This window comes from Acidovorax sp. (genome assembly GCF_046294525.1).
Lineage (GTDB): Bacteria > Pseudomonadota > Gammaproteobacteria > Burkholderiales > Burkholderiaceae_C > Acidovorax.
The window spans coordinates 1-47,564 of record NZ_JBKBKQ010000031.1 but is presented as its reverse complement, the minus strand read 5'-3'; the positions used below and the strand labels follow the sequence as shown (position 1 = coordinate 47,564).

Genomic DNA, 47,564 nt, shown 5'->3' with positions numbered 1-47,564 from the left:
CGCCGGGCAATTGCCCGCGCACAGCGCCTGCTGGGGGCGATCAATTCTCGAAAGCAAGGGCTGTCTTAGTTCGGGCATCACTACGGCACTGCCAGAACCGATTCGTGAAGAGCTTCCTTAGTCTCCTTATCGGCATCTTTGAGTCCCAACTCATTAATCACAGAGGTCAGCACCTTCTGATTCGAAGCGGGACGACTACTTGCTTCATCAAGGGCTAGAACGCCAAAAGATACTAGAAAAATAACTGAAGCAACTAAGAATTTACGCATTTAATTCAGATAAATTTTTACGTTAATAATCATTCCGCAGCGGCGAGATTTGTCTCAAATTGTATCAACTATGTCAATAGAATGCAAACTACCGCAGCTACTTTGCCAAGTTACCGAAACTGCTTGCGCAAAAACGCCTTGTGCCGCGCGATGTGGGCCAGCTGGGCGGGAGCGATGGAGCCGCCCAGGTCTTCGTCTTCCACGTTGAGCACCTGGTTGGCATAGGCCAGCGCACGGGCCACTACCTCTTGCTCAGTCACGCCCTGGGTGGCCGCCAGATCCATCGCGACGCGGCGCATGGCGCGCTGCGACAGCATCCACATGGCGCCGAAGGAATCCCATGCGGCGGCCATCTCCTTGAACTTGTCGTGTTCGGCCAGGATGTCGTTGAGCGGCTTGGCCAGGATCTCCTGCAAACCTTCCACCTGCGCCTTCAGGGCCTCGAACTGCGCCTCGCGCTGCAGGGCTTCGGCGGCTGCGTTGGCCGCTGCATCGGGCGCGGTGGGCACGGGCACGCTGCCGTCGGGGTTGAGCTGGGCGATGGTGAGGTCAGACGAGAGGGACATGGTGGCGGGACTATACGACCCTCGTCCTAAACTACGACGATGCAAATCTACATGGTGGGCGGCGCGGTCCGCGACAAGCTGCTGGGCCGGCCCGTGAATGACCACGACTGGGTGGTGGTGGGCGCCACGCCCGAGCAGATGCTGGCACAGGGCTACCTGCCCGTGGGGCGCGACTTTCCCGTCTTTTTGCACCCCCAGACGCGCGAGGAGTACGCCCTGGCCCGCACCGAGCGCAAGAGCGGGCGCGGCTACCGGGGCTTTGTGGTGCAAAGCTCGCCCGACGTGACGCTGGAGGAAGACCTCTCCCGCCGCGACCTTACTATCAATGCGATAGCTGCCAGCGCAGACGGGATAAGCGCTGGAGGCATTTTTGATCCATATTCTGGCGCTCGGGACATCGAAGCGCGGGTGCTGCGCCACGTGACGGACGCCTTCCGTGAAGACCCGGTGCGCATCCTGCGCGTGGCGCGGTTTGCGGCGCGCTTCACCGACTTCAGCGTGGCGCCCGAGACGATGCAGCTGATGCGCGAGATGGTGGCGCATGGCGAGGTGGACCACTTGGTGGCCGAGCGCGTGTGGCAGGAACTGGCGCGCGGGCTGATGGAGGAGCAACCTTCGCGCATGTTTGAGGTGCTGCGCGAATGCGGTGCGCTGCAAGTGTTGCTGCCCGAGGTGGCGCGCCTGTGGGGTGTGCCGCAGCGTGCCGAATACCACCCCGAGGTGGACACCGGCGTGCACCTGATGATGGTGCTGGACATGGCGGCGCGGCTATCGGCACCGCTCACGGTGCGCTTTGCCTGCCTGGCGCACGACCTGGGCAAGGGCACCACGCCAGCCGACGTGCTGCCGCGCCACATCGGGCATGAGGAGCGCAGTGCCGAGCTGCTGAAAGACGTGGCGGAACGCCTGCGCGTGCCTGTGGACTGCCGCGAGACGGCCGATGTAGTGGCGCGTGAACATGGCCATATTCACCGCAGCACCGATTTGTCTGCCGCTGCCCTGGTGCGACTGCTGGAGCGCTGCGACGCTATCCGCAAGCCCGCGCGGTTTGCCGACATCCTGCTGGCCTGCGAATGCGATGCGCGCGGGCGGCTGGGGTTTGAAGAGTCCGCCTACCCGCAGCGCCCCCGTTTGATGGCGGTGCTGGGTGCCGTGCAGGCTGTGGTCACGCGCGACATTGCAGCGCAAGCCGCCGCCAAGGGGCTGACCGGCCCGCAGGTGGGCGGACTCATCCACCGGGCTCGCGTGGCGGCGGTGGCGCAGTGGCTGGGCGCACAAGCCAGCCAATGACACTGCACACGCATCACACGCATCACATGCATCACACGCTGCACACGCCCGGCACGCAAGCACAACCGCCTACCAGCGCAGCAGGCGCGGCCCCAGCAGGGCGCCCAGCGCCGTGGGGATGGCCATGCCCGCCAGGTACCACACCGCCAGGAAGGGCGCAGCCATCTCCGGGCAATGCAGCGCGTACACCAACGCGCCCAGCGCACCGGCCAGCAGGCCCGCCCCTGCGCCCGCCCAGGCCAGGCGCGTGGGCGCTGCACCTTTCAGCGCCCAGAACCCGGCCACCAACGCAGGCACCGACAGCGCCGCGATATTGAACGGGCAGCTGAGCCAGGTGCTCCCCAGGATCAGCGGCAGCCGGTCTGCCGCAGGCACCTGCGCCAGTGCCACCAGGGCCAGGGCCCAGAGCACCAGCGGCGGCACGGCCAGCCACAGGGCGGCGTGCCCCACCGCCATGCCCGGGCGGGCCAGGCGGCGCAGCAGCGCCAGACCGGCGGCCGCCAGGGCGGCGGCAAATACCAGCTTGCCCCAGAACATGGGCAACGCCATCATCGCCGGCAGATCAGGGCGCAGGCCGAACAGCGCCAGCATCAATGCTCCAGCGCCGGCAACGCCTACGGCGCTGGCCACTGCAAACCGTTGCTCGATGGCGGTGCGCCGCACGGGCCGCTCATCCGCAGCCAGCAGGTGAATCAATTCATCGGTTTTCATGCCATTCCTTTGATCTTGGCAGCCAGGGCCTTGAGCCCCCGGTGCACGCCGACTTTGACGACCGACTCCGACAGCCCCGTGAGGCGGGCCGTCTCGACCACCGACAACCCTTCCAGCTTCACGTACTCGATCGGCAGACGCTGTTTGTCCGGCAGCGTCTGCAGCAGTTGCCCCAGATCGCGGCGCGCCTCGGCAGCCTCGCTGTCGCTGCTGGCAAACAGCTCGCCCGCATCGTCCAGCGGGTCATTGCGCGCCTCTTTGGCGGTATGCGAGCGCAGCCAGTCGCGGCGGCGCAAGAAGGCGCGCAGGTGGGCGCTCAACTCCTTCAAAAAGCGCTGGTAGGCGGCTGCATCGGCATCCAGCCCCTGCAGCAACAAGCCGCGCAGGCGCTCTTCCACTATCTCCATGGTGTCCCCCTGAAGGCAATTCGGATGCCGTGACGAATGGGTTACAGGCCCCACAAGAATTTTGGTGGCATGCCGCCACGATTTTTTGCGCAGTGCTGTAACCCCCTGGCTGCACAGCGCGAATTACAACGCAGATCGGGCCACGCAACGCGACCTCTTCGCGCCTGCCACCCGGTCGGATCCAACCTCTCTCAACCCTTGGAGAAACACACCATGACCACCCGCACCCTCAGCCTCGGCGCCCTCGCACTTGCTGCACTGACCTCTGGCGCCGCCATGGCCCAAACCAGCGCCGCCCCCATGGACGGCGCCAAGCCTGCCATGGAAAAGTGCTATGGCGTATCGATGGCTGGCAAGAACGACTGCGCCGCAGGCCCTGGCACCACCTGCGCGGGAACGTCCAAGATGGACTACCAGGGCAACGCCTGGAAGTTTGTGCCCGCCGGCACCTGCACCACCATCAAGACGCCCAAGGGCATGGGCTCGCTGGCACCTATCAAGGCCTGACCGATGACTGCGTGCACCCTCACCGCTGGCCTGGGGCTCAAGCCCCAGCACTACGGCGACGCGCTGCAATGCGGCGCCCCTGGCCTGTGGTGGGAGGTGCACCCGGAGAACTACCTCGCCGACGGTGGCCCGCGCCTGGCCTGGCTCGAAGCCATCCGCGCGCGCCACCCCGTGGCGTTGCATGGCGTTTCCCTGTCGATGGCGGCCGATGCACCGCCGGAGGCAGGCCACCTGGCACGGTTGGCGACGCTGGCACAGCGTATAGAGCCCGTGCTCATCTCGGAACACCTGGCATGGTCTGCCTGGCGCGGGCAGTACTTGCCCGACCTGCTGCCCTTTCCGCGCACGCAGGCTTCGCTGCAGCGCATCGCGGACAACATCGCGCGCACGCAGGACGTGCTGCAGCGGGCCATCGCCATCGAGAACCCCACGCACTACCTGCACATCGACGGTCACGACTGGGCCGAGACGGACTTTCTGGCCGAGCTGGTGCGGCGCACCGGCTGCACGCTGCTGCTGGACGTGAACAATGTGCACGTGAGCGCCAACAACCTCGGGTTTAGCGCACTCGACTACCTGGACGCCTTTCCGCTGCAGGCAGTGGCCGAGATCCACCTGGCGGGCCATCACGCCGACCCCGTGCATGGCCCTGACCTGCTCATCGACAGCCACGACGCACCGGTAGCGGCTGCGGTGTGGGCACTGTACGAACATGTCACTGCACGCACGGGCCCCATCCCCACACTGATCGAACGCGACGACCAACTGCCCGCCTTCAACGACCTGGTGGCCGAGCGTGATCGGGCCCACGGCGTGCTGGCCGCAGCGCAGCCTGCGGAGGCCGTATGCAACTGAGCGTCTTTCAAGACGGCTTCTCTGCCGCGCTGCTCGGCCATGCCGCGCCCACGCCATGGTTGCAGGCGCTTCAGGCCCAGCCTGGGTTTGCCGTGTACCGCAATACCGTGATCAAGGCCTGCATCGACGCACTGCAGGCCAGCTACCCCACCGTGTGCCAGCTGGTGGGCGAGGACTGGTTCCGCGCGGCCGCTGCAGTGCATGCGCGCGCGCACCCGCCTCGTGATGGTCGGCTGATGGACTATGGCGCTGGGTTTGCCGACTTTCTGGCCGGGTTTGCGCCCGCCGTCGCACTGCCTTATCTGCCCGCGGTGGCGCGCCTGGACCGCTGCTGGACCGAATGCCACCTGGCCGCCGACGCCCCCGCCGTGGACCGCAGCTGGTGGGCCCACCAACGCCCTGAGGACCTGGCCTCGTTGCGCCTGCGACCCCACCCTGCTGCGCGCTGGGCGTGGTGCGATGAGCACCCGGCCTACGCGCTGTGGCAGCACCACCGCGACCGCGCGCCGGTGCCACAGGCGTTGTCCTGGGAGGGCGATGGCGGCCTGTTGACCCGCCCAGGAGCTGCCGTGGCATGGCATGCGCTGCCTCGGGCCGGCTGCGTTTTTCTCAACGCCTGCGCCGCAGGCTTGGCACTAGAAGCCGCAGCCACCCAGGCACTGGCCGCCGGCCCGCACACGGACTTTGCACAGCTGCTGGGCACCTTGCTCGATTCCGGGGCGCTGTGCCATCCCACCAATACATGACTGTAGAGCGAACATGAACACCACCCCCACCTCGTTGACGACCTCCACTGGCGAAGTTCCAGGCACGCGCAGCTGGTTGGGACGGCTGACCGATGCTGCCGCCTGGCTCACCCCGCACAGCCTGCTGGCCCTGGTCAATCGCGTTGCTCTTGCCGGCATCTTCTGGCTGTCGGCCCGCACCAAAGTTGAAGGCTGGTTCACCATTTCCGACAGCGCCTATGCGCTTTTTCGCGACGAGTACCGGCTGCCCGTGCTGCCGCCCGATCTGGCAGCGCAGATGGCTACAGTGGCCGAACATGTGTTCCCAGTGCTGCTGTTGCTGGGCCTGCTCACGCGCCTGTCGGCGCTGGCCCTGCTGGGCATGACGCTGGTCATCCAGGTGTTTGTGTACCCCGACGCGTGGCCCACCCACCTGTCATGGGCGGGGCTGATGCTGTACCTGGCGGGGCGTGGCGCCGGCAGCGTGTCGCTGGACCGGGTGTTGCGCCTGCGCTGAGGCGCGGGGGTTTCAATCCACTGCGGTCTGTACCCAGCGTGCAATGTCCGCAGCGCCCAGAGCACCCGAGACGCGTGCCACCTCGCGCCCCTGCTTGAATAGGACCATGGTGGGAATGCTGCGGATGGCGTATCGCCCGGCCAGCGCCGGGTGGTCCTCGGTGTTGAGCTTGGCCAAGCGCACGCGCGGCTCCAGGTTCCGCGCAGCCTGGGCAAACGCTGGCGCCATCTGGCGGCATGGCCCGCACCAGGGCGCCCAGAAGTCCACCAGCACCGGAATGTGGCTGCGCGCAATGTGTTTGTCGAAGCTGGTGGCGTCCAGTTCCAGCGGCGCTCCTGCAAAAAGGCACTGGTGGCATTGCCCGCAATCCGGCGCCTTGCCCAGGTCGGCAGCCTTCACACGGTTGGTGGTGTGGCAATGGGGGCAGACGATGTGCAGGGCTTCACTCATGACAACAGATGGCAGGGCCGTAAGGTTGGAAAGAAAGGGGACCGACACCGGCGCCGCGTGATGGCGCCTTTGGCCTACGTGACAAAGGCGTCACGTCCTGGCCGGGCAAGAGGGTGCTGTCGGATATGGTGCAGGTTGCCCGGCGTTTTTTCAAGCACACACCAAGCGCGCAAAACACCCCGGTCCCTTACTGCGCTTTATTTCAATCTGCTATGGTTTTGCCCCATGCAGCTGCTGCCCCTTCTGACTCCTGCCCACGCTTTGTTCCTTGATTTTGACGGCACCCTCACAGAGATGGCGCCGCGCCCCGAAGCGGTGCGGATTGCGTCCGGCCTGGTGCCCACCCTCCACGCCCTGCACCACCACCTCGACGGGGCCCTGGCCATCGTCACGGGCCGCAGGGAGATGGACATCGACACCTTTCTCGCCCCGCTGCGCCTGCCCTTGGCGTCGGAGCACGGCGCCCAATACCGCCTGGGCGAAGGTCCCGCGCGCCCGGCCATTCAGCCGCCCGACCTGGCGCCCGTGCTGCACGCGGCCCAGGCGCTGGCCGCGCAGCACCCCGGCCTGGTGGTGGAACCCAAGCGCGCCAGCGTGGCACTGCACTACCGGCTGGCCCCGCATCTGGAGGAGCTGTGCCACGACGCCCTGCTGTACGTCATCCAGGGCCTGGAGGGGGTGGAGCTGCTGCGCGGAAAGTGTGTGTTCGAGATCAAGCCCCGCGGCATCCACAAGGGCCAGGCCATCATCGACTTCATGACCCAGCCCCCGTTTGCAGGGCGCATGCCCGTGTTCGTGGGAGACGATGTCACCGACGAGGCCGGCTTTGCCGCCGTGCAGTCGCTGGGCGGCTGGGGCATCAAGGTGGGTGAAGGCCCTACCGCCGCACAGCACCGCTGCATGACCCCAGCCGCCCTGCGCGGCTGGCTTTCATCCGCCAGAACCCAATGGGAGCGATCTGCATGAACACCCACGCCGCCACAGACCCCCAGCCCGGCTCGCTTGCACTGGGCATGATCGGCAACTGCGCGATCAGCGCGCTCATCGACAGCCAGGCCCGCATGGTGTGGTGCTGCCTGCCGCGCTTTGACGGCGACCCGGTGTTCAACGCCTTGCTGCAGCCGGGCGACGAGGGCAGCCACTTTGCTATCGAGCTGGAGGGCCTGGCCTCGGCCCATCAATGGTATGAGCCCAATACGGCGGTGCTGCGCACACAGCTTTTCGACAAGGCGGGGCACGGCGTGGAGATCACCGACTTTGCGCCGCGCTTCTACAGCCGTTCGCGCTACTTCCGGCCCATGACGTTGGTGCGCCGGGTGCGTGTCATCCAGGGTGCGCCGCGCATCCGCGTGGCGCTGAAGGTGCGCTACGACTGGGGCCGGAGCGCGCCCGAGATCACGCGCGGCAGCAACCACATCCGCTATGTGGGCGAGCACATGACGCTGCGCCTGTCCACCGACGCGCCCGTGTCGCATGTGCTGTCGGGCCAGGCCTTTGTGCTGACGCGCGAGCACAACTTTCTGCTGGGCGCCGACGAGACGCTGCACGACGGCATTGCCGACACCGCCCGCCTGTTTGAGCAGGAGACCACGTCGTACTGGCGCAGTTGGAGCCGCGCCTTGGCCGTGCCGCTGGAGTGGCAGGAGGCGGTGATCCGCGCGGCCATCACGCTCAAGCTGTCGCTGTACGAGGAAACCGGCGCCATCGTGGCCGCCATGACCACCAGCATCCCCGAGTCGGCCCACAGCGGGCGCAACTGGGACTACCGCTACTGCTGGCTGCGCGACGCGTTTTTTGTGGTGCGCGCGCTCAACAGCATCTCCGAAGTGGGCACCATGGAGGACTACCTGCGCTGGCTGAGCAACGTGGTGGTCGAAGGCGGCGACGGCCACATCCAGCCGCTGTACGGCATCGGGCTGGAGAAAGACCTGCCCGAATCCATCGTGCCGCAGCTGGCAGGCTACCGGGGCATGGGCCCTGTGCGCGTGGGCAACCAGGCGGCCGAGCATTTCCAGCACGACGTGTACGGCAACATCGTGCTGGGTTCTGCGCAGGCGTTCCACGACCACCGGCTGCTGCACCGTGCAGGCGTGGCCGAGTTCACGCGGCTGGAGCAGGTGGGCGAAAACGCGGTGCGCGTTTACGGCCAGCCTGACGCCGGCATGTGGGAGCTGCGCACCCGCGCGCGCGTGCATACGTCGTCCGCCCTGATGAGCTGGGCCGCCTGCGACCGGCTGGCCAAAGTGGCCGTGGCACTGCAGCTGCCAGACCGAGCCAACTACTGGCAAGCCCACGCCGACCGCATGCGCGCCGAGATCCTCGAAAAGTCGTGGAGCCCTGCGCGGCAGGCGTTTGCCGAAAGCTTTGGCGGCAATGAGCTGGATGCCAGCGTGCTGCTGATGGCTGAAGTGGGCCTGATTGACCCGAAGGACCCCCGCTTTGTGAGCACCGTGGAGGCCATGGAAAAAAGCCTGTGTGATGGCCCCTACATGCGCCGCTACGAGGCCGCCGACGACTTCGGAAAACCCGAGACAGCCTTCAACATCTGCACCTTCTGGCGCATCGACGCGCTGGCCCGCATCGGCCGCAAGGCCGAGGCCCGCGCCATTTTCGAAAGCATGCTCGCGGCGCGCAACCCGCTGGGCCTTCTGTCGGAAGACACGCACGCCGAAACCCGCGAGATGTGGGGCAACTTCCCGCAGACGTACTCCATGGTGGGCGTAATCAATGCTGCGGTGCGCCTTTCGGCGCCTTGGGACAGCGTGATTTGAGCCTGTATTCGAGGCTGTGTCCGACAACAATATGTTGCTCCTTGCAAGGATGATTGCAGGATGAGCAGACTTGTCGTGATATCGAACCGGCTGGCAGACCCCCGCAAACCCGCCGCCGGTGGCCTGGCCGTGGCGCTGGGCGAGGCGCTGAACCAGACCGGTGGCCTGTGGTTTGGATGGAGCGGCAATGTGCAGGAGGACGGCACCCCCGGCGAGGGCGAGTTGCACACGCGCCAGGCCGGCCCCGTGACTCTGGCCACGGTGGACCTGTGCGCCGAAGACCACCACACCTACTACCACGGCTACAGCAACAGCGTGCTGTGGCCGGTGTTCCACTACCGCCTGGACCTTGCGGACTTCAACGCCAGCTACATCGCGGGGTACCGGCGGGTGAACCACCTGTTTGCCCGCAAGCTGCTGCCGCTGCTGCGCGACGACGACACGATCTGGATTCACGACTACCACCTGATTCCGCTGGCGGCGGAGTTGCGCGCCATGGGCTGCAAGCAGCGCATGGGATTCTTCCTGCACATCCCCATGCCGCCGCCGCTCATCATGGCGGCCATCCCGCAGCACGAGTGGCTCATGCGCTCGCTGTTTGCATATGACTTGGTCGGCCTGCAAAGCGAAGCCGACGTATCGCACTTCAAGCGCTATGTGCGCAACGAAGGCAGCGCGGAAGAAGTGGACGACACGCGCGTGCGCGCCTTTGGCGCCACTGTGGCCGTGCAGGCCTTTCCCATCGGCATCGACGTGGATGAGTTCACCCGGCTCACCCACGCCAGCGATGCGATGGAGACCTACGAAAACATGCGTGCCGAGTACTCGCGCCGCAGGCTGCTCATGGGCATTGACCGGCTGGACTATTCCAAAGGCATTCCCCAGCGCGTGCGCGCCTTCCGCGAGCTGCTGGACCGCTACCCCGAAAACCGTGACAGCGCCACACTCATCATGATCGCGTCACCCACCCGCGACGACGTGAACGCCTACGCCGACCTGCGCCAGGAGCTGGAAGGCCTGTGCGGATCGGTCAACGGCGACTATGGCGAGTTGGACTGGATGCCGGTGCGCTACATCCACCGCATGGTGGCCCGCAAGCGCGTGCCGGGCCTGTGCCGCGCCGCCGCCGTGGGCCTGGTCACGCCGCTGCGCGACGGCATGAACCTGGTGGCCAAGGAATATGTGGTGGCGCAAGACCCGGAAGATCCCGGCGTGCTGGTGCTGTCGCGCTTTGCAGGCGCTGCCGAGCAGCTCAAGGAAGCATTGCTCGTCAACCCCTACGACACCCAGGGCATGGCCGACAGCATTCAGCAGGCGTTGCAGATGCCGCTGGCCGAGCGGCAGGCGCGGCACCAGAAGCTCATGGCACGCATCCGCGAGCACGATGTGCACTGGTGGCGCAGGAGCTTTTTGACCGCGCTGCGGGCCGCAGGCGACTGAAGGCCGCGGCGAACCTGCGGCTGGCGCGGCTCAGAGCCACTTCGCCAGCAGGCTCACCACAAAACTCAGCAGCAGGGTGGACGCGAGCGGCACGTCCCAGTCACGCCCCGCCCACCGGAACCGCAGATCCCCCGGCAGGCGCCCGAAGCCCATGCGGCGCAGCAGCGGCGAGAGCCAGCTGATCAGCATCAGGGCCAGGAAGATGACGAGGAACCAGCGGATCATGGTGGCGCAAGTGTAGGCGCAGCGGTTTACGCATGGGCCGGCATCGCGCGAGAATGCGGCACGGCAGGCGCTGCGCTCCCGCCGTCTTGCAGCGGCTTCAAGGACACGATCACCACCATGGCAGGCAACGACCACGTCATCCTGGGCGGCCAACGCTGGCAGTTCAACGGCCTGCGCGACATGCTGGCCAAGGCTACGCCGATGCGATCGGGTGACGCACTGGCGGGCGTGGCCGCCACCTCGGCCGTGGAGCGCATGGCCTCCCGCCTGTGCCTGGCCGATGTGCCCCTGCGCCGCTTTCTGAACGAAGCGCTCATCCCCTACGAGAGCGACGAGGTCACCCGCCTCATCATCGACACCCACGATGCCGCTGCGTTTGCGTCCATTGCCCACCTCACCGTGGGCGACTTCCGCAACTGGCTGCTGGACCACGCCACCGACAGCGCACTGCTAGCCGCCGCGGCGCCCGGCATCACGCCCGAGATGGCCGCGGCGGTGAGCAAGCTCATGCGCAATCAGGACCTGATCGCCGTGGCGCGCAAGTGCCGCGTCGTCACGCACTTTCGCAACACCATCGGCTTGCCCGGCCACCTGGCCGTTCGGCTGCAGCCCAACCATCCGACGGATGACCTGCGCGGCATCGCGGCGTCGATGATCGACGGCCTGCTGTACGGCGCGGGCGATGCGGTGATCGGCGTGAACCCGGCCACCGACAGCATTGCCGCCCTCACCGGGCTGGTGCACATGCTGGATGAGGTGATCACCACGCTGCAGATTCCCACACAGGCCTGCGTGCTGACCCATGTGACCAACACCATCCAGATGGTGGAGCAAGGTGCACCGGTGGATCTGGTGTTCCAGTCGATTGCAGGCACCGAGGCGGCCAACGCGGGCTTTGGCATTTCGCTCGCGCTGCTGAAGGAAGCCCGCGATGCCGCACTGTCGCTACGGCGTGGAACCCTGGGCGACAACGTGATGTATTTCGAGACCGGCCAGGGCAGTGCCCTGTCGGCCAACGCGCACCACGGCGTGGACCAGCAGACCTGCGAGGCGCGGGCCTATGGCGTGGCGCGCGCGTTCTCGCCGCTGCTCACCAACACGGTGGTCGGCTTCATCGGGCCGGAGTATTTGTACGACGGCAAGCAGATCATCCGCGCGGGCCTGGAAGACCACTTCTGCGGCAAGCTGCTGGGTGTGCCGCTGGGCTGCGATGTCTGCTACACCAACCACGCCGAGGCCGACTCGGACGACATGGACACGCTGATGACCCTGTTGGGCACGGCGGGCCTGACCTTCATCATGGGCGTTCCGGGGGCGGACGACATCATGCTCAACTACCAGAGCACCTCGTTCCACGACGCGCTGTACTTGCGCGAGGTACTGGGCCTGCGCTGCGCGCCGGAGTTTGCGGCGTGGCTGGAGCGCTTGCAGATCACCGATGCCAGCGGGCGTCTGCTGCCCTCTGCGGCCCATCACCCGGCTCTGACCCAACTGCGGCAATGGAGGATCGGCGCATGACGGACAAGCCTCCATCTCCACAAGGCATCCCCCCTGACCCCTGGTCCGACCTGCGCGCCCACACCCAGGCCCGCCTGGCGCTGGGCCGCGCAGGTGCTGCGCTGCCCACGGCCGAGCTGTTGCGCTTTGGCCTGGCCCATGCGCAGGCGCGCGATGCAGTGCACATTCCGCTGGACGCCGATGCGCTGGCCGCGCAGATCCATGCGCTGGGCTGCGCCACGCGGCAGGTGCACAGCGCCGCGCCCGACCGGGCCACCTACCTGCTGCGCCCCGACCTGGGGCGGCAGCTGTGCGATGCGGATGCCGAGGCGCTGCAGGCCGTGTCTGCAGAAGGCCGCAGGCCCATCGACCTGCTGCTGGTGGTGGCCGACGGCCTCTCGTCCCTGGCCGTGGCGCGGCAGGCGCCGCCGCTCATCGAAGCCATCCGCCAGCAGGCGCCCGCGGGCTGGCACACCGGCCCGGTGGTGATTGCCCGGCAGGCACGCGTGGCGCTGGGCGACGCGGTGGGCGCGCTGCTGGGCGCGCGCCTGGTGGCGGTGCTGATCGGCGAACGGCCAGGATTGAGTTCGCCCGACAGCCTGGGCATCTACCTGACCTGGCAGCCGCAACTGGGGCGCACCGATGCCGAGCGCAACTGCATCTCCAATGTGCGGCCCGAGGGGCTGTCCCCCCCGCGGGCAGCCGCGCGGCTGTGGTGGCTGTGCCAGGAAGCGCTGCGCCTGGGCCTCACGGGCGTGGCACTCAAAGACCGCAGCGAGGGGCTGACGCTGGCAGCTGAGAAGGACACGGCGCTCCCTTCCTCCAACCGTTCGGACTGAGTCTGTCGAAGCCTGGGCAAAAATCCAAGCAAAATCGGCCCCCAGCGCTTATCCATAAAGCGTCGTAAGCTACATTTTTAGGAGCAAACGATCCAGGCAGATCACAACCGGTGCGACCGATCCCCGTGCACAAAACCCACCGGTTCCCACGGCTCGCCCGCGCCCAGAGCCAGCACCTTGAACAGCTCGCCCATTTCATGTTCCATGATCAATTTGGCCGCTGTCGCCCGCTGGGCTTGCGCTAGCTGCTCCATTTTTGGGAGCAACCCGCAATTGATGAGAAAGTGTGCCTGCGTGGTGTAGCCCAGCACGTGCAGGCCCGCCTCCTGCGCGGCCAGGGCCATGGCGGTGAAGTTCACGTGGGCGGTGATGTCCTTCAAGCCCACCGCCACCAGCGGGTTGTCATCGGACAGATGGCCCTGGTGGCACATCACTGTGCCCATGTGGCGCTGGGGGTGGTAGTACTCGTTCTCGCCAAAGCCGTAGTCCAGCAGGAAGGCGGCGCCGCGCGTGAGCCGGTCGGCCAGCATGCGCATGAAGCCTTCGCCCTGGGCGTGGATCTCGGTCAGGTAGTCCTGCGGGCCTTCGATGTCGACGGGCGGGCGCAGGTCGGTGGGGCGGTCGGCCCAGGCAAAGCGGCCGTCTTCGGTCACCACCACGCCGCGCTCATGCCACACGCCGTCCGCATGGCCGCCGTGGCGCGCAAGAAGCTGCACGGGCATGGCATCGAGCACCTCGTTGCCCACCACCACGCCGCTGAACTTGTCGGGCAACGCATCCACCCAGCGCACCTTGCGCGCATACCCCGCCAGCTTGGCCTGCTGGCGTGCGCGCAGGCTGCCCGACAGATCGACGATGGTGTAGCGCTGCACCAAGTCGCCCAGGGCATCGAGCAGCTGCAGCGCCAGCGCGCCGGAGCCCGCGCCGAACTCCCAGACCTCGTCGGTACTTGTTTTCGCCAACGCCTCGCCCACCTGCACCGCCAGGGTTTGGCCGAACAAGGGCGTGAGTTCTGGCGCGGTCACGAAGTCGCTTCCGGACTCGGGCATGGCGCCGAACTTGGTGGAATCGTTGGCGTAGTAGCCCAGGCCCGGGGTGTACAGGGCCAGTTCCATGAAGCGGTCGAAACCCAGCCAGCCGCCCGCGTCGGCGATGGCCTGGGCGATGTGCTGGTGCAGGGCGGTCGTTAAACTGTCGGGTCTTTGGGTCACGGCCCGCATTGTCCCCCACATGGTTCCCTCCCCCCCTCCGTCCCGCCCTCGCACCGTGCTGGTCACCGGCGCCGCCAAGCGCCTGGGGCGCAGCATTGCCCTGGCGCTGGCCGCAGGCGGCTGGCAGGTGGCGGTGCACTACCGCTCGTCGCAGCAGGATGCTATGGATACCGTAGCTGCCTGCGCCCAACTGACGCGCGGTAGTTCCCTTTTTGATGCAGATTTTGAAGATGAAGCGGCCGTGCGCGCGCTGCTGCCCCGCGTGGTGGCGCACTTTGGCAGCGTGGACGCGGTCGTCAACAGCGCCTCGCTGTTCGAGCACGACAACGCCGAGACCTTTGGCTTTGCCGCGCTGGAAAAGCATATGCGCAGCAACACCGCCGCCCCCGTGCTGCTGGCCCAGGCGCTGCACCAACATGTTGCCGAGCGTGCCGCAGCGGGCGAGGCCGACGCGCAGGGCGCTGTGGTCAACCTGCTGGACCAGAAGCTCTGGAACCAGAACCCCGACTTTGTGAGCTACACGCTCTCCAAGGCCGCGCTGGAGGCGGCGGGCACCATGCTGGCCCTGGCGCTGGCGCCGCGCGTGCGGGTGGTGGGCGTGGCGCCGGGTCTCACGCTCACCAGCCACATGCTCAGCGACGACAAGTTTGCGCAGCTGCATGCTCTGTCGCCGCTGGGCCGCTCATCCACTGCCGAGGACGTGGCTGCCACCGTGAAGTTTGCGCTGGAGAACCGGTCGATCACCGGCACCACGCTGCTGGTGGATGGTGGCCAGCACCTGATGAAGTTTGACCGCGATTTTTCGCTGATGTGAGCGCCCGCACACACGTACATGTACACAAACAGGCCCACCCAAGCCAGGACCTTTTTCCATGACCCACGCTGTTGGCACCCAGATCCTCACGCTCACCGGACTGCGCTTTGACGCCAACCTGGGCATCCTCGACCACGAAAAGACCGACCCGCAGCCCATCCAGGTGGATGCCGAACTGAGCCTGGGCGTGCAGCCGCTGGCCCCGCGCGACGACGACATCGGCCATGTGCTGGACTACCGCCGTGTGCGCCAGATCATCATCGACGAGTGCACGGCCGAGCATGTGAACCTGCTGGAGAGCCTGATCGGCAAGCTGGCCAACCGCCTGATGCAGCTGCCCGGCGTGCTGGGCGTGCGGGTGAAGATTGCCAAGCTGGAGATTTTTGACGACTGCGAAGTGGCGATCCGCATGGAAACCGGGCAGTGGTGAGCCCCCCCTGCCCCTGCCGCCCGAACGGCGGGAATGAGACAATCGCGGGATGAGTACCGTCTGGACAGAAGCCGAATCCCCCGCCGTGGCCGCCCCTGCACCCGCTACTGCGCCACGCCCCGAGATCAAGATCGAGCGCGAAACCCACAAGCTGGAAAAGCGCTTGTGCCGCGAGGTGGGCAAGGCGATTGTGGACTTCAACATGATCGAAGAGGGCGACAAGGTGATGGTATGCATGTCCGGCGGCAAGGACAGCTACACCCTGCTGGACATCCTGCTCAAGCTCAAGGCCCGCGCGCCCATCCACTTTGACCTGGTGGCGGTGAACCTGGACCAGAAACAGCCCGGATTCCCCGAGCATGTGCTGCCCGAGTACCTGAAGAGCACCGGCGTGCCCTTCCACATCGAGAACGAAGACACCTACAGCATCGTCAAGAAGCTGATTCCCGAGGGCAAGACTACCTGCAGCCTGTGCAGCCGCCTGCGCCGCGGCATCCTGTACCGCGTGGCCGATGAGCTGGGCTGCACCAAGATCGCCCTGGGTCACCACCGCGACGACATCCTGCAAACGCTGCTGCTGAACATGTTCTTCGGCGGCAAGATGAAGAGCATGCCCCCCAAGCTGGTCAGCGACGACGGCAAGCATGTGGTCATCCGCCCCCTGGCCTACGTGCCCGAAAAGGACACGGCCCGCTGGGCTGCGCACCGCGACTTCCCCATCATCCCGTGCAACCTGTGCGGCAGCCAGGAGAACCTGCAGCGCAAGCAGGTGGGCGAGATGCTGCGTGAGTGGGAGAAAAAATTCCCCGGCCGCGTGGAGAACATGTTCACCGCGCTGCAGAACGTGGTGCCCTCGCACCTGCTGGACGGCAACCTGTACGACTTCAAGAACGCCCGGGCCACAGGCGTGGCCGATGACAACGGCGACAAGGCCTTTGACAAGGAAGAGTTCTCTGCGCCGCAGCAGACCGGCCTGCCCGGCGGCGTGCAGGTGGTCCAGCTCTCGTGAAGGGTGCTGAACCTCCGCCGGGCCTGGCGGTCACACCGGGATCCCATTCTTGAGGAGTCACCGATGACACGCCGATGGATCCCTACCCTGCTGCTGTGCGCCGCCGCCGTGGCCGGCCTGGCTGGCTGCAGCACCCAGCGCCTGGTGGACGGCCGGGTGCAGAGCTTCTCCACCCTGGCGGCAGTGCCCACCCCCGCCACCTACCGCATCGAGCGGCTGCCCTCGCAGCAGATGCCCTCGTTCGAGCCCATCGTTGCGCTGGCCGACCAGGCGCTGGCCCGCGCGGGACTGCAGCGCGATGACGCTGCGCCCCGGCTGCTGGTGCAGATCGGCGTGCAGGCCGACACCGTGCCGCGCTACGACCCGTTCGGCGGGCCCTACGGCCCCTACGGACCTTCTCCCTGGGGCTTTGGCGGCTGGTACGGCCGCGGCTGGGGCGTGGGCGGCATCTGGCGCATGGGCGAGCCCACACCTCTGTACCGCCGCGCCGTCACCATCGTGATGCGCGATGCGCAGACACAGGCCGTGGTGTACGAAACCTCGGCCGTGCACGAAGACGTGTGGGTGAGCGATCCTGCCGTGTTCGGCGTGCTGCTGGACGCTGCGCTGCAGGGCTTTCCGCAGCCGCCGCAAGGCTCGCGCCAAGTGCGCATCCCGCTTTCACCGACGCCCGCCGTGTCCTCCACGCCCGCTACTCCAGCCACTGCCACCGCTGCTCCTGCTTCATCCCAAGCACCCGCCCAACCCGGCGTGGTCGTGCCCGCCGCGCCTGCCCGGTAAGGCGCCCTGGCCCTCGCATCCACGACCGCCCCTCGCCACCCATCGCATGCAAGCCACCCGCATCGTTGCCATCCGCCACGGCGAAACCGCCTGGAACGTGGACACCCGCATCCAGGGCCACCTGGACATTCCGCTCAACGACACCGGCCTGTGGCAAGCCGACCAGGTGGCCCACGCACTTGCCGACGAGCCCATCGCGGCCATCTACACCAGCGACCTGCAACGCGCCCACGCCACCGCCCAGGCCGTGGCCCGCACCACGGGCGCACCGCTCACCACCCACGCTGGCCTGCGCGAGCGCAGCTTCGGCCATTTCCAGGGCCGCACCTTTGCCGAGATCGAGGCCGAGCTGCCCGAGGACGCCTACCGCTGGCGCAAGCGCGACCCGCACTACGCCCCCGAGGGCGGCGAGTCGCTGGTCACATTGAGAGAACGCATCGAACGCACCGTGGCCCAGCTGGCGCAGCAGCACCTGGGCGAGCAGGTGGTGATGGTGGCGCACGGCGGCGTGCTCGATGTGCTGTACCGCCTGGCCACGCACCAGGACATCCAGGCGCCGCGCACCTGGCAACTCTCCAACGCGGCCATCAACCGCCTGCTGTGGACGCCCGATGGCCTGACCCTGGTGGGCTGGGCCGACACGCAGCACCTGGACAACAACGCCCTCCGCGATGAAACCCATTCCTGACACCCAAAGAGCCTGTTCAAAGTCTTTTTGGAGATTGCACTCCAACCCTTCGGGCAAGTGCCTTACCGGGCGGTCTGCGGCGTTGCGGCGCTTGTGGATAGCCGGGCTATCCACTGCGCGCCGCGCCTAGCACCCCATCCCGGAAAGACACTCGTGCAACTCCAAAAAGACTTTCAACAGGTTCTTGAATCCACCATCGGCCAGCGGGTGGACCTCATTGACACCCCGGCGCTGGTGGTGGACCTGGACGCCATGGACCGCAACATCCAGCGCATGGCCGACTTCGCGCGCAAGCACCATGTGCGCTGGCGCCCCCACGCCAAGATGCACAAAAGCGCCGAGCTGGCCCTGCTGCAACAGCAGGCGGGTGCCCAGGGCGTGTGTGTGCAAAAAGTGGCCGAGGCCGAGGCCCTGGCCGCCGGAGGCGTGCGAGACATCACCATCACCAACCAGGTGATCGCCATGCCCAAGCTGCACCGCGTGGCGCGGCTGGCCGCCCAGCTGGCGGCGTGCGGCGGGCGCCTGGGCGTGGCGGTGGACCATTCCGAAGGCATCACCCGCCTGGCCGAAGCCATGGCGCAGCATGGCAGCGACGCAGGCATCGACGTGCTGGTGGAGATCGACGTGGGCCAGGGCCGCTGCGGTGTGCCGCCTGGCGAGGCCGCCGTGCCGCTGGCGCTGGCCGTCTCGCGCAGCCCGCGCCTGCGGTTTGCGGGCCTGCAGGCCTACCATGGCCGCGCCCAGCATCTGGGCAGCAGCGTGGGCCGCCGCGAGGCGATTGCCCAGGTGGTGCGTGCCGCCCACCACACACGCCAGCTCATCGAGGCCGAGGGACTGACCGTGCCGTTGATCACCGGCTCTGGCACCGGCACCCTGGTGCACGAGGCCGCCAGCGGCCTGTTTGGCGAGTTGCAGGCGGGCTCCTTCATGTTCATGGACGCGGACTACGCCCGCAACGAGCGCGAGCCCGCACAGCCCGCGTTTGAACACGCACTGTTCGTCAAGACCCAGGTGGTGTCTGTGCGCGACACCCACGCGGTGTGCGATGCAGGCCACAAGAGCCACGCCATCGACTCCGGCCTGCCCTCCGTGGCCCTGCTGCCGCCCGGGCACGCACTGCGCTACGCCAACGGCGGTGACGAACACGGATTGCTGTTCGCCGACAGTCCCGCAGCCCGGCTGCCGACGCTGGGCCAGATGCTGTGGCTTGTTCCGGGGCATTGCGACCCGACGGTGAACCTGCACGACTTTCTGATCGGCGTGCGCGGGGGGCTGGCCCAGGGTGTGGTGGAGCGCATCATCCGGGTGGACGCGCGGGGGGCGTTGACGTAGGCGCAGCCCTCTAAACACTGGAATCTAGGGGTTCACCTGCCCCGGCGTGGACTGAGAGCAGGACCACAATCCGGCACCATGAGCCCCAGCCAGATCATCGTCCTTGCGACCCCTGTTTTCTTTGTGCTGATTGCCATCGAACTGGCCATCGGCCTCAAGCGCCAGCGCAACACCTACCGCCTGGCCGATGCCGTGAGCAGCATCAGCCTGGGCATGCTCAGCCAGACCAGCGCGGTGTTCACGCGGCTGCTGCGCATCGGCATCTACACCGCACTGTTCGAGCACGTGGCGCTGTGGCGCAACGATGCCTTCTGGACCAGCCTGCCCGGCTGGCTGCTGGCACTGCTGTTCTACGACTTCTGCTACTACTGGCTGCACCGCATGGGGCATGAATCGGCCGTGCTGTGGGCCGCGCACGCGGTGCACCACCAGAGCCAGGACTACAACCTCTCCACCGCGCTGCGCCAGACCAGCTCGGGCGCGCTGCTGGGCTGGATTTTTTACGTGCCCATGGCGCTCGCGGGTGTGCCGCCGCTGGTGTTTGCAGTGGTGGGGCTTATCGACCTGCTCTACCAGTTCTGGGTGCACACCGAGCACGTGCCGCGCCTGCAGGGGCGCTGGGCGTGGTTTGACCGCTGGTTCTGCAGCCCCAGCAACCACCGCGTGCACCATGCCGTGAACAATGCCTACCTGGACAAGAACTACGGCGGCATCCTCATCGTGTGGGACCGGATGTTCGGTACCTTCAAGGACGAGGACCCGAGCGAGCGCTGCGTGTACGGCACGCGCGGCCTGCTCAACAGCTGGGACCCGCTGTGGGCCAACGCGCAGGTGTACGCCGGGCTGGCGCACGACAGCTGGCATGCGCGCCGCTGGCTGGACAAGCTCAAGGTCTGGATCAAGCCCCCGGGCTGGCGGCCCGCCGATGTGGCCGAGCGCTTTCCCAAGCCGCCCTTCAGCATGGCGCAGATGCAGATGTTCTACCCGCCGATGTCGCGCGCCGTGCAGGGGTTTGCGCTGGTGCAGTTCGGCATCCTGCTGGCCGGGGTGGCCGCGTTTCTATGGCAGGCCGACGCTGCGCCGCTGGCAGAAAACGCGGTCTGGTTTGCGGTGCTGCTGGTCAGCCAATGGGCGCTGGGCGCGGTGACGCAGGGACGCATCGGCATGCTGATGGCGCTGATGCTGCAAAGCGCAGCGCTGGCCACGGCCACGAGTGCGCTGGGGTTCACGCAGTGGCACTGGCTGTTCAAGCCGCTGACCATGGTTTTTACTCTCGTTTTGGTAGCGTCCAGCGCTTATCCAGCAAGCGCCAGAGGCCTATTTCACTCAAAACGCAGCGTTCTCTTGCTGTTTGGCGCCCTCGTGGGATCGCTGGCGGGCGATGTGTTTTTGATGTTCAGCGGTTTCTTCATCCCGGGCTTGGTCAGCTTTCTGATGGCGCACCTGTTCTATGTGGCGCTGTTCCGGCAGGGCCAGCCGTGGTTTGCACACCGCGGCGCGCTAGTGGCCACGCTGGGCGCTGGCGCTGCGATGTATGCGTTCCTGTGGGCTGGCGGCCTGCCTGCCGCGCTGCGGGTGCCCGTGGCAGCCTATGTGCTGGTGATCGCACTCATGGCGGCCCAGGCCCTGGGCCGGGCCTGGGTGCTGCGCGATGGGCCGTCGTGGATGGTGGCGGCCGGCGCGCTGTGTTTCATGCTCAGCGATTCGCTGCTGGCCATCAACCGGTTTGTGCAGCCGCTACCCTGGTCGCAGGTGTGGGTGCTGTCCACGTATTACGCGGCGCAGGCGCTCATCGTGGCGGGCGTGCTGCGGGGGCTGGTGCTGCGCCCTGCTGCGCAGCCCTTGCACGCGGGCATCACACCCCAAACAGATCCTGGCCGCTCGCCTTCGGCGGCGTGACGCCCAGGTGGCGGAACGCCGCCAGCGTGGCAATGCGCCCGCGCGGCGTGCGCTGCAAGAAGCCTTGCTGGATCAGGTAGGGCTCGATCACGTCTTCGATGGTGCCGGACTCCTCGCCGATGCTGGCCGCGATGTTGTCCAGCCCCACGGGGCCGCCGTCAAAGCGGTGGATCACGGCTTCGAGCAGCTTGCGGTCCATCACGTCAAAGCCCTGCGGGTCCACGTCGAGCATGGCCAGCGCCTTGTCCGCAATCGGCTTGGTGATGCGGCCGTTTCCCTTGACCTCGGCGTAGTCGCGCACGCGGCGCAGCAACCGGTTTGCAATGCGCGGCGTGCCGCGCGAACGGCGGGCGATCTCAAAACCGCCTTCGTCGTCCATGGGAGCGTTCAGCAGGCCGGCGCTGCGCTGCACGATGCGCGCCAGCTCTTCCGCGGTGTAGAACTCCAGCCGCGCCACGATGCCAAAACGGTCGCGCAGCGGGTTGGTGAGCATGCCGGCGCGGGTGGTGGCCCCCACCAGCGTGAAGGGCTGCAGGTCGAGCTTGATGCTGCGCGCCGCCGGGCCCTCGCCGATCATGATGTCGATCTGGTAGTCCTCGAGCGCCGGGTAGAGGATTTCCTCGACCACGGGCGAGAGGCGGTGGATCTCGTCGATGAAGAGAACGTCGTTCTTTTCGAGGTTGGTGAGCAGCGCGGCCAGGTCCTTGGGCTTTTCGAGCACCGGGCCGCTGGTCTGGCGCAGGTTCACGCCCAGCTCGGCTGCAATGATGTGGCTGAGCGTGGTCTTGCCCAGGCCCGGCGGGCCGAACAGCAACACATGGTCCAGCGCCTCGCCGCGCTTGCGCGCCGCGCCAATGAAGATCTCCAACTGCTCGCGCGCCTTGGCCTGGCCCACGTACTCCTGCAGCAGCTTGGGGCGCAGAGCGCGCTCGATCGCCTCCTCTTGCGGGGAGCTCGGCGCGGCGGAGACGACGCGCTTGGCGGGGGCGGGGGAAAAGTCGTCGGTCTGGATGGTCATGCAAACGATGGCGCCAAAGTAAATGGGCAGCCACATGGGCCGCCCGGGCTTGATCTCAGTTTGAAAAGGACGATCAGGCCTTCGTCACTGAGAAGTCCATGCGTAATACATCGGCCCCTCGTATCCGAAGTCCTTATGCACCTGAATCACGAAATCACGTTCCGCGGCACTGATGGTGTAGAAGTGGGCGCCCGTTTTTGCGTTGTAGAAACGGTAAATGGCAGAAGCGCCGTTTCCTGCCCCGGTTTGCGCATACCAGCTGACCACTTCGTACTTGAACTCAGGCAGGCGTGCGATCACAAAATCGCGCTCGGCCACGCTGCCTGAATAGAAATGAGCCCCAGAGGTAGCGTTGTAGAAGCGGAAAACTGGATCCTTGCCTGAGCTGGCATCGGCATATGCGTAGAACGCAATGTTTTCGTAACCAAACTCGGGGTAGGTTCTTATCACGAAGTCGCGCTCGGCCGCACTGGCGGTGTAGAAGTGCGCCCCGGTTTTGCCGTTGTAGAACCGGTAGACCGCTGTTCGCGTAGCTGGCGATGTTGCCGGAGCCAGCCAGGTCTTGAGCGCCGCGTTGTACGCCAAGTCGAACCGTCCATAAAAGTCTGGCGAAGTTGTATTCGTGCAGGTCGCGCTGCCGCCGTATAGGGTGCCCACGACGTGGGTGCCTCCCTTGAACAAGGCCGAGCCACTGCTGCCCCCTTCGGTCGTGCCCTGGCTCCAGTTCACGCGGTAGTAGTTGCCGGTGGTGCCGCTGCACTGGAAACCTGTGCCGCCGGTGGTCACGCAACTTGCCTGGCTATTCAGGCTACCGAAGCTGACCTTGAGCAGATCGCCGCGTGGGTGATGCAACCCCACTACAGAGATGCCGGTGCCCTGAGTGCTCGCGTCCCACCCGGCAAAGTAAGCGCCTGCGGGCGGGGCATCGTTCAGCCGCAGCAGCGTGGTGTCCGTGCTGTCGGTGGCATACAGAAGGGCGGCACCACCTACGCGCTTGCTGGTGCCGCTGGACAGCGTGCGGCTGTTGCATGTGGGTGCGCGGTAGAACCAGTCCGTCTGCAGGCTGGAAGCCTCGGCCTGGGTCGAGATGCAGTGATTGGCCGTGAGGAAATATGGAGTGCCCGATGACTGGCTGTCGTTGAGCAGTGTCCCAGTGCAGACGTAGGTTCCGCCGCCTGAGGTATAGATCATGCGCGCCACGGCGTTGCGCTGGTTCACATAGGTGTCGTGGCAGGTCGCATCCAGATTGCACGAGGCTGACTCGTTGATCTTGGTGGAGAATTCTTGCTCGGTGGGAATCGCCAGGTTCTCGAAGATATGCGAGACCCGTGGCACGGCTACATCCAGGGTGCCGACAGGCGTGCCGGGCGGCAGTTCGATCTCCAACGTTACTTCGTCAGAGCCCATATCGGGCGTCCACCAAGTCTGGCCGTCCAGGCTGGTGTCGCCGGCTTGGGCGTTGCGCTGGATCACCTGCAGGATCTCCTGCCCGGAGATCTGGAAAACAGTGCCGGGCTGAGCCTGGCTGTACAGGCGAACTTGCGCGCTGCCCGACAACTGCTTGACCACCACGCCCAGCCGCAGGCCGTGGGCTCCTTCTGCTGAAAAGCTGAGCGCGGCCACCTGGCCGCCCAACGCCGTGGACTGCCACTGCAGCTGCTGCGCCGTCTGCGCGCCGCTGCGCGTGGCATGGACGTCACGCGCCACGCCCACTTGCCGAGGGCCCACACCGCCGCTCAGAGACTCCGTCTTCTCCTGCGCCAGGGCGCCGAGCGCCACCTGGGTGGGCACGGGTGCTCCGCCCATCGTGTTGCGCGACTTGATGCGCGCCACACCCTGGTCGGCACTGGCAGGCTGCACCCATCCATCCACCTTCAGCACTACTGGGGCCTGGCCAGACGAGGGCGTACCGCCCTCGGAGGTCCCGCCGCCACACCCCGCCAACAGCGCGGCCACCACCGCAAGCAATCCACCCCAGCGGGTGATTCCACCTTGTGCCATTCTTTTTCTCCCGTGCCCCGACAGGCCTCCGTTGAACATAAAAGGCTCGCAAATGTGTTCTGCGAGCCGGGCGATGCTACTTCGCCAACGCCTTCAAAGCCAGCTTAATACCGTCGCTTACACCTACATCGGCAGGCAACGCTTTCAGCGCCGCCGCCGCCTCCTTGTCGTTGTACCCCAACGCCAGCAGGGCCTGAAGAATGTCGGCTTGCGCATCGCTGGTCGCATGGCCGTGGATGGACCCCATGTCTGCTCCCAGCTTGCCCTTGAGTTCCAGCAGCAGCCGCTCGGCCGTCTTCTTGCCAATCCCGGGCACCTTGACCAGCCGCCCAGCCTCCTGCAGGGTGATGGCCTGGGCCAGATCTGCCACACCCATGCCGCTCAATATCGACAGCGCCGTGCGCGGCCCCACGCCGCTGATCTTGATCAGCTCGCGAAAGGCCTGGCGCTCGGGTGCGGTGGCAAAGCCGTACAGCAGCTGGGCGTCCTCGCGCACGATGAACTGAGTCAGCAGGCTCACGCGCTCGCCCACGGCGGGCAGGTTGTAGAACGTGCTCATGGGCACGTTCACCTCGTAACCCACGCCGTGGCAGTCCAGCAGCACCTCGGGCGGGTTCTTCTCCAGCAGGGTGCCGGTCAATTTGCCTATCATTGATGTCCTTTGCCGCGCGATCGCGGCCCATTCAACGGAATTATCCGCGTGATCCTGCGCCACACCTTCACACCCCACAACAACACCCGGCTGACCAACCTGTGCGGACCGGCCGACGCCCACCTGCGCACCATCGAGACGGCCCTGCAGGTGAGCATCGCCCACCGGCACGAACAGTTCAAGGTCGACGGCCCCAAGGCGCAGGCGACCCAGGCCATGGAGCTGCTGCAGGCGCTATACGAACAAGCCGAGCGGCCGATTGGCGAGGATTACATCCAGCTCATGCTGGCGGGCGACAGCGAGTTGCTGGAAGCGCCGGACGACGCCATCATCCTGAACACCCGACGCGCCGACCTGCGCGGGCGCACGCCCACGCAGAACCTGTACCTGCAGAACATCGCCACCCACGACATCACTTTCGGCATCGGCCCTGCAGGCACTGGCAAGACCTACCTGGCTGTGGCCAGTGCCGTGGACGCGCTGGAGCGCAGCAGCGTGCAGCGCATCGTGCTCACCCGCCCGGCGGTTGAAGCGGGCGAGCGCCTGGGCTTTTTGCCCGGTGACCTGGCCCAGAAGGTGGACCCCTACCTGCGCCCGTTGTATGACGCGCTGTACGAGCTGATGGGCCATGACAAGGTGCAGAAGGCGTTCGAGCGCAACGCCATCGAGATCGCGCCCCTGGCCTTCATGCGCGGTCGCACGCTGAACAACGCCTTCGTGATCCTGGACGAAGCCCAGAACACCACGCCCGAGCAGATGAAGATGTTCCTCACCCGCATCGGCTTTGGCTCCCGCGCCGTGGTCACCGGCGACGTGAGCCAGATCGACCTGCCCAAGGGCGCCATGAGCGGGCTGATCGACGCCGAGCAGGTGCTGAAGCGCGTGAAGGGCATCGCCATCACGCGCTTTACCAGTGCCGACGTGGTGCGCCATCCGCTCGTGGCGCGCATTGTGGATGCCTACGACGCGCCGCGCCGCCGCGCCGCCGCGCGGGACTGACCCTGAACACTCCTGTTTTTATAGCTGCCAGCGCTTGTCCAGCAGGCGCCAGAGGCCAAAAAGGCTTGAAATGCCCCTGAACCAACTCAGCCTGTCCCTGCAATTTGGCCGATTTGACGGCGCCGCCGAGCACCGTGCGGCGCTACTGCGACACAAGGTGGCCCGCTGGATCCGCCACGCGCTGGCCGCCGATGCCGAAATCACCGTGCGCATCGTGGGCGAGGACGAGGGCCGCGAGCTGAACCGCAGCTACCGCCACAAGGACTACGCCACCAACGTGCTGACCTTTGACTACACGCAGGAACCCCTCGTGACGGCCGACCTGGTGCTGTGCGCGCCCGTGGTGCAGCGCGAGGCGGCAGAGCAAAACAAGTCGCTGGAAGAGCACTACGCCCACATGCTGGTGCACGGCACCCTGCACGCCCAGGGCTGGGACCACGAAACCAGCGCCGCCGATGCCGACGAGATGGAGGCCTACGAAACCGCCATCCTGCAAGAGCTGGGCTTCCCGGACCCCTACGCCAAGTAAGCGCCCGCTCACGGCGCATCACAGAACCACAAAGAAACAAGGGGCCCGAAGCCCCTTGTGATCTCTCAGCGATGGCCGCCCCCGGCGCGCGGCGGCAGAACCGGCAGAACCTATTCCTTGCGCTCGATCAAGCGGTTGATGCGCAATGCCAGCAGCGTGCACACCACGCCCGACAGCAGGTACAGCGACACAGCGCCCAGCCCGAAGCGCGCCGAAAGCGCCAGCGCCACCAGCGGGGCAAAGCCGGCGCCCACCAGCCAGGCCAGGTCGGCCGACAGGGCCGCGCCCGTGTACCGGTATTGCGGGGAGAAGTTGGCCGTCACCGTGCCGGAAGCCTGGCCGTAAGACAGGCCCAGCAGCACAAACCCCACCAGCAGGAACACGTTGTTGCCCACCTGTCCGGCCCCCAGCAGCCAAGGCGTCACCAGGCTGAACGCCCCGATGAGCACCGCCATGGTGCCCAGCAGGTTGCGTCGCCCCATGCGGTCGGCCAGCCAGCCCGACACCACAATCGCCCCGGCTGCGAGGAACGCGCCCACGATCTGCACCGACAGCACTTCGGTGATGGACTGCTCGGAATACATGGCGATCCACGACAGGGGAAACACCGTGGCCAGATGGAACAGCGCAAAACTGGCCAGCGCAGCAAAAGCGCCGATCAGCACGTTGCGGCCTTCATCGCGCACGACACGCGTCACGCTCACCGGCTGGAGCTCGCGCTGCTGGAGCAGTTCGGCATACGACTGCCCCACCACCAGGCGCAGCCGCGCAAACAGCGCCACCACGTTCACTGCAAACGCCACAAAGAACGGATAACGCCAGCCCCAGTCCAGGAACTCGGTGACGGTCAGGCTGCTGTACAGATAGGCAAACAGGCTGGCCGCCAGCACAAAACCCACTGGCGCGCCCAGCTGGCCGATCATGGCGAACCAGCCGCGGCGCTCCTTGGGGGCACTCATGGCCAGAAGCGATGGCAGGCCGTCCCATGATCCGCCCAAGGCAACGCCCTGCCCGATGCGCAAAACAATCAGTGCCACGATGGCCGTGGTGCCCACCGACGCGTAGCTGGGCAAGAAGGCCATGCCCACCGTGCACGCACCCAACAGGAACAAAGCGAGCGTCAGCTTGGTGCCGCGCCCCCACCGCCGCTGTACCGCCATCGAGAGGGCCGTGCCCACAGGCCGCGCCACAAAAGCCAGCGAAAAGATGGCAAATGAGGCCAACGTGCCGTCAAGCCGCGACAAGAACGGGAAAAGCAGAGAAGGAAACACCAGCACGCTGGCGATTCCGAACACAAAGAAGTCGAAGTACTCGGACGAGCGGCCAATGATCACACCGACCGCAATCTCGCTGGGAGTGACATCCTCGTCGGTGTGGGCCCGCGCCAGTGAACCCTCCCCCTCAAAACCTGGTGCAGCCAGTGCTGCAGAACCGTGGCCAACCATAGTGACATTCCTCAAGCGAAAACAGATAGACAAAGAGACAGGTGTCTCCGTTCTACCCGCTCAAGGCGCGCGCCACAAGTGCGCTATCGCTATCTCCCCGTGTAGGAAAACCCTGATTGCCCTTGGCACGGGCCGCGCCCTTGATCTTGGACAAAATGTCCAATCGACAAATTGGCTAGCGCTACTACAGTGCGGGGGTCCAGTCATTCGCGTTTTCACCTAAGCGCACCATCCCCGCACTTTCCAGCATGCTCTACACCAAGGAACCCCGCAGGGCCGCCGGGCTGGCCGCCGCTGCCCTGTCCACCGGGCTGCTCGCCGGCTGCAGCAAGGCCGTCGTGCTCAACCCGGCTGGCGACATCGCCGCCCAGCAAGGCCAACTGGTCATCACGGCCACGTTGCTGATGCTGATCATCATCGTCCCGGTGATCGCCCTCACGCTGTGGTTTGCCTGGAAGTACCGCCAGAACAACGCCGCCAACACCGAGGCGGACTACGACCCTGAATGGCACCACTCCACCACGCTGGAACTGGTCATCTGGACCGTTCCGCTGTTCATCATCATCGCCCTGGGTGCCATCACCTGGATTGGCACCCACAAGCTCGACCCCTACCGTCCGCTGGACCGCATCGACGCCCAGCGCCCGCTCGCCCCCCACGTCAAGCCCCTGGAGGTACAGGTGGTGGCCATGGACTGGAAGTGGCTGTTCTTCTATCCCGAGCAAGGGATCGCCACCGTGAACGAGTTGGCCGCCCCGGTGGACCGCCCCATTTTGTTCAAGCTCACAGCCACGTCCACCATGAACGCGTTCTACGTGCCCGACCTGGCCGGCATGATCTACGCCATGCCCGGCATGCAGACCGAGCTGAACGCGGTGATCAACAAGCCCGGCGTGTACAAGGGTATGTCCTCGCACTACAGCGGCTCGGGCTTCTCGGGCATGACGTTCAAGTTCCATGGCCTGAGCGATGCTGACTTTGACCAATGGGTTCAAAAGGCCAAGACCGACGGCAAGCCGCTGGACAAAGGCACCTATCTGAACCTCGTCAAACCGAGCGAGCGCGATCCCGTGCAGCATTTCGCCTCTGTGGAGGAAGGCCTGTACGACAAGGTGCTCAACCGCTGCGTCGAAGACGGAAAGATGTGCATGCACCACATGATGGCCATCGACGCAAACGGCGGCGACGCCTATGTGCGCGCCGTGGGCCTCAACCTGCCGCAAGAGTGGTGCACGCCGCAGAACGCCGCCCAGGTGGTGGCCGATCTCAATATCCGCAACACCGACCGCGCCGCCATCCGCCAATGAGCTCCCCCATGTCTTCTGAAACCCTCACTCCCGCCCACTGGGCGTTGGGCCGCCTGAGCTGGGACGCCGTTCCCATGACCCACGAGCCCATCCTGCTGTGGACCTTCATCGCCGTCGTACTGGGCGGCATCGCCGTGATGGCGGGCATCACCAAGTACCGCCTTTGGGGTCCCCTGTGGCGCGACTGGATCTGCAGCATCGACCACAAGAAGATCGGCATCATGTACATGATCCTGGGCCTGGTGATGCTGCTGCGCGGCTTTGCCGACGCGGTGATGATGCGCCTTCAGCAGGCCATGGCCTTTGGCGACAACATGGGCTACCTGCCGCCGCACCACTACGACCAGATCTTCACCGCCCACGGCGTGATCATGATCTTCTTCGTGGCCATGCCACTGGTCACGGGTCTCATGAACTACCTCGTGCCCCTGCAGATCGGCGCGCGCGACGTGTCCTTCCCCTTCCTGAACAACTTCAGCTTCTGGATGACCACGGCCGGCGCCGTGCTGGTGATGGTGTCGCTGTTCCTGGGCGAGTTCTCCACCTCGGGCTGGCTGGCGCTGTCGAACCTCGGGGCGCAGAGCCCGAGTACGGGGCTTGATTACTACATCTGGGCGCTGCAGATCGCGGGGGTAGGCACCACGCTCTCGGGCATCAACCTGATCGTGACCATCATCAAGATGCGCGCGCCCGGCATGAACCTGATGAAGATGCCCGTCTTCACCTGGACGGCCCTGTGCACCAACGCGCTGATCGTTGCGTCCTTCCCCGTGCTGACGGCCGCACTGGTGCTGATGTCGCTGGACCGCTACGTGGGCACGAACTTCTTCACCAACGAGCTGGGCGGCAACCCCATGCTCTATGTGAACCTGATCTGGATCTGGGGCCACCCTGAGGTCTACATCCTGATCCTGCCGTGCTTCGGCATCTTCTCCGAAGTGGTGGCCACGTTCTGCCGCAAGCGCCTGTTCGGCTATACCTCCATGGTCTACGCCACGGTGGTGATCACCATCCTGTCGTACCTGGTGTGGCTGCACCACTTCTTCACCATGGGCTCCGGCGCCAGCGTGAACACGTTCTTCGGCATCACGACGATGATCATCTCGATCCCGACCGGGGCGAAGATCTTCAACTGGCTGTTCACCATGTACAAGGGCCGCATCCGCTTCGAGCTGCCCATGATGTGGACCGTGGCCTTCATGGTGACGTTTGCCATCGGCGGCATGACCGGCGTGCTGCTGGCCGTGCCCCCGGCCGACTTCGTGCTGCACAACAGCCTGTTCCTGATCGCCCACTTCCACAACGTGATCATTGGCGGCGTGCTGTTCGGCCTGTTCGCCGGCATCAACTACTGGTACCCCAAGGCCTTTGGCTACAAGCTCGACCGCACCTGGGGCCTGTGGTCCTTCTGGCTGTGGGTGGTGGGCTTCTGGGTGGCGTTCATGCCGCTCTACATCCTCGGCCTCATGGGCGTCACGCGCCGCGTGAGCCACTTCGAAGACCCGTCTCTGCAGATCTGGTTCATCATCGCCGCATGTGGCGCCGCCATGATCGCGGCGGGCATTGCGTGCTTCCTGATCCAGATCGTGGTGAGCTACCTCAAGCGCGAGCAGTTGCGCGACTGGACCGGCGACCCCTGGGACGCCCGCACGCTGGAATGGGCCACCTCGTCGCCCCCGCCCAACTACAACTTCGCCTTCACGCCCGTGGTGCATGAAATCGACGCCTGGTGGGACATGAAGAAGCACGGCTACCAGCGCCCGCTGACCGGCTTTGCGCCCATCCACATGCCGGCCAACACCGGCGCGGGGGCGGTGATCTCGGCCCTGTCGCTCGTCTTCGGCTTTGCTTTGATCTGGCACATGTGGCTGCTGGCGGGCGTGTCGTTCGCGGCGCTGCTCCTGGCCTCCATCGTCCACACCTTCAACTACAAGCGTGACTTCTACATCCCGGCCTCTGAAGTGATCTCCACCGAAGAAGCCCGCACCCTGCAATTGGCCCGCAATGTCTGATATCCGTCTCTCCGCTGGCGCCGCTGCAGGCGCCCTGGCCCCGCGCGACTACCACCTCGCGCATGAGCCCCACCCCGAAAACGGCACCGCTCTGGGCTTCTGGCTGTACCTGATGAGCGACTGCCTCATCTTTGCAGCCCTCTTTGCCACCTATGGTGTGCTGGGCCGCAGCTATGCTGCCGGCCCCACGGGCGCGCAGCTGTTCGACCTCACGCTCGTGGCCATCAACACTGCGTTCCTGCTGCTGTCGTCCATCACCTTCGGCTTTGCGATGCTGCGCAAGCAGAAGAACGACGTGAACGGCACCCTGCTGTGGCTGGCCGTGACGGGCTTCTTCGGCCTGTGTTTCCTGGGCCTGGAGCTGTACGAGTTCCATCACCTGATCCAGCAGGGCGCAACGCCGCAGCGCAGCGCCTTCCTGTCGGCCTTCTTCACGCTGGTGGGCACGCACGGACTGCACGTCACGTTTGGCCTGATCTGGCTGGTGGTGCTGATATTGCAGATCAAGCAGCATGGCCTGATCCCCGAGAACAACCGCCGCCTGATGTGCCTGTCGATGTTCTGGCACTTTCTGGACGTGGTCTGGATCGGCGTCTTTACCTTTGTGTACCTGATGGGGGTGCTGTAAATGAGCGCACAACACACAACACACGCACACGGCCACCACGCGGGGCATGGGCATGAAGGGGACACCGCCCACCACGATGCCAACGAGCCGCACAGCACCTTCTCGGGCTACATGACGGGCTTTGTTCTGTCCATCATCCTCACGGCCATCCCGTTCTGGCTTGTCATGGCCAAGGTGATTTCGGACCGCAACACCGCCGTGCTGGTGCTGGGCGGGTTTGCCGTCATCCAGATCCTGGTGCACATGGTGTACTTCCTGCACATGAACGGCAAGATCGAAGGCGGCTGGACGCTGCTGGCCACCATCTTCACGGTGGTGTTCGTGGCCATCACCATCGCGGGCACGCTGTGGGTGATGTTCCATATGAACACCAACATGATGCCCGAGCACCCGCCCATGCCCGGCATGCCGCCCGCAGCGGCTGACGTGCGCCCCACCCCGTAGGCGCCACTGCCGTGGACGCCACCGCGCGCACGGGCCGCATCCGCCCCCACGCCCCCTGGACGCTGGCCGTGCTGGCGCTGGTGGGCGTGGCGCTGTTTGCGGCGTTCACCGCGCTTGGCGTGTGGCAGTTGCAGCGCCGCGCCTGGAAGCTCGACCTGATCGAGCGCACCACGGCGCGCATTCATGCACCGCCCACTGCCGCGCCCGGTGCGCGCGAGTGGCCCGACGTCAGCGCCGCGTCGCACGAATACCTGGCCGTGCAGCTGCGCGGTCACTGGCAGGCAGACAAGACGCTGCTGTCGCAGGCCACCACCCGCCTGGGCGCGGGCTACTGGGTGATGACGCCGCTGCAGCGGGACGACGGTACACAGGTGCTGGTCAACCGCGGTTTTGTACCCGCCGACCAGCGCGCGCGGTGGGCAGAGCAGCCCGCGCAGGCCACCCCGGGCGGCCCGGTGGCCGTGCAGGGCCTGCTGCGCATGTCCGAGCCCGGCGGCGGCTTTCTGCGCCGCAACGACCCCGCCCAGAACCGCTGGCACTCGCGCGACGTGGCCGCCATGGCCCAAGCCCTGCAGCTGCCGCAGGCCGCACCCTATTTTGTGGACGCTGGCGTGCCACAGGCACAGCCCACCGCCGACCCCAGCGCTGCCAACACAGAGCAACGCCCCTCGGCCCAGGGCCCCTGGCCGCGCGAGGGCCTCACGGTCGTGCGCTTCACCAACACCCACCTGTCCTACGCGCTCACCTGGTTTGCAATGGCACTGATGGTGGCAGGGGCCGGTGTGGTTGTGGCACGCTACGAGCTTCGGCTGCGTGCCAGCAGCCGCGCCGCCCCGCCACCATGACCAGCAGCCGCCACGCATCCCGCACCCTGCACCCTTTGAGCAAGGCCCGATCCGCCAACGCGGCGGCAGGACTCAAGAACCTGCACCAGCTCATCCAACTGCGCTGGATGGCCGTGGTCGGACAGCTGCTCACCATCGAGGTCACGCACTACGGCCTGGGCATGCCGCTGCCCATGCGGGAGATGCTCACCATCGTGGGCTGCATGGCGGTGTTCAACCTCATCAGCATGGTGCGCTGGCGCACCCGGCGCAACGTGCACGACGTGGAGTTGTTCATCGCCCTGCTGATCGACGTGGGCGCGCTCACGGCGCAGCTGTACCTGAGCGGCGGCATCAGCAATCCGTTCGTGTTCCTGTACCTGCTGCAGATTGCCGTGGGCGCCATGCTGTTGCGCGGCGCGTACATCTGGTTCATCGTGGGGCTCACGTCGGCCTGCGTGGTACTGCTGGCCCAGCACAGCCAGCCCCTGCCCATGGCGCCCAACATGCACGAAGGATGGGCCAGCCCCTATGTGCTGGGGCTGCTCGTTTGCTTTGCGCTCAACGCCATCCTGGTGGTGGTGTTCATCACCCGCATCAGCCACAACCTGCGCCAGCGCGACGCGCGGCTGGCCGCTGTGCGGCAGCGTGCTGCCGAGGAGGAACACATCGTGCGCATGGGCCTGCTGGCCTCCGGCGCGGCGCACGAGCTGGGCACGCCCCTGGCCACCATGGCCGTCATTCTGGGCGACTGGCGCCGCGTGCCCACCCTGGCGCAAGACCCGGTGCTGCAGGAAGAAATCGCCGAGATGCAGACCCAGGTGCAGCGCTGCAAGACCATCGTGAGCGGCATCCTGATGTCGGCCGGCGAAACGCGCGGGGAGGACTCCACCCAGACCACCGTGTGCCAGTTTCTGGACACCCTGGTGCGCGACTGGCGCGCCACCCGGTCGGTCGATGCCTTCGAGTTCGACAACCGCATCACCGACGACCACCCCATGGTGGCCGATGCCACGCTGGAACAAATGGTTTTCAACGTGCTGGACAATGCCCGCGAAGCCTCGCCGCAGTGGGTTGGCCTGCAGGCAAACAGCGATGCCGAGGCGCTGCACATCGTAGTCAGCGACCGGGGACCTGGCTTTTCGCCCGCGGTGCTCAGCCACATCGGTACGCCGTACCAATCCACCAAGGGGCGGCCAGGCGGCGGCCTGGGCCTGTTCCTGTCGATGAACGTGGCCCGCACGCTGGGCGGCACCGTGGCGGCGCGCAATCTGCCGGGCGGTGGCGCCGAGGTCACCATCACCCTGCCGCTGGCCGCCATCGGGCTGCCGACATGACACACACCATGGACACTGACACCCAACGCCTGCTGATGATCGTGGAGGACGACGAAGCCTTTGCGCGCACGCTGGCGCGCTCGTTCGAGCGGCGCGGCTACAAGGTGCTGCACGCCGAGAGCATGGTGCAGATGAGCGAGCTGCTGAATGAACACACGCCGGACTACGCGGTGGTGGACCTCAAGCTCAAGGGCGAGGCTTCGGGCCTGGCCTGCGTGCGCCACCTGCACGCCCACAGCAGCACCATGCGCATCGTGGTGCTGACCGGTTTTGCCAGCATTGCCACAGCGGTGGAGGCCGTGAAGCTGGGCGCCGTGCACTACCTGGCCAAGCCCTCCAACACCGACGACATCGAGGCCGCCTTCGGCCTGATGGAAGGCAATGCCGACGTGGAGCTGACCAACCGCTCCAGCTCCATCAAGACGCTGGAGTGGGAGCGCATCCACGAGGTGCTGGCCGAGACGGGCTTCAACATCTCCGAAGCCGCGCGCCGCCTGGGCATGCACCGCCGCACCCTGAGCCGCAAGCTGGACAAGCGGCGCGTGTAAGCCCCGGCGCACCGCGCACCGCGCAATGCGGGCCGCCCGCCGCGCATTGCACACTTTTTTCGCACAGCACCTTCTCCCACCTGCGGCACTTTCGCGACCTGTGCTGCGGCCCAGGGCGCCTAACATCGGGTGGCCCCGGCCCGCCCACGGCACGTCCCGCCCCACAAAAACAATCGCCTTCTGGAGACCCATGTTCGACACCGCCCTGCTGCTTGCCGCCGCCTTCGTGGCCGGCGCCCTCAACGCCGTCGCGGGCGGCGGCAGTTTTCTCACGCTGCCTGCGCTTGTCTTCACGGGCGTGCCGCCGGTGGTGGCCAATGCCACGGGCACCGTGGCGCTGCTTCCCGGCTATATGGCGGGCGCCTGGGGCTTTCGGGAAGACATGCAGCCGCCGCCCGGCCTGTCGTTGCGCGCGGTGGTGCTGCTGGCACTCATCGGCGGCTCGGCCGGGGCGGCGTTGCTGCTCGTCACGCCCGACGCTACCTTCCGCAAGGTGGTGCCCTGGCTGCTGCTCGCGGCCACCGCCATGTTTGCCTTCGGCCCCGCACTGCGTCGTTGGGCCGGTGCATCGGCCCAGGGCGCCGCCAAGCCCTGGAAGGCCGCCCTGGGCACGCTGGCGGTCGCTGGCTATGGCGGGTACTTCAACGGCGGGCTGGGCATCTTGCTGCTGGCACTGTTCGGCCTTCTCGGGCAGACGCAGCTCAACGCCATGAACGGCATGAAGAATCTCGTCTCTGCGCTGCTCACCGCCATTGCGGTGGCGATCTACGCGGCGGGCGGCATCGTGCTGTGGCCGCAGGCACTGGTGATGATGGTGGCCGCCACCGCGGGCGGCTACGGCGGCGCACGGGTGGCGCGCAAACTGCCCGCGCCCGTGCTGCGCTGGGGCATCGTGGCCACGGGCCTGGTGATGGCGGCGGTCTTCTTTTGGCGCCAGTGAGCCGCACCACACCACCGCCGCCCCCGCAGCCCACGTCAGCGGGCAAAGACCGCCCGCAGCCCCGTGCGCTGTGGGCCATGCTGCTGACGCTGCTCAGCGGCTTTGCGCTGAGCCAGGCCTTTCGCACCACTACGGCCATCCTGGCGCAGGGGCTGACGGCGGACTTCGGGCTCTCGCCCCAGTCGCTCGGCGCCTTTGCAGGGCTGTTCGGCCTGTCGTTTGGCGTCGCCCAGTTGCTGATGGGTGTGGGGCTGGACTTGTGGGGCCTGCGGCGCACCGTGCTTACCGCTTTCCCATTGGCCATCGCGGGCGCCGCGCTCTCGGCTGCGGCGCCGGGCTATGCGTGGCTGATGGCGGGCCAGTTGCTGATCGGCGTGGGATGCTCGCCAGCGTTCCTGGCCTGCACGCTGTTCATCGCGCGGCACTTTCCGGCAGAGCGGTTTGCCTACCTCTCGGGCGTGGCCATGGGGGTGGGCGGACTGGGCCTGCTGTTCACGGGCACGCCGCTGGCATGGCTGGTGCAGCACGGCGGTGGCTGGCGCACGGGCTATGCCGTGCTGGCGGTGCTGAGCGCCTTGTCGTGGCTGATGATCTACCTGCGGGTGCACGAACCCGCGCCGTTAGTGCCCCCGCCCGCCCAGCGCGAAACCTGGGGCCAGGCGCTGCTGGGCTTCGGCCAGCTCCTGACGGTGTCACACACCTGGGGCATCCTGGTGCTGGGCATGTCGGGCTACGCGGCCTTTTTGTCGCTGCGCGGCCTGTGGCTGGCGCCGCTGCTGATGGACCGCTACTACCTCTCGCTGGTGGACAGCGGCAACGTGGCGCTGGGCCTGTCGCTGATCGCGCTGTTTGCGCCCGGCCTGGCGGGCCGGCTGGACCCCGGCACCGGCCGGCGCAGGCGCTGGATCGGCAATGCATCGCTGCTGATGGCAGGGCTGTTTGTTGTTCTTGCGCTGCTGCGCGTGCACCCCGCGGCCAGCGTGGTGCTGATCCTGCTGATGGGTCTGCTGTCGGGCTACGGCGTGCTGCAGTACGCAGACGTGCGCGCCTCCTACCCACCCGCACTCACGGGCCGGGCCTTGTCGGCCTACACCATGGCCATGTTCCTGGGCGTGGCGCTGATGCAGTGGTTCACAGGCATTGTTGCCCACTGGGCGCAGCAGCAAGGGTGGGATGCGCACACCGCCGTCATGCTGGCCATTGCGGCCTGGCTGGCGCTGGCGTCAACGGCGTTCCGGGTGCTGCCGGTGTCGCCACTGGTCTCCAGCCAGAAATAAGAGTCAAATCGGCCCCTAGCGCTTATCCAGCAAGCGCTCACCGCTATTAATTTTGATTTTCAAGCCGTTGCGGGAGCCATCCGCAGCGGTATCGTCACCGGACCGTCGTTGACCAGGTGCACCTGCATGTCGGCTGCAAACTGGCCCGTGGCCACCCGGGGGTGCACGCTGCGAGCCTGGGCCACCACATAGTCGTACAGGCGTCGCCCCTCGTCCGGCGCTGCCGCCTGGGTGAAGCTGGGGCGGTTGCCGCCGGCGGTGTCGGCCGCCAGGGTGAACTGGCTGACCAGCAGCAGCCCGCCGCCGATATCCTGCACGCTCTGGTTCATCTTGCCTGCCGCGTCTGAAAAGATGCGCAGCTTGAGGATCTTGGCCAGCAGCCGGTCAGCCTCGGCTTCGGTGTCGCCGCGCTCGGCGCACACCAGCACCAGCAGCCCGGGGCCGATGGCGCCCACGGTCTGTCCGTCCACATCTACCCGCGCTTCACGCACGCGTTGCAACACACTGATCACTTCGTTGTTTCCTTGAGAACGTCCGGGCGGTCGTCAAAATGCGCCTCCACGTCGGTGGGCAGCAGCTCGATGGTGGCACGCAGGCCAGGCACCGCGGCCATCAGCGCGCGCTCCACTTGGCCACGCAGCTCGGCGGCGTGGCGCAGCGTCCAGTGCGCTGGCATGTGCAGGTGCATGTCCACAAACTGGCGCTGGCCCGCGCGGCGGGTGGAGACATGGTCAAAGCGCACGGCGCCCGGCGGCTGCGCGGCCACAAACTGCTGCAGCGTGGCGTCGATGGTGGCCTGCACTTCGGGCTCCACGGCCGCATCCATGAGACCCTGGGACGAGCGCCACACCAGCTCCACGCCCTCTTTCAGAATGTTGAGCGCCACGGCAATCGCCGCCACCGCATCCAGCCACAGCCAGCCGGTGAGGGCCGCCCCCGCAATGCCCACCAACACGCCCGCCGAGGTCCACACATCGGTGACCAGGTGCCGCGCATCCGCCTCCAGCGCAATGGACCGGTGCTCGCGCGCCGAGCGGAACATGATCCAGGCCAGCAACCCGTTGAGTGCCGAACTGGCCACCGACAGGCCCAGGCCCCAGCCCACTTGCGTGAGCGGCTGCGGCTCCATCAACCGGTGCCCTGCGGCCCACAGGATGCCCAGCGACACGCCCACGATGAGGACGCCCTCGAAGCCCGACGAAAAATACTCGGCCTTGTGGTGGCCGTAGGGATGGTCGTCGTCAGCCGGCCGCTGCGCGACCGTGACCATGGCCAACGCAAACACCGCACTGGCCAGGTTCACAAACGATTCCATCGCATCCGACAGCAGCCCCACCGAACCCGTGACCACCCAGGCCAGCGTCTTGAGCGTGATGGTGATGACCGCGACAGCCACCGACGCCCACAGCAGATTGCGCGGCGTGAACCAGGGGTGCAAAGGGGGAGGCAAGACAGTCATGGAGAAGTGCGAAGCAGGCCTGAATTACACCAGAGGCCCGCGCTGCGCGGGTTGGCCCCCTGCCCTGGCACGCCCCCCGGCGTGCCCAATGCCCATGCCAGAATCCGCCCATGCCCCTACCCGCTTGGCGCCGTGCCATCCCCACGCTCCCGCTGCGCAGCCTGCTGCTGTGGGTGCTGGTAGCCTGCGCGGGCGCCGGCTGGCTGGCCGTGGACCGCCTGCAGCAGCTGCACGCGGCGTTTGAGACCGACGCACGCATCGTGCACCGGCTACTGAGCCAGCGGGTGGTGCAGCACGACGCCATCATGGCCACGCTCGCGCTGCTGCAGCCGGCCGCTGCGGCGGGCGGCGCCAGCGCCACGGCCGCATCGCCCCTGCCCCGCCTGCCCTCGGTGTACCCGCAGATCCTGGCCGTGCTGCAGCGCACAGCGCAGGCCGACTGGCCCGCCGCCCTGCGCGATGAACTGGCCGCCGCCGAGGCCACGTCGCGCCGCACGGGCCATGCGGCCATGGCGGCGCTCAACCTGCCGGCCGGGCGTTACTACCTGGTGCTGGCCGGCGCGCCCGCCAGTTATGCGCTCCACATCGACCTGCGCGCCACCATCCCTACCGACGAGTGGCCCATGGACCTGACAAGCAGCCCCGTGCGCGTGACACTGGAGCAGGACGCGGAGGCTTTTGTCGTGCAGCCCGGCCGTACGCAGACGGGCGCCTGGGCGCGAACCTACGCATTTCACAAACACCTGGCTGCAGCCAGCCAGCCGCTGGATGTGGTGGCGCAGCGCAGCGTGGGCCTGCACGAGCTGCCCTGGTGGAGCATGCTGGGCTGGTGCCTGCTGACGGCCGCGCTGTGGGCCACTGGCCACGCCCTGTGGCGCCAGCGCGTGGCACGGCAGCGCGCCGAGGAGCTGCTGCGCCTGGGCCAGGTGGCCCGCCTCAACACGCTCGGCGAGCTGGCTGCAGGCATGGCGCACGAGCTGAACCAGCCGCTCACAGCCCTGCTGTCCAGCACCCAGGCCGCGCAGCGCCTGCTGGCCGACGACCCGCCAGAGATCGACACCGCCCAGACCGCCATGGCCCGCGCCGTGGAGCAGGCGCGCCGCGCATCCACCGTGGTGGGCCGCCTGCGCCGCCTGGTGGAGCGCCCCGACCTGGCTGGCCAGGCCCAGCCCCTGGCACTGCCCACGGCGGTGCACGACGCGCTGCACCTGCTGGAGCCCGAGCTGGCACAGCGCGACGTGGCGCCCGAGGTGTCTGCCGCCGCCGACCTGCCCAGCGTGCTGGCCGAGCCCGTGGCCCTGCAGCAGATCGTGCACAACCTGCTGATGAACGCACTGCAGGCGCTGGAACAGGTGCCCCCGTCCGAGCGCCGCCTGCGCATCCGCATGCAGCCTGCGGGCACAGACCACGTGGCCCTGTCCGTGCGCGACCACGGCCCGGGCGTCCCGCCCGAAGCCCGCCAGCGCCTGTTCGAGCCCTTTTTCACCACGCGCAGCGGTGGGCTCGGCCTGGGCCTCACGTTGTGCGAAAGCCTGGCCCAGGCGATGGGCGCCCAGCTGACCCTGGGGCCGGAGCTTGTTGGCGAAGAAGGCCGGGGCGCCGAGTTTGTTCTGACGCTGCCCATCGCCCGCCCATGACCGATACCGCCGCCCCCGCGCCCTCTTCGTCGTCGTCTTCGCTCTCGCCGCTCATCCACCTGGTGGACGACGATGCCGCCGTGCGTGACGGCCTCTCACTGCTCATCAGCACCGTGGGCCTGCGCGTGCAGGCCTGGGCCGACCCGCAGTCGTTCATGGCGGGGTTTGACCGCGCCAGCATCGGCGCCATCGTGCTCGATGTGCGCATGCCCGGCATCAGCGGCCTGACGGTGCTGGAGCAGCTGCTGGCCCAGGGCGTGGACCAGCCCGTGATTTTGCTCACCGGCCACGGCACGGTGGAGATGTGCCGCCGCGCGTTCAAGACCGGTGCGGCCGAGTTCCTGGAAAAGCCGGTGGACGACGAAGTGCTGATCGAGGCCCTGCAAAACGCAGTGCGCCAGCATGTGCGATCGCGCGAGCGCCACCAGGCCGACCAGCAGGCGCGCGAGCGTTTTGCGCAGCTCTCGGCCCGCGAGCGCGAGGTGCTGGGGCTGATCGTGGAGGGGCTGACCAACAAGGAAATCGGCCGCGCGCTGGAGCTGTCGCCGCGCACCGTGGAAACACACCGCGCCAATCTGTTTGCCAAGCTGGGGGCGGAGTCGCTGGCGCAGTTGATACGGCGGTATGCGGCGCTGGTGGATGCGTCGTCCTGACAAAGTTTTCAAGGCCTTCCGTAGTTCTACGGAGGCCCGCGCGTAGCCGCACGAATGGCTGAAAACGGCGGCAATTTTTACAGTTCTCCCACGGCGCCACAAAGGGTGGCACCGACACCAAAACACCGGAGAACACCATGCAAAACCGCCTCGCATCCACCGCCGCCCTCACCCTGTCCCTGATCGCCACCGCTGCCAGCGCCGAAGGCGTGCGCACCGAAAAGAACATCTCGCTGGACCTGGCCACGCAGATCGCCGCCCAGACCGTGTCCACCTGCACCGCCAACGGCTACAACGTCACCGCCACCGTGGTGGACCGCGCCGGCACCGTGCGCGCCGTGCACCGCGCCGACAACGCTGGCCCCCACACGCTGGAAGCCAGCCGCCTCAAGGCCTACACCTCGGCATCGGCCAAGAACACCACGCTGGCCATGATGGAAGGCGCACAGAAGAACCCCGCAGCGGCCAACCTGGTCAACATCCCCGGCTACCTGCTGCTGGGCGGCGGCGTGCCGGTGAAGGTGGGTAACGAAGTGATCGGCGCCGTGGGCGTGGGCGGTGCACCCGGCGGCCACCTGGACGAGCAATGCGCCGTGGCGGGCATCGCCAAGGTGCAGGACTTGCTGAAGTAATCTTTGCCGCCCTACTGGCAATGCACGCCTTGGAGGCACCATGAAGTACTCGAACCTTGTATTCGCACTTGTGGCCGCGCTGGCCTGCACGGCGCCCGCCCTTGCCCAGGTGCCGCCAACGGCAACCGAGACAGCGGCCTACCAGGGCCTGCATGCCGCGGCAGCGCGCGGCGACATGCCTGCGCTGAACAGGCTGATCACAACAAAGGCCGACCTGAATGCCCGTGATGGCTATGGCCGCACGCCGCTGCATGTGGCCACCTTTGCCCGGCGGGCCGACGCCATCCGCGCCCTCGCCCAGGCCGGGGCCGACCTGAACGCGCTGGAGAACGACCGTTACGACGCCGTGACCATCGCCGCCGTGGCCGACGACGAGGCCACGCTGCGCCTGCTGCTGCAAATGGGCGCCAGCGCCAAACAGGTGACTAGCCGCTACGACGGCACGGCCCTGATCGCCGCCGCCCACCTGGGCCACGACGGCGTGGTGCGCCAGCTGATCGCGGCCGGGGCGCCGCTGGACCATGTGAACAACCTGCACTGGACGGCGCTCATCGAGTCCATCGTGCTGGGCAACGGCGGCCCGCGCCACCAAGCCACGCTGCAGGCGCTGCTGCAGGCGGGGGCTAGCACCCGGTTGACCGACCGGCAAGGCAACACGCCGCTGCAGCTCGCACGGCAACGGGATTACGGCGAGATGGTGCAGATGCTGCAGGCGGCGGGGGCAGTGCAATGAGGCTCTGGGGGTCTTGGATGAGGTGTCAGGTTACGCTGCGCTAACCCGACCTACGTCCCTGCGCTGCACAAGCCATAGCTGGCAGCGCTTTTTACATAAGCGCTACAGGCGTTTTTGACCTCCAACCGTGGGTCTGGTTAGCCCAAGGGGCGTAACCCGACACTCCCCAATGGCGCGCCCTTCGCGCTGCACAGCATCACTCGTCAGTATCAAATTGATAGCTGCTAGCGCTTTACAAACAAGCGCTAAAGCCCAATTTCATTCAAATTCCTGGTATCCCGTCACCAGACGCGCCTTCACGGTCTTGCCCTTGACCCGCCCCTGGTTCAGACGCTGCACGGCCTGGGCGCCAATCGCGCGATCCACCGCCACGTAGGTGGAGAAGTCGTTCACATTGATCTTGCCCACCTGCTCACGGGTGTAACCCATGTCGCCGGTCAGCGCGCCCAGCACGTCGCCCGCGCGGATCTTCTCCTTGCGGCCGCCGATGATCTGGAGGGTGACCATGGGCGGCACCAGCGGGCCGCTGCCGGTGGGCGTGAGTTCGGCAATCGGGAACCAGCGCGACTCGCGGCCCTGCAGCTGCTCGATCTTGCCCACGTGGCCCATCTCGTCCAGGCTGGCCAGGTTCAGCGCCAGGCCCTCGGCATCGCCCCGGCCGGTGCGGCCGATGCGGTGGATGTGCACCTCGGGGTCGGGCGTCACGTCCACGTTGATCACGGCGGCCAGGTTCGCAATGTCCAGCCCGCGCGCGGCCACATCGGTGGCCACCAGCACCGAGCAACTCTTGTTGGCAAACTGCACCAGCACCTGGTCGCGCTCGCGCTGCTCCAGCTCGCCAAACAGCGCCAGCGCGCTGAAACCCTGCGCCTGCAGCACGCCCACCAGGTCGCGGCACTGCTGCTTGGTGTTGCAGAACGCAATGGACGAATCGGGCCGGAAGTGGTTGAGCAGCTGCGACACGGCGTGCAGGCGCTCGCTGTTCTTCACCTCGTACCAGCGCTGCTCGATCTTGCCTTCGGCATGCTGCGCCTGCACGGTGATCTGCTGCGGGTTCTTCATGAACTGCGCGCTGAGCTTGGCAATGCCTTCGGGGTAGGTGGCCGAGAACAGCAGGGTCTGGCGCTCTTTGGGGCATTGGCGCGCCACGGTCACGATGTCGTCGAAGAAGCCCATGTCGAGCATGCGGTCGGCTTCGTCCAGCACCAGGGTGTTGAGCGCTTCCAGCGTGAGGTGCTGGCGCTCCAGGTGGTCCATCACCCGGCCGGGCGTGCCCACCACGATGTGTGCGCCATGCTCCAGGCTCAGCATCTGGCCGCGCAGCGGCACGCCGCCGCACAGGGTCACGACCTTGATGTTCTCTTCGGCCCGCGCCAGGCGGCGGATCTCGGTGGTCACCTGGTCGGCCAGCTCGCGCGTGGGGCACAGCACCAGAGCCTGCACCGCAAAACGGCGGGGGTTGAGGTTGGCCAGCAGCGCCAGCGCAAACGCGGCCGTCTTGCCGCTGCCGGTGCTGGCCTGGGCGATCAGGTCCTTGCCCAGCAGCGCGGGTGGCAGGCTGGCCGCCTGGATGGGCGTCATTTGCATATAGCCCAGCTGGTGCAGGTTGGCCAGCATGGCGGGGCTGAGGGCCAGCGCGCTGAAGTCAGTGCGGGCTTGGTTTTCTTTGGAGGTCATGGGACGGGATTATCCCGGGCCGGTCGCTTCGCCCTGCACCGCGCTGCACGTGCGCGGGACACCCGGGCAATTCCCTTACTACTCCGTAAGGCGGATCGGCTATAACCGGATACACCTGCTGGCGCCCTCTGCGGTGCATGGAGCCCGCCAGCACGGTCCAAGCACCGGGTGGGACATGCCAGATTTAACCAACGCAGCAGCCAGCAACGCCGGGCCCGGTGGCGCCAGCGACTCTTTGCTGCGCCTGATCGCCGATTCGGTGCCCGCATTGATGGCGTACTACGACCTGCCCGGCCTGTGCTGCAAGTTTGCCAACCAGGGCTATGCGGCCTACAACGGGCACAGCACCCAGTCCATCCTGGGCCTTACCGTGCAGCAGGCCATCGGCGACAAGGCCTGGGCCAGCATCCAGCCCCATGTGGAGCGCAGCGCACGTGGCGAACACGTCAAGTACACGCGCGAACAAACCCTGCCCAATGGCGAGCTGCGCATGATCGAGGTGAACCTGATCCCGCACTTTGAGGATGGCGCCGCCACACCCCGGCAACTGGGCTCCTTCGTGCTCATCACCGACATCACTGAGCGCTGGCGCGCCGAGCGCACGGTGCGCCAGAGCGAAGAGCGCATGCGCAAGTTCACCGAAGCCACGGACGAAGCCATCGTGTTCCATCGTGACGGCCTCATCACGGACGGCAACGAGGCTCTGACCCGGCTCACGGGGTATGCATTGCAGGAGGTGCTGGGGCAGTCCATCTTCAACTACATCAGCCCCGAGTGGCGTGCGACGGCCCTGGATTACACCCGCAGCGGCCGCGAAGACCCGTACGAAGTCACCATTCGCCACAAGGACGGCCGCCCCATCCCCGTGGAGGTCGTCGGCAAGACCATGCCGCTGCACCATGCGGACTACCGCATCGTGGTGGTGCGCGACATCACCGCGCGGAAGCAGGCGCAAGAGCGCGAGGCCTTCATCGCCCTGCACGACAGCCTGACACAGCTGCCCAACCGGCACTTCCTGATGGAGCAGCTTTCGCAGGTGCTGTCGCTGGCCCGCAGGCGCCACGGCCGCACAGCGGTGCTGTTTGTGAATCTGGACCATTTCAAGACCGTGAACGATTCGCTGGGCCACCACGCGGGCGACCAGCTGCTGTGCAACGTGGCCGAGCGCCTGCGCAGCGGCGTTCGCGATGCCGATGTGGTGGCGCGGCTGGGCGGAGACGAGTTTGTGGTGGTGCTCACCGACGTGAGCAGCGCAGAAGACGCCGCCGTGGTCGCCGACAAGCTACTGGCCGCCATGCACGGCGTGTTCACCATCGACCAGTTGCCGCTCACCATCTCGCCCTCCATCGGCATCGCGCTGTACCCCGAACACGGCCACAGCGCGGACCACCTGCTGCGCTGTGCAGACGCCGCCATGCACCACGCCAAGGAAAGCGGCCGCGGCAACCGCCAGTTCTACGACCCCAGCATGGACGCCAGCGCCCTGGACGTACTGCGCCACGAACGCCTGCTGCGCGAAGCCATTGCGACCGACGCCTTCGAGCTGCACTACCAGCCCCAGGTGTGCCTGGCCGACGGCGCCCTGCAAGGCCTGGAAGCCCTGGTGCGCTGGCGCCACCCCGAACGCGGCCTGGTCGGCCCCGACGAGTTCATCACCTTCTCGGAATCGCGCGGCCTGATCACGCCCATCGGCCGCTGGGTGCTGCGCGAAGCCTGCCGCCAGCTCAAAGCCTGGCAGGACGAAGGCTTGGCCATGGTGCCGGTGGCCATCAACCTTTCTGCCCTGGAGTTCCGGCAGCGCGACGTCGCCGCCGAGATTGCCGCCGTCCTGCACGACACCGGCCTGGCGCCGCAGTACCTCGAAATTGAGCTGACAGAGTCCGTGCTGATGCACCAGACCGGCCAGACACTGGATACCCTGAACGCCCTCAAGGCGCTGGGTGTTGGGATCTCGGTAGACGACTTCGGGACGGGGTACTCATCGCTGGCATACCTGAAACGCTACCCCATCGACAAGCTCAAGATCGACCGGTCTTTTGTGATGGACACCCCAGACAACGCTGATGACGTGGCCATCGTCGCCGCCATCATCCAGATGGCGCGGAGTCTGCAGCTGAAGACCGTGGCGGAGGGAGTGGAGACGGAGGCGCAGGTTGAGTTGCTGCGGGGGTTGGGCTGTGAGCAGATCCAGGGGCATGTGGTGGCGGTGCCGATGGAGGTGGCGGCGGCGCGGGAGTGGTTGGCTCTGCATAGGGAAGCTTTATGAGTGCCCGGACCGAGGCTATTGACCTCTTCCCAACACCAGGCGCAACCGACCCCCTACCGGCACAAAATTAGATCACCTTTTATCTCGCATTGCGAAGTAACTTCCATAGCAAGACAAGGCACAAGAAAATCCAGCAGCAAAGTTCAATGCAAAATTCAACCTGCCATGTTCCAAAGAGAAATAATCATACACCCCGATTATTCCCATGATCGATATCATATGAATAATACCCACCCAACCAATACCAAACGAAGAAATCATCCGATTTGTCAACAGAATAATCATCAACAACAGGGAGACCGCAATGATTATGACCATTCGCGAAAAATCCAACTCCCAGTTCAATGCAATCAGCAGCATCAATACAAAAAAATAATAGTGCCGCCCTCCGATTACGGATTCGTGAATTTGGTCACCAACAATCATCGCCTTTAGCAATCCCCTCTTAGGAAGGCGTCCCACCCAATGGCAGCCTCGGACAGTTTGCGCATTTAAAAGTATTAAATCTAAAATCATTTTCTATCAGACCACTTTTCCCACAAAAATCTAAAGACCGTAATTATATAAACAATAGCGAAACAAAAAAACAAATAAATAAATAAATAGATTACCAAAGTATCCAAAATATGCCGCATCAATCAGATGTGCAACATATAAAACTCCACACACAACAAAGAGTCTAAAGTTTTTTATTTTGAGCAAATATCTGTAACTTTCTGGGCACATATTTCAACAGCACCTCCCAGAGCGCCACCAATGGTGGGGCCACCTTGCACAGAGATGCCGCCGTCGCTAGCAATACCGACCTCCGCACGTCCCCCTAAACCGACGGCCGCATTGCCAACACCACTAAGAGAATAACCCACATCACCCGGAGTAACTTTTCCTGTGCCGACGGAATATCCAACATTTCCTGCAACTGCAACGATAGGCCCTGCTAAGATGCACCCGGTATGCGTTACGAAATTATTCCCGTGAACGTCACTTGCAGTACCTACTTGCACAGAGACCCCTACACCGGCGGCCACAGTGCCTCCTGCACCGACCCCTCCTTGCAGACCTTCCTTCGCTTTTCCGATTACGGATTTCGCATAATCTGTCATTGGCTGGACGGTACTCCTGACAGCACTAGCCGCCTTATCGAACGCTGCTTTTGATGCATCCATCGGAGTTGCTGGAGAGAGGCCAAACAACCCTAACAGGCTGCTGAAATACTCCCCTGCGTTCGACCACCGCCCAGCTGGCACATGCGCATTTCTCGCGGCAGCTTCCGTATCCTGAAAGTCAGCTCATAAACCGCGTGCTTTGAGCCGC

The 47,564-nt window shown here is 66.1% G+C and carries 49 protein-coding genes; 33 read left to right on the top strand and 16 right to left on the bottom strand.

The features are described from left to right. Nucleotides 1-379: 379 nt before the first annotated feature. Complete coding sequence (locus tag ACK4HJ_RS20380; RefSeq protein WP_409834952.1) at nucleotides 380-835, bottom strand: hypothetical protein; 456 nt, start codon at nucleotides 833-835, stop codon at nucleotides 380-382. Between the two features lie 39 nt (nucleotides 836-874). On the opposite strand from ACK4HJ_RS20380, the gene ACK4HJ_RS20375 reads away from it, so the two are divergent. Further along, the gene (locus tag ACK4HJ_RS20375; protein WP_409834950.1) at nucleotides 875-2,125 is read left to right on the top strand and encodes a multifunctional CCA addition/repair protein; all 1,251 of its coding nucleotides are present in this window, start codon (nucleotides 875-877) and stop codon (nucleotides 2,123-2,125) included. Between the two features lie 69 nt (nucleotides 2,126-2,194). Here the strand turns inward: ACK4HJ_RS20375 and ACK4HJ_RS20370 are convergent, their stop codons facing one another. Together ACK4HJ_RS20370 and ACK4HJ_RS20365 are read right to left on the bottom strand one after the other, a co-directional pair. Further along, entirely contained in the window at nucleotides 2,195-2,836 is a 642-nt protein-coding gene (locus ACK4HJ_RS20370; protein WP_409834948.1) for an NrsF family protein, read from the bottom strand. Continuing rightward, nucleotides 2,833-3,243, bottom strand: a complete 411-nt coding sequence (locus ACK4HJ_RS20365; RefSeq protein WP_409834947.1) for a sigma factor-like helix-turn-helix DNA-binding protein — start codon at nucleotides 3,241-3,243, stop codon at nucleotides 2,833-2,835. The genes ACK4HJ_RS20370 and ACK4HJ_RS20365 overlap by 4 nt, the downstream gene beginning before the upstream one ends. A gap of 213 nt (nucleotides 3,244-3,456) precedes the next feature. On the opposite strand from ACK4HJ_RS20365, the gene ACK4HJ_RS20360 reads away from it, so the two are divergent. From ACK4HJ_RS20360 to ACK4HJ_RS20345, 4 genes are read left to right on the top strand one after another with little or no spacing between them, the layout of a single operon-like run. Next, entirely contained in the window at nucleotides 3,457-3,750 is a 294-nt protein-coding gene (locus tag ACK4HJ_RS20360) for a DUF2282 domain-containing protein (protein WP_409834945.1), read from the top strand. A 3-nt stretch (nucleotides 3,751-3,753) separates the two neighbouring features. After that, nucleotides 3,754-4,605 carry a DUF692 domain-containing protein gene (locus tag ACK4HJ_RS20355; protein ID WP_409834944.1) on the top strand — a complete coding sequence of 284 codons (852 nt, stop codon included), beginning with the start codon at nucleotides 3,754-3,756 and terminating at the stop codon, nucleotides 4,603-4,605. Continuing rightward, the gene (locus tag ACK4HJ_RS20350; protein WP_409834942.1) at nucleotides 4,596-5,351 is read left to right on the top strand and encodes a putative DNA-binding domain-containing protein; all 756 of its coding nucleotides are present in this window, start codon (nucleotides 4,596-4,598) and stop codon (nucleotides 5,349-5,351) included. The genes ACK4HJ_RS20355 and ACK4HJ_RS20350 overlap by 10 nt, the downstream gene beginning before the upstream one ends. 13 nt (nucleotides 5,352-5,364) lie before the next feature. Continuing rightward, nucleotides 5,365-5,847: a DoxX family protein gene (locus ACK4HJ_RS20345; protein WP_409834940.1), complete on the top strand. Its 483-nt coding sequence runs from the start codon at nucleotides 5,365-5,367 to the stop codon at nucleotides 5,845-5,847. 12 nt (nucleotides 5,848-5,859) lie between these two features. Here the strand turns inward: ACK4HJ_RS20345 and trxC are convergent, their stop codons facing one another. Beyond that, nucleotides 5,860-6,297 carry a thioredoxin TrxC gene (gene trxC, locus ACK4HJ_RS20340; protein WP_409834939.1) on the bottom strand — a complete coding sequence of 146 codons (438 nt, stop codon included), beginning with the start codon at nucleotides 6,295-6,297 and terminating at the stop codon, nucleotides 5,860-5,862. Between the two features lie 225 nt (nucleotides 6,298-6,522). On the opposite strand from trxC, the gene otsB reads away from it, so the two are divergent. The 3 genes from otsB to otsA are packed head-to-tail and all read left to right on the top strand — an operon-like array spanning nucleotide 6,523 to nucleotide 10,508. Then, a complete protein-coding gene (otsB, locus tag ACK4HJ_RS20335; RefSeq protein WP_409834937.1) occupies nucleotides 6,523-7,263 on the top strand; it encodes a trehalose-phosphatase in 741 nt (246 codons plus the stop codon). Further along, on the top strand, nucleotides 7,260-9,068 hold the full coding sequence (locus ACK4HJ_RS20330; protein ID WP_409834935.1) for a glycoside hydrolase family 15 protein: 1,809 nt from the start codon (nucleotides 7,260-7,262) through the stop codon (nucleotides 9,066-9,068). Before otsB ends, ACK4HJ_RS20330 begins: the two co-directional genes overlap by 4 nt. Before the next feature lie 60 nt (nucleotides 9,069-9,128). Next, on the top strand, nucleotides 9,129-10,508 hold the full coding sequence (gene otsA / locus ACK4HJ_RS20325; RefSeq protein WP_409834933.1) for an alpha,alpha-trehalose-phosphate synthase (UDP-forming): 1,380 nt from the start codon (nucleotides 9,129-9,131) through the stop codon (nucleotides 10,506-10,508). A 30-nt stretch (nucleotides 10,509-10,538) separates the two neighbouring features. Here otsA and ACK4HJ_RS20320 read toward each other — a convergent pair whose 3' ends face one another. After that, nucleotides 10,539-10,733 (bottom strand): DUF2905 domain-containing protein, encoded by a 195-nt coding sequence (locus ACK4HJ_RS20320; RefSeq protein WP_409834931.1) that lies wholly within the window; start codon nucleotides 10,731-10,733, stop codon nucleotides 10,539-10,541. Nucleotides 10,734-10,850: 117 nt separating this feature from the next. On the opposite strand from ACK4HJ_RS20320, the gene ACK4HJ_RS20315 reads away from it, so the two are divergent. Both ACK4HJ_RS20315 and eutC read left to right on the top strand, forming a co-directional pair. Further along, nucleotides 10,851-12,251, top strand: a complete 1,401-nt coding sequence (locus tag ACK4HJ_RS20315; RefSeq protein ID WP_409834929.1) for an ethanolamine ammonia-lyase subunit EutB — start codon at nucleotides 10,851-10,853, stop codon at nucleotides 12,249-12,251. Beyond that, on the top strand, nucleotides 12,248-13,069 hold the full coding sequence (gene eutC, locus ACK4HJ_RS20310; RefSeq protein WP_409834928.1) for an ethanolamine ammonia-lyase subunit EutC: 822 nt from the start codon (nucleotides 12,248-12,250) through the stop codon (nucleotides 13,067-13,069). The genes ACK4HJ_RS20315 and eutC overlap by 4 nt, the downstream gene beginning before the upstream one ends. Nucleotides 13,070-13,170: 101 nt before the next feature. Here the strand turns inward: eutC and ACK4HJ_RS20305 are convergent, their stop codons facing one another. After that, the gene (locus tag ACK4HJ_RS20305; RefSeq protein WP_409834956.1) at nucleotides 13,171-14,289 is read right to left on the bottom strand and encodes a class I SAM-dependent methyltransferase; all 1,119 of its coding nucleotides are present in this window, start codon (nucleotides 14,287-14,289) and stop codon (nucleotides 13,171-13,173) included. A gap of 10 nt (nucleotides 14,290-14,299) precedes the next feature. On the opposite strand from ACK4HJ_RS20305, the gene ACK4HJ_RS20300 reads away from it, so the two are divergent. From ACK4HJ_RS20300 to ACK4HJ_RS20270, 7 genes are all read left to right on the top strand, one after another. Beyond that, nucleotides 14,300-15,094 (top strand): SDR family oxidoreductase, encoded by a 795-nt coding sequence (locus tag ACK4HJ_RS20300; protein WP_409834926.1) that lies wholly within the window; start codon nucleotides 14,300-14,302, stop codon nucleotides 15,092-15,094. 58 nt (nucleotides 15,095-15,152) lie between these two features. Next, nucleotides 15,153-15,524, top strand: coding sequence for a dihydroneopterin aldolase (locus ACK4HJ_RS20295; protein ID WP_094289013.1), 372 nt, complete (start codon nucleotides 15,153-15,155; stop codon nucleotides 15,522-15,524). 49 nt (nucleotides 15,525-15,573) lie between these two features. After that, the gene (gene ttcA / locus ACK4HJ_RS20290; RefSeq protein WP_409834924.1) at nucleotides 15,574-16,533 is read left to right on the top strand and encodes a tRNA 2-thiocytidine(32) synthetase TtcA; all 960 of its coding nucleotides are present in this window, start codon (nucleotides 15,574-15,576) and stop codon (nucleotides 16,531-16,533) included. A gap of 63 nt (nucleotides 16,534-16,596) precedes the next feature. Continuing rightward, the gene (locus ACK4HJ_RS20285) at nucleotides 16,597-17,313 is read left to right on the top strand and encodes a DUF4136 domain-containing protein (RefSeq protein WP_409834922.1); all 717 of its coding nucleotides are present in this window, start codon (nucleotides 16,597-16,599) and stop codon (nucleotides 17,311-17,313) included. 46 nt (nucleotides 17,314-17,359) lie between these two features. Beyond that, a complete protein-coding gene (locus tag ACK4HJ_RS20280) occupies nucleotides 17,360-18,001 on the top strand; it encodes a histidine phosphatase family protein (protein WP_409834920.1) in 642 nt (213 codons plus the stop codon). Nucleotides 18,002-18,154: 153 nt separating this feature from the next. Continuing rightward, the gene (locus tag ACK4HJ_RS20275) at nucleotides 18,155-19,333 is read left to right on the top strand and encodes a DSD1 family PLP-dependent enzyme (protein WP_409834918.1); all 1,179 of its coding nucleotides are present in this window, start codon (nucleotides 18,155-18,157) and stop codon (nucleotides 19,331-19,333) included. A 78-nt stretch (nucleotides 19,334-19,411) separates the two neighbouring features. Next, nucleotides 19,412-21,232 carry a lysoplasmalogenase family protein gene (locus tag ACK4HJ_RS20270; RefSeq protein WP_409834916.1) on the top strand — a complete coding sequence of 607 codons (1,821 nt, stop codon included), beginning with the start codon at nucleotides 19,412-19,414 and terminating at the stop codon, nucleotides 21,230-21,232. Here the strand turns inward: ACK4HJ_RS20270 and ruvB are convergent. The 3 genes from ruvB to ruvA all read right to left on the bottom strand — a co-directional run bounded on the left by ruvB (nucleotide 21,189) and on the right by ruvA (nucleotide 24,903). Further along, nucleotides 21,189-22,250 carry a Holliday junction branch migration DNA helicase RuvB gene (gene ruvB, locus ACK4HJ_RS20265; RefSeq protein WP_409834954.1) on the bottom strand — a complete coding sequence of 354 codons (1,062 nt, stop codon included), beginning with the start codon at nucleotides 22,248-22,250 and terminating at the stop codon, nucleotides 21,189-21,191. The two genes, ACK4HJ_RS20270 and ruvB, sit on opposite strands and share 44 nt — an antisense overlap. 84 nt (nucleotides 22,251-22,334) lie before the next feature. Further along, nucleotides 22,335-24,251 (bottom strand): trypsin-like peptidase domain-containing protein, encoded by a 1,917-nt coding sequence (locus tag ACK4HJ_RS20260; protein ID WP_409834914.1) that lies wholly within the window; start codon nucleotides 24,249-24,251, stop codon nucleotides 22,335-22,337. Nucleotides 24,252-24,327: 76 nt separating this feature from the next. Further along, nucleotides 24,328-24,903 (bottom strand): Holliday junction branch migration protein RuvA, encoded by a 576-nt coding sequence (gene ruvA, locus ACK4HJ_RS20255; protein WP_409834912.1) that lies wholly within the window; start codon nucleotides 24,901-24,903, stop codon nucleotides 24,328-24,330. Between the two features lie 48 nt (nucleotides 24,904-24,951). Here ruvA and ACK4HJ_RS20250 point away from each other — a divergent pair, with 48 nt between their 5' ends. Next, nucleotides 24,952-25,902, top strand: a complete 951-nt coding sequence (locus tag ACK4HJ_RS20250; RefSeq protein WP_409834911.1) for a PhoH family protein — start codon at nucleotides 24,952-24,954, stop codon at nucleotides 25,900-25,902. Here ACK4HJ_RS20250 and ACK4HJ_RS20245 read toward each other — a convergent pair. Next, entirely contained in the window at nucleotides 25,863-25,961 is a 99-nt protein-coding gene (locus ACK4HJ_RS20245) for a hypothetical protein (RefSeq protein ID WP_409834909.1), read from the bottom strand. The two genes, ACK4HJ_RS20250 and ACK4HJ_RS20245, sit on opposite strands and share 40 nt — an antisense overlap. A gap of 11 nt (nucleotides 25,962-25,972) precedes the next feature. Between ACK4HJ_RS20245 and ybeY the strand changes: the two genes are divergently transcribed. Next, on the top strand, nucleotides 25,973-26,431 hold the full coding sequence (ybeY, locus tag ACK4HJ_RS20240; RefSeq protein WP_409834906.1) for an rRNA maturation RNase YbeY: 459 nt from the start codon (nucleotides 25,973-25,975) through the stop codon (nucleotides 26,429-26,431). Between the two features lie 110 nt (nucleotides 26,432-26,541). Here ybeY and ACK4HJ_RS20235 read toward each other — a convergent pair whose 3' ends face one another. After that, nucleotides 26,542-27,876: an MFS transporter gene (locus ACK4HJ_RS20235; RefSeq protein WP_409834905.1), complete on the bottom strand. Its 1,335-nt coding sequence runs from the start codon at nucleotides 27,874-27,876 to the stop codon at nucleotides 26,542-26,544. 248 nt (nucleotides 27,877-28,124) lie between these two features. On the opposite strand from ACK4HJ_RS20235, the gene cyoA reads away from it, so the two are divergent. The 9 genes from cyoA (at nucleotide 28,125) to ACK4HJ_RS20190 (ending at nucleotide 37,193) form a co-directional block, all read left to right on the top strand. After that, the gene (gene cyoA / locus ACK4HJ_RS20230) at nucleotides 28,125-29,183 is read left to right on the top strand and encodes a ubiquinol oxidase subunit II (protein ID WP_409834903.1); all 1,059 of its coding nucleotides are present in this window, start codon (nucleotides 28,125-28,127) and stop codon (nucleotides 29,181-29,183) included. Nucleotides 29,184-29,191: 8 nt separating this feature from the next. After that, a complete protein-coding gene (gene cyoB, locus ACK4HJ_RS20225; RefSeq protein WP_409834901.1) occupies nucleotides 29,192-31,195 on the top strand; it encodes a cytochrome o ubiquinol oxidase subunit I in 2,004 nt (667 codons plus the stop codon). Then, nucleotides 31,188-31,823 carry a cytochrome o ubiquinol oxidase subunit III gene (cyoC, locus tag ACK4HJ_RS20220; protein WP_409834899.1) on the top strand — a complete coding sequence of 212 codons (636 nt, stop codon included), beginning with the start codon at nucleotides 31,188-31,190 and terminating at the stop codon, nucleotides 31,821-31,823. Before cyoB ends, cyoC begins: the two co-directional genes overlap by 8 nt. Further along, nucleotides 31,824-32,267: a cytochrome o ubiquinol oxidase subunit IV gene (cyoD, locus tag ACK4HJ_RS20215; protein ID WP_409834897.1), complete on the top strand. Its 444-nt coding sequence runs from the start codon at nucleotides 31,824-31,826 to the stop codon at nucleotides 32,265-32,267. Nucleotides 32,268-32,278: 11 nt separating this feature from the next. Then, nucleotides 32,279-33,112: an SURF1 family protein gene (locus ACK4HJ_RS20210; RefSeq protein ID WP_409834896.1), complete on the top strand. Its 834-nt coding sequence runs from the start codon at nucleotides 32,279-32,281 to the stop codon at nucleotides 33,110-33,112. Next, nucleotides 33,109-34,428, top strand: coding sequence for an ATP-binding protein (locus ACK4HJ_RS20205; protein ID WP_409834894.1), 1,320 nt, complete (start codon nucleotides 33,109-33,111; stop codon nucleotides 34,426-34,428). The genes ACK4HJ_RS20210 and ACK4HJ_RS20205 overlap by 4 nt, the downstream gene beginning before the upstream one ends. Nucleotides 34,429-34,436: 8 nt before the next feature. Next, nucleotides 34,437-34,976, top strand: coding sequence for a response regulator transcription factor (locus ACK4HJ_RS20200; RefSeq protein WP_409834892.1), 540 nt, complete (start codon nucleotides 34,437-34,439; stop codon nucleotides 34,974-34,976). Between the two features lie 190 nt (nucleotides 34,977-35,166). Further along, nucleotides 35,167-35,916: a sulfite exporter TauE/SafE family protein gene (locus tag ACK4HJ_RS20195; protein ID WP_409834890.1), complete on the top strand. Its 750-nt coding sequence runs from the start codon at nucleotides 35,167-35,169 to the stop codon at nucleotides 35,914-35,916. Further along, complete coding sequence (locus tag ACK4HJ_RS20190) at nucleotides 35,913-37,193, top strand: MFS transporter (RefSeq protein WP_409834888.1); 1,281 nt, start codon at nucleotides 35,913-35,915, stop codon at nucleotides 37,191-37,193. Before ACK4HJ_RS20195 ends, ACK4HJ_RS20190 begins: the two co-directional genes overlap by 4 nt. Nucleotides 37,194-37,252: 59 nt before the next feature. On the opposite strand, the gene dtd is transcribed toward ACK4HJ_RS20190, so the two are convergent. Both dtd and ACK4HJ_RS20180 read right to left on the bottom strand, forming a co-directional pair. Further along, the gene (gene dtd, locus ACK4HJ_RS20185; RefSeq protein ID WP_409834886.1) at nucleotides 37,253-37,705 is read right to left on the bottom strand and encodes a D-aminoacyl-tRNA deacylase; all 453 of its coding nucleotides are present in this window, start codon (nucleotides 37,703-37,705) and stop codon (nucleotides 37,253-37,255) included. Continuing rightward, nucleotides 37,702-38,652, bottom strand: a complete 951-nt coding sequence (locus ACK4HJ_RS20180) for a cation diffusion facilitator family transporter (protein ID WP_409834884.1) — start codon at nucleotides 38,650-38,652, stop codon at nucleotides 37,702-37,704. The genes dtd and ACK4HJ_RS20180 overlap by 4 nt, the downstream gene beginning before the upstream one ends. A 110-nt stretch (nucleotides 38,653-38,762) precedes the next feature. On the opposite strand from ACK4HJ_RS20180, the gene ACK4HJ_RS20175 reads away from it, so the two are divergent. The 4 genes from ACK4HJ_RS20175 (at nucleotide 38,763) to ACK4HJ_RS20160 (ending at nucleotide 42,307) form a co-directional block, all read left to right on the top strand. After that, nucleotides 38,763-40,289 (top strand): sensor histidine kinase, encoded by a 1,527-nt coding sequence (locus ACK4HJ_RS20175; RefSeq protein ID WP_409834882.1) that lies wholly within the window; start codon nucleotides 38,763-38,765, stop codon nucleotides 40,287-40,289. Continuing rightward, nucleotides 40,286-40,942, top strand: a complete 657-nt coding sequence (locus tag ACK4HJ_RS20170; protein WP_409834880.1) for a response regulator transcription factor — start codon at nucleotides 40,286-40,288, stop codon at nucleotides 40,940-40,942. Before ACK4HJ_RS20175 ends, ACK4HJ_RS20170 begins: the two co-directional genes overlap by 4 nt. Nucleotides 40,943-41,079: 137 nt before the next feature. Then, a complete protein-coding gene (locus tag ACK4HJ_RS20165; protein WP_409834878.1) occupies nucleotides 41,080-41,574 on the top strand; it encodes a GlcG/HbpS family heme-binding protein in 495 nt (164 codons plus the stop codon). 40 nt (nucleotides 41,575-41,614) lie between these two features. After that, entirely contained in the window at nucleotides 41,615-42,307 is a 693-nt protein-coding gene (locus ACK4HJ_RS20160; protein WP_409834876.1) for an ankyrin repeat domain-containing protein, read from the top strand. 258 nt (nucleotides 42,308-42,565) lie between these two features. Here ACK4HJ_RS20160 and dbpA read toward each other — a convergent pair whose 3' ends face one another. Next, the gene (gene dbpA / locus ACK4HJ_RS20155; protein WP_409834874.1) at nucleotides 42,566-43,984 is read right to left on the bottom strand and encodes an ATP-dependent RNA helicase DbpA; all 1,419 of its coding nucleotides are present in this window, start codon (nucleotides 43,982-43,984) and stop codon (nucleotides 42,566-42,568) included. A gap of 175 nt (nucleotides 43,985-44,159) precedes the next feature. On the opposite strand from dbpA, the gene ACK4HJ_RS20150 reads away from it, so the two are divergent. After that, nucleotides 44,160-46,250: a putative bifunctional diguanylate cyclase/phosphodiesterase gene (locus tag ACK4HJ_RS20150; RefSeq protein WP_409834872.1), complete on the top strand. Its 2,091-nt coding sequence runs from the start codon at nucleotides 44,160-44,162 to the stop codon at nucleotides 46,248-46,250. A gap of 72 nt (nucleotides 46,251-46,322) precedes the next feature. On the opposite strand, the gene ACK4HJ_RS20145 is transcribed toward ACK4HJ_RS20150, so the two are convergent. After that, complete coding sequence (locus ACK4HJ_RS20145) at nucleotides 46,323-46,766, bottom strand: hypothetical protein (protein ID WP_409834870.1); 444 nt, start codon at nucleotides 46,764-46,766, stop codon at nucleotides 46,323-46,325. Nucleotides 46,767-46,939: 173 nt separating this feature from the next. Continuing rightward, nucleotides 46,940-47,416, bottom strand: coding sequence for a hypothetical protein (locus ACK4HJ_RS20140; RefSeq protein WP_409834868.1), 477 nt, complete (start codon nucleotides 47,414-47,416; stop codon nucleotides 46,940-46,942). Between the last annotated feature and the right edge of the window lie 148 nt (nucleotides 47,417-47,564).

Excerpts from the sequence above, each read along its gene's own strand:
- ACK4HJ_RS20380 (WP_409834952.1), bottom strand. The coding sequence starts at position 835 with ATGTCCCTCTCGTCTGACCTCACCATCGCCCAGCTCAACCCCGACGGC.
- ACK4HJ_RS20375 (WP_409834950.1), top strand. The coding sequence starts at position 875 with ATGCAAATCTACATGGTGGGCGGCGCGGTCCGCGACAAGCTGCTGGGC.
- ACK4HJ_RS20370 (WP_409834948.1), bottom strand. The coding sequence starts at position 2,836 with ATGAAAACCGATGAATTGATTCACCTGCTGGCTGCGGATGAGCGGCCC.
- ACK4HJ_RS20365 (WP_409834947.1), bottom strand. The coding sequence starts at position 3,243 with ATGGAGATAGTGGAAGAGCGCCTGCGCGGCTTGTTGCTGCAGGGGCTG.
- ACK4HJ_RS20360 (WP_409834945.1), top strand. The coding sequence starts at position 3,457 with ATGACCACCCGCACCCTCAGCCTCGGCGCCCTCGCACTTGCTGCACTG.
- ACK4HJ_RS20355 (WP_409834944.1), top strand. The coding sequence starts at position 3,754 with ATGACTGCGTGCACCCTCACCGCTGGCCTGGGGCTCAAGCCCCAGCAC.
- ACK4HJ_RS20350 (WP_409834942.1), top strand. The coding sequence starts at position 4,596 with ATGCAACTGAGCGTCTTTCAAGACGGCTTCTCTGCCGCGCTGCTCGGC.
- ACK4HJ_RS20345 (WP_409834940.1), top strand. The coding sequence starts at position 5,365 with ATGAACACCACCCCCACCTCGTTGACGACCTCCACTGGCGAAGTTCCA.
- trxC (WP_409834939.1), bottom strand. The coding sequence starts at position 6,297 with ATGAGTGAAGCCCTGCACATCGTCTGCCCCCATTGCCACACCACCAAC.
- otsB (WP_409834937.1), top strand. The coding sequence starts at position 6,523 with ATGCAGCTGCTGCCCCTTCTGACTCCTGCCCACGCTTTGTTCCTTGAT.
- ACK4HJ_RS20330 (WP_409834935.1), top strand. The coding sequence starts at position 7,260 with ATGAACACCCACGCCGCCACAGACCCCCAGCCCGGCTCGCTTGCACTG.
- otsA (WP_409834933.1), top strand. The coding sequence starts at position 9,129 with ATGAGCAGACTTGTCGTGATATCGAACCGGCTGGCAGACCCCCGCAAA.
- ACK4HJ_RS20320 (WP_409834931.1), bottom strand. The coding sequence starts at position 10,733 with ATGATCCGCTGGTTCCTCGTCATCTTCCTGGCCCTGATGCTGATCAGC.
- ACK4HJ_RS20315 (WP_409834929.1), top strand. The coding sequence starts at position 10,851 with ATGGCAGGCAACGACCACGTCATCCTGGGCGGCCAACGCTGGCAGTTC.
- eutC (WP_409834928.1), top strand. The coding sequence starts at position 12,248 with ATGACGGACAAGCCTCCATCTCCACAAGGCATCCCCCCTGACCCCTGG.
- ACK4HJ_RS20305 (WP_409834956.1), bottom strand. The coding sequence starts at position 14,289 with ATGCGGGCCGTGACCCAAAGACCCGACAGTTTAACGACCGCCCTGCAC.
- ACK4HJ_RS20300 (WP_409834926.1), top strand. The coding sequence starts at position 14,300 with ATGGTTCCCTCCCCCCCTCCGTCCCGCCCTCGCACCGTGCTGGTCACC.
- ACK4HJ_RS20295 (WP_094289013.1), top strand. The coding sequence starts at position 15,153 with ATGACCCACGCTGTTGGCACCCAGATCCTCACGCTCACCGGACTGCGC.
- ttcA (WP_409834924.1), top strand. The coding sequence starts at position 15,574 with ATGAGTACCGTCTGGACAGAAGCCGAATCCCCCGCCGTGGCCGCCCCT.
- ACK4HJ_RS20285 (WP_409834922.1), top strand. The coding sequence starts at position 16,597 with ATGACACGCCGATGGATCCCTACCCTGCTGCTGTGCGCCGCCGCCGTG.
- ACK4HJ_RS20280 (WP_409834920.1), top strand. The coding sequence starts at position 17,360 with ATGCAAGCCACCCGCATCGTTGCCATCCGCCACGGCGAAACCGCCTGG.
- ACK4HJ_RS20270 (WP_409834916.1), top strand. The coding sequence starts at position 19,412 with ATGAGCCCCAGCCAGATCATCGTCCTTGCGACCCCTGTTTTCTTTGTG.
- ruvB (WP_409834954.1), bottom strand. The coding sequence starts at position 22,250 with ATGACCATCCAGACCGACGACTTTTCCCCCGCCCCCGCCAAGCGCGTC.
- ACK4HJ_RS20260 (WP_409834914.1), bottom strand. The coding sequence starts at position 24,251 with ATGGCACAAGGTGGAATCACCCGCTGGGGTGGATTGCTTGCGGTGGTG.
- ruvA (WP_409834912.1), bottom strand. The coding sequence starts at position 24,903 with ATGATAGGCAAATTGACCGGCACCCTGCTGGAGAAGAACCCGCCCGAG.
- ybeY (WP_409834906.1), top strand. The coding sequence starts at position 25,973 with ATGCCCCTGAACCAACTCAGCCTGTCCCTGCAATTTGGCCGATTTGAC.
- ACK4HJ_RS20235 (WP_409834905.1), bottom strand. The coding sequence starts at position 27,876 with ATGGTTGGCCACGGTTCTGCAGCACTGGCTGCACCAGGTTTTGAGGGG.
- cyoA (WP_409834903.1), top strand. The coding sequence starts at position 28,125 with ATGCTCTACACCAAGGAACCCCGCAGGGCCGCCGGGCTGGCCGCCGCT.
- cyoB (WP_409834901.1), top strand. The coding sequence starts at position 29,192 with ATGTCTTCTGAAACCCTCACTCCCGCCCACTGGGCGTTGGGCCGCCTG.
- cyoC (WP_409834899.1), top strand. The coding sequence starts at position 31,188 with ATGTCTGATATCCGTCTCTCCGCTGGCGCCGCTGCAGGCGCCCTGGCC.
- cyoD (WP_409834897.1), top strand. The coding sequence starts at position 31,824 with ATGAGCGCACAACACACAACACACGCACACGGCCACCACGCGGGGCAT.
- ACK4HJ_RS20205 (WP_409834894.1), top strand. The coding sequence starts at position 33,109 with ATGACCAGCAGCCGCCACGCATCCCGCACCCTGCACCCTTTGAGCAAG.
- ACK4HJ_RS20200 (WP_409834892.1), top strand. The coding sequence starts at position 34,437 with ATGGACACTGACACCCAACGCCTGCTGATGATCGTGGAGGACGACGAA.
- ACK4HJ_RS20195 (WP_409834890.1), top strand. The coding sequence starts at position 35,167 with ATGTTCGACACCGCCCTGCTGCTTGCCGCCGCCTTCGTGGCCGGCGCC.
- ACK4HJ_RS20180 (WP_409834884.1), bottom strand. The coding sequence starts at position 38,652 with ATGACTGTCTTGCCTCCCCCTTTGCACCCCTGGTTCACGCCGCGCAAT.
- ACK4HJ_RS20175 (WP_409834882.1), top strand. The coding sequence starts at position 38,763 with ATGCCCCTACCCGCTTGGCGCCGTGCCATCCCCACGCTCCCGCTGCGC.
- ACK4HJ_RS20170 (WP_409834880.1), top strand. The coding sequence starts at position 40,286 with ATGACCGATACCGCCGCCCCCGCGCCCTCTTCGTCGTCGTCTTCGCTC.
- ACK4HJ_RS20165 (WP_409834878.1), top strand. The coding sequence starts at position 41,080 with ATGCAAAACCGCCTCGCATCCACCGCCGCCCTCACCCTGTCCCTGATC.
- ACK4HJ_RS20160 (WP_409834876.1), top strand. The coding sequence starts at position 41,615 with ATGAAGTACTCGAACCTTGTATTCGCACTTGTGGCCGCGCTGGCCTGC.
- dbpA (WP_409834874.1), bottom strand. The coding sequence starts at position 43,984 with ATGACCTCCAAAGAAAACCAAGCCCGCACTGACTTCAGCGCGCTGGCC.
- ACK4HJ_RS20150 (WP_409834872.1), top strand. The coding sequence starts at position 44,160 with ATGCCAGATTTAACCAACGCAGCAGCCAGCAACGCCGGGCCCGGTGGC.
- ACK4HJ_RS20145 (WP_409834870.1), bottom strand. The coding sequence starts at position 46,766 with ATGATTTTAGATTTAATACTTTTAAATGCGCAAACTGTCCGAGGCTGC.
- ACK4HJ_RS20140 (WP_409834868.1), bottom strand. The coding sequence starts at position 47,416 with ATGGATGCATCAAAAGCAGCGTTCGATAAGGCGGCTAGTGCTGTCAGG.